This is a genomic window from Actinosynnema sp. NPDC049800 (assembly GCF_040656635.1).
Taxonomy (GTDB): domain Bacteria; phylum Actinomycetota; class Actinomycetes; order Mycobacteriales; family Pseudonocardiaceae; genus Actinosynnema.
In genome coordinates this window covers 55,432-110,313 of sequence record NZ_JBFAMT010000026.1, presented here as the reverse complement: position 1 = coordinate 110,313, position 54,882 = coordinate 55,432, and the positions used below count along the sequence as shown (strand labels likewise).

The following is a 54,882-nucleotide window of genomic DNA, read 5'->3' as shown; positions in this document are numbered from 1 at the left end:
GTAGTCGCCGGTCACGCGGTCCTGCCGGGCCGCCACGTCGGCGATGACCGGCTTGCAGACCTCCCGGTCCTCGCGCGTGTAGACGTACTCCGCGAGCACGTCCAGGTCCTCGCCCTGGAACGTGCCGGGCGCGACCACCGCGCCGTCGGCCCGGTAGTAGTCGTACCAGCTCGAGATGGCCGCGATGGGCACGATGGCCTCCAGGCCCTCGACCCCGGTGGCCGCCACGGCGTTGGGCAGGGTGCCGTTGTAGGACACGCCCATCATCGCGACCTTGCCGGTGGTCCAGCCCGCCGTGACCGGCGCCCCCGCCGCGTCACGCGCGGTGGTGCGGCCGTTGAGCCAGTCGACCACGGACTTCGAGCCCACGGTCTCGTTGTGGCCGCCCGAGGTGGGGCAGCCGGTCGACTTGCCGGTGCCGAGCGACTCGGCGTACACCATGGCGAAGCCGCGCGAGACGAAGTAGTCCTCGTAGCGGCCGGACCGGATCGGCGCCGGGTTGGGCCCGACGGCGGCGGCGATCCGCTCGTCCGCCTCGGCCTTGAGCAGCGAACCGTCCCGCTTGTCGTACCCGCCGCGCCGGTTCGGCACGTACAGCTCCACGTCCACGTCGTGGTTGGCCACGTCGTTGCCGCCGGAGAAGTACGGGCTGTTGAAGAACACCACCGGCACCTTCAGCCCGCGGTCGGTGGCCTTCTGGCGCACCACCTCGGTGTAGACCTCGTCGTCCTGGCCGTCGCGGTCGCTGTCGACCGGCGCGCGCACCCAGACGCTCTCGCGGACCACGTCCTTCGGGTCGAAGACGGGTTGCGCCTCGCCACCGACGAACACCGGGCCTTCCGCGACGGCGCCGGCCACCGCGGGCGTCAGCCCCAGCGGCAACGTCACCAGAGCGGCGAGCACCGCGGCTCTCCGTGCACCCTTCACGACCGAACCCCCATCATGTGTAGGACAGGTTTGCCGGTGACCCTCCCCCGCGCCCCAACCCCTGTCAAGGGTTCCGGAAGTCCACAGTGGACATCAATCGAAGACCCGACGAACGGCCCCTTGACCAGCGCCGGAGACCTGTGCAGACTCCCCCGGGCCATGCTTGACTTCATCGCCGCGCTGCCCAAAGTGGAGTTGCACGTCCACCTCGTCGGGTCAGCCTCCCCCGCCACCGTCCTCACCCTCGCCCGCCGGCACGCCGGGCACGGCGTCCCGACCGACGAGCCGGAGCTGCTCCGGTTCTACGAGTTCACCGGCTTCGGCCACTTCATCGACGTCTACGCCGCCGTGAACGACCTGGTCACCACGGGCGACGACGTCGCCGCGCTGGTGCTGGGCCTGGCCGAGGAGCAGGCGCGGCGCAACGTCCGCTACGCCGAGGTGACCGTGAGCGCGACCAGCCACCTGCGCGCGGGCATCGCGCCGGAGGAGCTGGACGAGGCGCTGACCACCAGCCGCGAGCAGGCGTTGGCCGAGCACGGCGTCGAGCTGGCGTGGGTGTTCGACATCCCCGGCCTGTGGGACCGGGACTTCGGCCTGACCAGCGCGAAGTACGCCGTCACGCACCGGCCGCCGGGCACCGTCGGCTTCGGGCTCGGCGGGTTCGAGGCGGACGCGCCCCGGCGGGCGTTCCGCGAGGCGTTCACCGTCGCCCGGGACGCGGGCCTGCACTGCGTGCCGCACGCGGGCGAGACCACCGGCCCGGACCAGGTCCGGGAAGCGCTCGACGAGCTGCACGCCGAGCGGATCGGCCACGGCGTCAACGCGGCGCGCGACCCCGAGCTGCTGCGGCGGCTGGCCGACGAGCGGATCACCCTGGAGGTGTGCCCGACCTCGAACCTCCGCACGGGCGCCGTCAAGGACCTGGAGGACCACCCGTTGCCGAGGCTGCTCGACGCGGGCGTGCCGGTCACCCTGGCCACGGACGACCCCGGCATGTTCCACACCGACCTGGACCGCGAGTACCTGCTGTGCCACGAGGTGTTCGGCCTGGGCCGCGGCGAGCTCGCCGAACTGGCCCGCACCGGGGTGCGGGCCAGTTTCGCCTCCGAGGACCTCAAGCGGTCACTGCTGGCCGAGATCGACGCGCTCGGTCACTGACACCGCTCGCCACCGCGACCCCGAGACCGGCCAGCGCCAGCGCCGCGCCCACCCAGTTGGGCGCGGTGTAGCCGAACCCGGCGTCGATCGCCGCGCCGCCCAGCCACGCGCCCGCCGCGTTGCCGAGGTTGAACGCGGCGATGTTCGCCGCCGACGCCAGCGCGGGCGCGCCCGACGCCTGCTCCAACACCCTGGCCTGCAACGGCGCCACGGTCGCGAACCCGAACACGCCGAACACCGCGATCGTGATCGCCGCCGGCACGGCCCACTGCGCGGTGAACGCGAACACCGCCAACACCACCGCCAACGCGCCCAGGAACGCGTACAGGCTCGGCATCAGACGACGGTCCGCCGCACGCCCGCCCACCACGTTCCCCACGAACAGCCCCACCCCGAACAGCACCAGCAGCCACGTCACCGCGCCCGGCGAGAACCCCGCCACCTCCGTCATCATCGGCGCGACGTAGGTGAACGACGCGAACACCGCGCCGAACCCGAGCGCCGTCGTGACCAGGGCCAGCCACACGCCCGGCCGCCGGAACACCGCCAGCTCGCCGCGCAGCCCGGTCGACGCGGGCTGCGGCGGCACCAGCGCCACGATCCCCACCAGCCCGAGCACGCCCAGCGCGGTCACCGCCCAGAACGTCGACCGCCACCCGAACTCCTGGCCCAGCGCCGTGCCCGCCGGCACGCCGAGCACGTTCGCCACGGTCAGCCCGGTGAACATCATCGCGATCGCCCGCGCCCGCCGCTGCGGCGCGACCAACCCGGCCGCGACCACCGACCCGACGCCGAAGAACGCGCCGTGGCACAGCGCGGCGACGACCCGGCCCACCATCAGCACCGCGTAGTCGTCGGCGACCGCGCACACCAGGTTGCCCAGGACGAACAACGCCATCAGGCCGACCAGCAGCTGCTTGCGCGGCAGCCGCGACCCGCCCGCCGTGATCAGCGGCGCGCCGACCACCACGCTGAGCGCGTAGCCGGACACGAGCAGCCCGGCGGACGGGATCGAGACCCCCAGGTCGCCCGCCACCTGCGGCAACAGGCCGACGATCACGAACTCCGTGGTCCCGATGCCGAACGCGCCGACGGCCAGCGCGAGCAACGCGGGCGGCATCACCGGGCACCGAGCCAGGTCCGCAGTTCGCCCAGCAGCACGCGGTACTCGTCGAGCTCGCCGTCCATCAGCACGAACGGGTGGATCGTGCCCTCGAACTCCCGCAACCGCACCGGCACGCCGGCCGCCGCCAACCGGGCGGCGTACCGCTCGCCGTCGTCGCGCACGGGGTCGTGCCCGGCGATGGCCACGAACGCGGGCGGCAGCCCGTCCACCGACGCGCGCAACGGCGCGGCGAGCTCCGAGACGGGGGTCGAACCGAGGTAGTGCGACCAGAACCACCGCATCGTCGCGGTCGACAGCCCACAGCCCGTCGCGTGCTCCGCGTAGGACCGGGTGGTGAAGTCGACGTCCAGCGCCGGCACCACCAGCACCTGGAACGCGAGGTCGAGCGCGCCGCGGGCCTTCAGGGCCACGGCGGCGGCGAGGTTGCCGCCCGCGCTGTCGCCCATGACCCCGATCCGCGCCGGGTCGACGTCCACCGACGCCGCGTGCTCGAACAGCCACGCCGTGGCCGCGTACGAGTCGTCCAGCGGCACGGGGAACGGGTGCTCCGGCGCCTTCTGGTAGTTCACCGCGAACACCGCGTGCCCGGTGGCGTTGGCCAACGCGCGCAGCGCCACGTCGTAGAGGTCGAGGTTGCACGTCACCCAGCCGCTGCCGTGCAGGAACACGATCGCCGGGAACGGCCCGTCGCCCTCGGGGTAGTAGATCCGCGCGGGCAGGTCGGCCGTCGGTCCGGGCACGAAGAGGTGCGCGACGCGCGCGACCGGCTCCCGCGGGCCCTGGAACGCGACGAACCCCCACTGCGCCCGGCGTGCCTCGGAGACGGTCAGCTCCTCCAGCGGTGGCGCGCCCGCGATCTTGTCCAGCACCGCGCGGGCCTGTTCGGTCAATGCCATGGACCAATCATGGGATGACCGGGCCTCATAAGTCCAAGGCATGTTCTTTCTGGAACGCATAAGCTGAAGTCATGACGTTGCGGCAGTTCGAGTACCTGATCACGGTCGTGGACGAGGGCTCCTTCACCCGCGCCGCCGAGTTGCTGCACGTCACCCAGCCCGCCCTCTCCCACCAGATCCTGGCCCTCGAACGGGCCGTGGGCACCCGGCTGCTCGACCGGCTGCCCCGCGCCGTCCGCCTCACTCTCGCCGGTCGCGCCTGGCTGCCCCACGCCCGTGCCGCCTTGGACGAGGCGGAGCGCGCGCTCACCGCCGCACGACGCACGGCGGGCGTGGAGTGCGGTGAACTGCGCGTGGCCACGCTCTACTCGCTCACCCTCGGCGTGCTGCCGGTCGTGCTCCGGCGTTGGCGCGCCGAGCACCCGGACGTCCGGATCCGCCTGTTCGAGCACCGCCACGCCGACGAGCTGCGGGAGGCGATGGCCGACGGGCAGGCCGACATCGCCCTCGGCCCCGAGCCGGTGAACTGGGTCGGCTTCACGCAGCGGCTCGGCGTGGAGGAGTTCGTGATCGTCCTGCCGCCCGACACGCACCACCGCGAGCCGATCGACCTGCGCGAGCTCGCCGACGTCGGGTGGGTGCACTACGCGCCGGGCAACGGCCTGGCGGACCTGGTCGACGCGGCGTGCGCGGACCGCGGCTTCCAGCCGGGCGCGGCCGTGCGCACCGAGCAGACCGCCGCGGCGCCCGTGCTGGCCGCGTCCGGGCTCGGGCCCGCGCTCGTGCCGCGCAACATCGTGCCGGAGACGTTCGACGGCACGGTCCTGCGCACCGATCCCCCGGTGCGGCGGACGCTGGTCGCGTACGGGCACAAAACGCCCGATCCGCTCGCCTCGGCCTTCGTGGCGCTGCTCGCCGGGGCAGGATGGGACGCATGAGGCTGGTCATCCTGGGCGGCGGCGGCTTCCGCGTGCCGCTCGTGCACAAGGCACTGGACGAGCACATCACCGAACTCGTGCTGCACGACGTGGACGCGCACCGGTTGAACGCGATCCGCCACGTGCTGCGCGACGGCCCGCCGGTCACCGCCACCACGGACCTGGACGAGGCGCTGCGCGGCGCGGACTTCGTGTTCTCCGCGATCCGGGTCGGTGGCCTGGCCGGACGCGCGATCGACGAGGAGGTGGCGCACGCGCACGGCGTCCTCGGGCAGGAGACCGTCGGCGCGGGCGGCATCGCGTACGGCCTGCGCACCGTGCCGGCGGCGGACGCGATCGCCCGGCGCATCGCCGAGCTCGCGCCGCACGCGTGGGTCGTCAACTTCACCAACCCGGCCGGGCTGATCACCGAGACCATGGCCCGCCACCTGGGCGAACGGGTGATCGGCATCTGCGACTCGCCGCTGGGCCTGTGCCGCCGCGTCGCCAAGGCGCTCGACCTGGAGAACCCGACGTTCGACTACGCGGGCCTGAACCACCTCGGCTGGCTGCAGGGCGTCTACCTGGGCACGGAGAACCTGCTGCCCACCCTGCTGGACGACGACGAGGCGTTGGCGGGGTTCGAGGAAGGCCGGCTCTTCGGCGCGGAGTGGCTGCGCGCGTTGGGCGTGATCCCCAACGAGTACCTGCACTACTACTACTCGACGCGTGAGGCGTTGGGCGACAACCGAGGCGCGTTCCTGCTCGACCAACAAAAACGCTTCTACGACGGCGACGTGGACTGGGAGACCACGCGGCTGGAGCGTGAAGCGACGTACATGGCTCAGGAACGGGAGCGCGACAGCCTCGAAGGCGGTGGCTACGAACACGTGGCCATGGCGCTCATGCGCGCCATCGCGGACAACGAGACCGCCACGCTGATCCTCAACGTGCCCAACAACTCCACCTTGTCCACAGTGGACGACGACGCGATCGTCGAGGTGCCGTGCGAAGTGGACGCCGCGGGCGCGCGTCCACTGCCGGTGAGCCCGCTGCCCGACCACGCGGCGGGCCTCGTCACGTCGGTCAAGGCCGTGGACCGGCTGATCATGGAGGGCACGCGCCCGGCCGCGCTCAAGGCGTTCGCCCTGCACCCGCTGGTCGACTCGGTCGCCACCGCCAGGAGCCTGCTGGACACCTACGTCCGCCGGCACCCGGAGCTGGCCTACCTGAGCTGAGCCCGGCCCAGCGCGTCCGCGCGCCGGGTCGTCTCCGGCAGCCGCGTCACGCACAGCCGCAGCACCTCGGCGCACGCCCGGTCGAGGTCGATGCGGTGACCCACGGACACGAACACCGGCTTCACCCCGTCCCGCGTCCGCAACGCCCGTCCCACGACCTCCCCGTCGTCCACGAGGTCGGTGTGCGCGCCGCGCGCGTCGTCCGGCATCTCGAACCGGCCCATCGGCGTCTTGGCCACGCCGACACTCGGCAGGCCGGTCACCACCCCGAGGTGGCAGGCCAGCCCGAACCGCCGCGGGTGCGCCAACCCCTGCCCGTCGCACACCAGCAGGTCCGGCGTCACGGTCAGCTTCCCCACCGCCTCCAGCAACGACGGCAGCTCCCGGAACGCGAACAGCCCCGGCACGTACGGGAAGTCCGCCTTGCCCGTCACCACGGCGGAGTCCACGGTCCGCAACGACTCCGCGTCCAGCACCACGACCGCCGCCGCCAGCCGTTCGTCGTCGGCGTAGGACACGTCGAGCCCGGCGACGTGCCGCACCACCAGCCCGGGATCGGTCACCGTCGACACCGAGGGCCGCAGCCGCTCCTGCTCGGCGATCGCCTCTTCTGGAGTCATTCCTTCTGGGGTCACGGGTGCCTCACCGAGGCGCGGTGGGCCGCGAGCAGGTCCTCGCCGAAGTCGCCGGACCGCCGTCGCCACACCGTGTGCGCGTGGTTGGCGTCGTTGTCCGTGTTGTCGTACTCGATCAGCAGGTCCGGCCCCTGGATCCGGTAGTAGTGCCCCGCACCGCGCTTGTCCGACCCCTCCCACGAGAAGTGCAGCCGGTCGGGGTCCAGCGCGTCGAACTCCTCGTCGGCCAGGTCGCCGGTGAGCCGGTCGAGGTAGTACCGCACCAGCCCGACGAGCAGCCCGCGCGAGGCGCGGTCGAGCTGGGCGGGCGTGACGCCGACGGGGTCGAGGTCGCCGACCCGGCGCGCGTTGCCGGTCTTCAGGTCCGGCGGCGGCGTGTCGGAGACCACGGCCAACCCGCGTGCCGTGCGACCCATCCGGTCCAGCAGCTCGCGCGCCAGCTCCTCTTCCAGCCGCAGCGGTTGGAGGACCGTGCGACCCCGGTACGTGGTGCGGGCCGGGTGCGCGCCGAGGAAGAACGGCGTCGCCGACACGCGCCCGTCGGCCACGACCACGCTCACCGACAGGTGGTGGCCCTCGACCCGCCAGCCCCACGGCTCGTCGCCGGGCTCGCCGAGCAGCACGGTCCAGTAGTCGCCCTGGTGCCGGTCGCGGGTGCCGCCTTCGCGGTCGTCGAGCACGTCCTCCAGCGCCATGATCGCCGTGGTCTGCGCGTAGGCGTGCGGGCTGAGCACGCACGACAGCAGCCGGTGCACGGCTTTGCGCTGGTCACGGGCCAGGTCGCCGTAGCCGAGGCCCGGCCGCTGCCCCGGCGTGTACGCCCATCGCGTGCGCAGGTCGTCGTCGGCCACGTCCCGGGCCGCCACCGCCCGCTGCCCGTCGTCGAGCAGGTCGAGGAAGCCCCTGGTGGCTTCGGCGATCTCGTGCAGCATCACTCGAACTTAGCCGCCCTGCGGTCGCGGAGCAGCGGCCGGGCGTCGGGCGTCGACGACGAGCAGGACGACCGGCAGGACCACCGCGAGCGCCAGTGTCACCACGTTGCCGACCTGGTCGACCACCGGCATGTGGTCGAGGTGCCCGAGGTGGAACACCAGGTGCGGCACGGCGAACACCAGGTAGGACACCAGGACGGCGCGGGCCAGGAGCAGGTTGGTCGCGGCGAACGCCAACACGACCGCGAGCGCCAGGTTGAGGCTGCCGAAGTCGCGCAGCAGGTGCTCGTTGAACGGCGGGAACATCGCCACCCAGTGGTGGCCGGGCGCCGGGAAGCCGTCGTAGAAGCCCTGCGGCGAGAGCAACGCCCAGCCGCCGACGCCCGCCTGCACGGCGGCCAGGAACCACAGTCCGATCCGGAGGAAGCTCATGCACCTCGGACGGCGTGCGCGGCCGAAGCGTGACAGGACCGGTGTCGTGGCTGACATCCTGGCCCGGTGTGGAATGGCGAACTCCTCGACCTCGACGCGTACCTCGACCGCGTCGCCTTCACCCCCGACCCCGCCGCCGACCGGGCGAGCACGCTGCGCGGCCTGCACCGCGCGCACCTGGCGGCCATCAGCTTCGAGAACGCCGACGTGCGCGACGGCGTGCCGATCGCGCTGGACGTGCCGTCGTTGCAGGGCAAGCTGGTCGCACGGCGGCGCGGCGGGTACTGCTTCGAGCAGAACCTGCTGTTCGCCGCCGTGCTCGACCGGCTCGGCTACGAGGTGACCGGGCTGACCGGCCGCGTGCTGCTCGGCCGCACGGGCGACATCCCCCGCACGCACGCCGTGCTGCGGGTGGACCGGCGCTGGCTGGTCGACGTCGGCTTCGGCGGCGGCGGGCTGCTGGAGCCGCTGCCGCTGACCGCCGGCGCGTCCGCCCGGCAGGGCGACTGGACGTTCCGGCTCGACCACGCCGACGGCGTGTGGACGCTCCGGTCGTTGCAGGCCGGCGACTGGTTCGCGCTGTACGACTTCACCGAGGACCCGCGCGGGCCCGCCGACTACCGGATCCTGAACTACTACATGTCCACGAACCCGGCGTCCTCGTTCGTCGGCCCACTGCTGGCGCAGCGCACCGACGACCACGCCCGCCACAACCTCAAGGACTTCGAGCTGACCGAGACGCGCCCGGACGGCTCGGTCGTCAAGCGCACCCTGACGCCCGGGGAGCGGGAGACGGTGCTGCGCGAGGAGTTCGGCCTGGACCTGCCCGACCGGGCTACGGCCAGGGCTTGAGCTCGGGCGCCTCGCCGGTGATCGTCCCGGCCGGCTCGCGGCCCGCCAGCCACGCGGTCAGGTCGGTGAGCGAGCCGGTCAGGGTGACGTCCTCGCCCTCGCCGATCCTCCACCGGCGTTCCGGGGCCTGGAGGGTGAGCCGGACGCCGTCGGGCACGCGGGCGGACAGGAAGTCGACGGCGTGCTCGCAGAACTCGGGCGACCAGGTGACGGTGCCGAGGTCGAGGTCGCGCAGGTGGATCTCGACCTCGCGCCAGACCCCGTAGGCGGTGCCGGTCAGCGTGCCGTCGCGGTAGTAGACCGGGGTGTCCCAGTCCCGGACGTCGTCCCACGCCTTGGTGAGCCGGGCGACGGCGTCGGCGATCGCGGCCCGGTGCTCCGCCGCGGAACGCCCGGCGCCCGCCTCGATCGCGGCGTCCCGGGCGGGTCGGCCACCGGGGTAGGGCTCGACCTTCGTGCCCTCGTGCTCGGCTTGGCCCGCCAGCGCGACCGTGACGTTCGCCAGGTGGACCAGCACGTGGCCACGGGTCCAGCCGGGCAGCGCCGACGGCTGCGCCACCTGCTCGTCGGTCAGGTCCTCGATCGCGGCGGCCAGCCTGCGGTGGGCGTCCAGCGCGTTCGCCTGGATCGTCACACGTTCCCCCTAATGGTTGATTCACTCAAGTCCGTTAGGGAACCTATCACTAGACTCGGCCAGGTGGCACTGGCTCTGGAGTTCGCGGGCACGGTCCGGCACGACGGGCACGGCGGGCTCGTGGACGACCTGGCCACGCCGGAGGGCTTCACCGCGTGGGCCGGGGTGCGGGCGGACGAGGCGCTGCGGCAGCGGGCGGTCGAGCTGCGCTGGGCCGTGCGGTCGCTGTTCGCGCACGCCGCGCAGGCCGACGAACGCCTGGACACGCCGCACCTGATGGACGTCGGACGCGCGCTGGAGGTCGTCAACGACGCCGCCGCGCGGGCGCCGCGGGCGGCGCGGTTGGAGTGGGACGATCAGCCGAGGCTGCGCTACGTGGACTCGGCCGACGAGGGCGACCGCCTGCTGGCGGCGGTGGCGACCGCGGCGATCGAGTTCCTGGCCGGCGGCACGCGGGCCGACCTGCGCGCCTGCCCCGCGCCCCGGTGCATCCGGTACTTCGTCAAGGCGCACCCACGGCAGGAGTGGTGCAAGCCCTCGTGCGGCAACCGGGCCAGGGTCAGCCGGCACTACCACCGCGGGCGCGACAGCTGACGACGCGGCCGCGCGGACACCCGGGGACGCCCGCGCGGCCGGTGGCTACCCCTGCACGATGTACGCGGTCAGCTGGTCGTGGTCTTCCTGCAACTGGTTGATCCGGCTCTTCACCACGTCGCCGATGCTCACGATGCCGACCAGCTCACCGCCGTCGACCACCGGCACGTGCCGGATGCGCCGCTCGGTCATCAACACCGTGAGGCTGTCGACCGAGTCCCGCGGCGTGCAGGTGAGCACCTCGCTGGTCATGATCTCCGCCACCGGCGCGGCCAGCAGCTCGCCGCCCCGGTCGTTCAGCTTCCGCACGACGTCGCGTTCGGACACGATCCCGGCGATGCCCCCGGGCCCGAGCACGACCATCGCGCCCACGTTGTGCTCGGCCAGCGCGGCGACGAGCTCCGCGACCGACGCTCTCGACTCGACCGTGGCCACGGCCGAACCCTTGTTGCGCAACACGTCAGCGATCCTCATGGGCGCCTCCCGATCTCCGCCAGACCCGGTTGCTACCCAGCTCAGGCTAGTTCGCCGAGGACGTGATCGGCAGATCGCGCGCCCGAAGAGAGCACGACCGGCGTCACGTCGTCCCGACCCGCGCGACCGTCGCGAGGACGCCCGCGGCGGTGATCGCGACCAGCACCACGACGGTCTGGTGGAACCCGCCGAGCGCCGCTCCCAACGCCGGCCCGACCGAGAAGCCGACCGTGCGGACCAGCGTCGTCACGCCTCCGGAGGTGCCCATCAGCTCCGGTGGCGTCCGCGCCATGACGGCCGCCGCGTTCGGCCCGGCGAACAGCCCGTGCCCGATCCCGACCACCGCCAGCCGCCACGCCAGGTCCCACGGGTCGTCACCCGCCTGGAGCAGCAGGACCGTACCGATCAAGGCCACCGCCGTGCCGACCACGGCGACCAGCCGGTACCCGTACCGGTCCGCGATGACCCCCGCCACCGGCGACAGCACCGCCATCCCCGCCGAGAACGCCAGCAGCACCAGCCCGACCGTGCGCGACGGGAGGTCCACCAACGCGTAGGGCACGGCGAAGTGCAGCGCACCGGCCCCGATCACGATCAGCACCATCGCCACCAGGGGCGCCGCCACCGACGGCAGCCGCACCACCCGCGCACCGAGCACCGCCGACTCGACCAGCAGCCGCGCGCCCGGCCACGGCAACCCGCGCCCGTCCGTCGCGATCCCCCGCCGCCCGACCAGCACGGCGAGCGCCACCACCGGCAGGTTGATCAGGAAGACGGACCGCCAGCCGAACAGGTCGGTCAGCACCCCGCCGAACGCCGGTCCGGCCACGCCGCTCAACGGGATCAGCGTGAGCACGATCCCCATCGCGCGCGCTCGGTGTTCCGGGCGCACGTTGGCCGCGATGACCGGCATGGCCAGTGCGCCGATCAACGCGCTGAACACCCCCTGCAAGGCCCGTCCGATCAACACCACCGCGGCGTTGGGCGCGAGCGCGATCAGCAGGCTGGTCGCCCCGAACCCGCCGACCGCCAGCAGGAACGCGGGCAGGTGCCCGGCCCGGTCCAGCCACCTGCCGGCCGGGATGCTCAACGCGATCAACGGGATGTTGTAGGCCAGCAGGACCCACTGGGTGACCGTGGGCCCGGCGTCGAGCTCCGCCCCGAGCACCGGCAACGCCACCGCCACGGCGGTGAGGTCGAGCGCCCCCAGCACGATCGCGGACGACACCGCCCACACCGCGCTCCAGCGGGTGCGCTCCACGACGGCGGTCACGCGGCCACCCGGCCGACCAGCTCGGCGAGCACCCCGCCCAGCGCCGCGCGCAGCTCGTGGTCCAGCAACCTGTCGTGCTCGTCGAACCGGCGGAACGCGTGCCCGACCACCACCGGCGCGCCGATCACCGTCGCACCGGCCGCGGTCAGCACCCTCCGCAGGTCCTCCTGCGCCGACGCCGCGCCGTGCGGGCTGGGGCTCGCGCCGACCACGGCGACCGGCTTGCCCGTCAGCACGCCCGTGCCGCGCGGCCGGGACGCCCAGTCCAGCGCGTTCTTCAACTGCCCCGGGACCGACCCGTTGTACTCCGGCGTCGCGATCAGCAACGCGGTGGCCGACGCGACCGCCTCCCGCAACGCCACGACCGGCGGCGGCACCGGTCCGTCCTCGGCGTCCTCGTCGAACGGCGGCACGGACGCCAGCCCGTCCCACGACGCCAACCGCGCGCCGGCCGGCAGCTCGTGCCGTGCGGCGGCCAACAGCCTCCGGTTGAACGACTGCGCGCGGAGGCTCCCCGCGATCCCCAAGATCTCCATGCCGTCAACGGTCGGTCTAAGGCGCCCCGCGCGGCATCGGGCACGAGCCCTATTCGAACAGCCTCAGCCGGTGCGCCGTCGCCGCCGCCTCGACCCGGTTGGCCACGCCGAGCTTGCCGAGGATGTTCGACACGTGCACGCTCGCCGTCTTCACCGAGATGAAGAGCCGTTCGGCGATCTCCCGGTTGGCCAGGCCGTCCGTGACCAGCCGCAGGATCTCCACCTCGCGCGCGGTCAACCCGAACCTGGCCCGGTGCGAGTCGCCCTCGCCCGTCAACGTCACCCGCGCCCGCCGCGCCAGCTCCGCGACCCGGTCGCGCAACGGCGTCGCGCCCAGCCCCTCGGCCAGCTCCGCCGCCCGCCGCAACGCCTCGGCGTCCCGGGTCTCCGAGGCCAGCCCGAACAACGCCTCGGCGTGCCACAAGGGCTGGCCCAACGCCTCCCACGCCTCGACCGCGGCCCGCCACTCGCCCCGGCACGTCGACGCCCACGCGGCCTGCACCGGCCCGGCGACCGGCAGGTCCGGCACGGTCACCCCGAGCCGCACGCCCAACGCGGCCAGCGGCCAGGAGAACCGGGACGCGATCCGCGCGTGCGGCAGGGCGAACGCGGCCCGCACCACGGCCGCCGCCTCGTCCACCCGGCCCTGCGCCCACCGCACCTCGGCCTCCAGCCGGTGCAGTTGCAGCGGGTCCTGGACGAACGGGGCGTCGGCCAGCTCCCGCGCCCTGGTCAACGCCCACTCGGCCCGGTCGACCTGGCCGCGCCGCACGTCCACGAACCCCGCCAGGCACAGCAGGTGCGCGTGGTAGACCGCCGGCGGCGCGTGGTCGAGGGCGTGGTCGACGCACTCCAGCGCCTCGTCCCACCGGCCCGCCGCGATCAACGCCCTGGTCAGGTCCACGGCGTGCGACGCGCCGGCGGACCGGGCCAACCCGAGCTCGCGGGCCGTCCGCAGGCCCAGCCGGGCCAGCTCCTCGGCCTCCGCGACCCGCCCGTACGCCTCGGACAACGACGACTCGCAGTGCAGCGCGCGCAGCCGCACGCGGTGCGCGGCGACGTTCTCCGCGATGGCCCGCGCGCGGCGCAGCCGGGGCAGCTGCGCGTCCAGGTCGCCGAGCCGCGCGTCCAGCACGGCCAGGGTGATCAGGGCGGCGGCCTCGGACGGGTCGTCGCCGGCGTGGTGGGCCGCGTCCAGCGCCTCTTCCGCGACCTCGCGCGCCTCGTCCGGGAGCGGGATCGCCATCAGCCGGGCAGCCAGCGAGTTGAGCAGGTAACCGCGGATCGGGTGCCCCTCGGGCGCGAGCCGCACGGCCTCGCGGTGGTCTTCGAGCGCGCCCCGCCGCGCGAGCTGGGCGCGCAGCTGACCGCGTTGCTCCAACACTGCCGCGTACCGGATCCGCTCGGCCCCCGGGTCGAGGTGGGCCAGCAGCTCGCTGGTCAGCTCCTCGCCGCGCTCGTGCTCCCCCGCGCGGCTCGCCGCCTCGCCGGCCGCCTCCAGCACGGTGAGGCGGTCGACGCCGAGGTGCGACGCGTTGTCCCACAAGGACAACACGCGGTCGAGCATGGCCAGCTGCTCGGCGTAGGCCAACGCGCGACGGGCGTGGCCGGCGGCCTCCCACGCGGCGGACACCGCGCCCGCGACGTCACCGGCCGCGTACCGGTGGTGCGCCAGCTCGGCGGCTGCGGACCCCGGCAGCACGGCGGCGTACCGCGCGTGCAGCTCGACCCGTTCGCCGGGGAGCAGCCGCCGGTAGACCGCGTCGCGGATCAACGCGTGCCGGAACGCGTAGCCGTCACCGTCCACCACCATCACGCCACCGTCCACGATGGACCGCATCGGCGTGACGTCGTGCACTTCGCTCAGGATCTCGTGGGACACACGTCGGCCACCGACGGCGGCGGCGCGCACCAGGGCGACGGCGTCCGGCTCCAGCCGTTCGACCCGGCTGAGCAGCAACTCCTCCAGCGACAGCTCCGCCGCGCCGTCCACCAGCGCCTCGACGAACAGCGGGTTGCCCTCGCTGCGCCGGAACACGGCGCTCGCGGCCACCGGATCCGGTTCCGCGCCGAGGATCCCGCGCAGCTGGGCCCGCACGTCGCGGGCGGACAGCCGGGGCAGCTCGATCCGGCGCACCCACGGCACCCGGCTCAGCTCGGCCAGCAACGGCCGCACCGGTCCGCCGAGTTCGTCGGAGCGGTAGGTCACCACGACCAACGACCGCGGCACCGCGCGCTGGTTGCGCACCAGGAAGTCGAGCAGGTCGCGGCTGGAGCGGTCGAGCCAGTGCGCGTCCTCGACCACGAGCACCACCGGTCGTGGCGCGGAAAGCCTGGCCAGCAACGACACGACGCCCTCGAACAGCCTCGGTCGCGCCTCGTCGCCCGTCGCCTCGCCGTGGAAGGACGGCAGCAGCGGCGCAAGGTCGGCGCGTTCGGAGTCGGTCACCCCGACACCGCGCAGGGCCGCGACGAACGGCGCGAACGGCAGCCCGTCCAGCTCGACGCATCCGCCGAGCAGCACGGTGGCGTCCAGGCGCGACGTGAAGTCGTCGAGCAGCCGGGACTTGCCGACGCCCGCCTCACCGCCGACGAGCACCGTCGCGGGCGCGTGGTCGAACGCGCCCGCGAGGTGCCCGAGTTCGGCCGACCGCCCGACCAGCTCCGGGCTCACCAGGTGTGCGCTCATCGCGCACCGGAGACTAGTCGAGCGGTCGCGTGCCGGTGGTCGTCGTCGCTCAGCCCCCGCTCGTGCGCCGGAACACGCGCCGTCCGACGAACGTGTTCTGGTGCGGGCGGCCCGGGTTCTTGTTCACGCCGTCGTTCTTCTGGGCGTGACCGCGGCGGGCCGCGCGGTTGAGCGGAACGGCGGGCTGCTCCGGCTGGTCCTGCTCGCCGCCGTCGGCCTGCGGAACGTCCTGATCGGTCATGTTTGCCTCCTGGGTGTGGCGATGTCGCTGGTCAGCGACGCCGCATGGCGTACTGGCGCGGGTTGACGACGGCTCGGCCACCGCCGAAGCGCGGGTGCACCGCGCCGTTGCCGCGGGCGCCGCGGCGTGCGGCGCGGTTGGTCGGCTGGTCGTCGTGTGGCGGTTCGTTGCGCATGGTGGGCATGCGTTCGCCTCCTCGGTGTTCGAGGCGTGCAAAGGGCTACGACCCGTGGTTCGACACGGTCGTGAGAAGAGCCGCTAAGGCCACCAGGAGAAGGGCGCGGCACGGCCCGAGGCCGGTGCGGCGCTGGAGGAAGAAGTCCTCAGAGGTAGATCTGGAAGAACATGGTCATGACCGTAGCCTGGTTCACGCCGCGACGCCAATCATTTTCCGCCGCGACCGCTCGGACCACGCCACGGCGGGCGTCATGGCCAGCGCGGCGGCCAGGAACAGCGCGCCGAGCACGAGCCAGCCCACCGCTCCCCCGCCCAGCACGAGGGTGGTGAGCAGCAGCGGGCCGACGGTGCGCGCCACGGCCGTGCCCGTGCCGTAGAACCCCTGGTACTGGCCCTGCTTGTCGGCCGGCGCGAGGCCGAACCCGATCTCCCACGAGCCCGCGCCGTGCCGCATCTCGCCGACGACCTGGATGCCCGCCGCACCCACGAGCAGCGCCACGGCCACCCAATCGGGTACACCTGCGGACAGGGCGAACACCACGCAGGACGCCAGCAACAGCACGCCACCCCGCCGCACCGACCGCGTCGCCGTGCGCAGGTCCGTGACACCGCGCGCCAGCCGCACCTGCCCCACCACCACCGCAGCCGTGTTGAGCACGAAGAGCAGGCTGACGACCCACTTCGGGGCGGAGGTGCGTTCGGCGACCCACAGCGGCACGACCAGGCTCAGCATCGGCATGTAGAGCAGCGACACCGAGTTCAGCAACGTCACCAGGGCGTACGGCCGGTCCCGAAGTACACCGAGCCGTCCCGTGGTGGCGACCGCCTCCACCTCCGGCACCCGGCGCAGCACTACCGCCGCGACCAGGAACCCGACCGCGTCCACCGCGAACACCACCAGGTACGCCGCCGCCGTGTCCACGTGCAACGCCACCCCGCCGAGCCCCGCGCCGACCGCGAGCCCACCGTTGACCACGGACTGCAGCAGGGCCCGCACCCCCGTCCGCTCCCCGGGCCCGACCAACCCCGCCAGCAACGCCTGCCGTGCGGCGGCCAACCCGCACTGCCCGCACGCGTAGACGCACGCGGCCACCACGAACGCCCAGAACGAGCGGACCACCAGGAACGACGCCAACGCCCCCGCCGTGACGACCGCCAACCCGACCGCCACCCGCCTCGGCCCGACCCGGTCGGCGAAGTGCCCCAACCCCACCCCGACCACCGCCCCGACCGCCCAGGCCACCGTCAGCGCCACGCCGACCTGCGTCGCCGACAGGCCCACGATCCGAGTGAAGTAGAGGGCGGAGCAGACGTAGAACGCCCCGTCACCCACCGAGTTGGCTGCTTGAGCGATCGCGAGCACCTTCGTCGTCCCCATGGACGTCACGCTAGGTGCCCGATTGGCCCAGACTAAGGGCCAACTCCAGGCCAGTTCATTGGGCCAATCACCGAAGATCGTACGGCGGTCGGCTACTCGTGGCCGTCGACGATCGAGACGATCTCGCCCTCGATCACGGTGCCGTCCACGACCGCGGGCGGTTCCTCGCGTTCGGTGAAGAAGCGGGAGGCGAAGGCGCCCACGGCGCGGGTCGTGACGGCGTCGAACGTGCCCCCGATGACACCGCCCACCAGCGGCACGCCCTTGGCCAGGGTCACGGTCGCCTTGGTGGTGCCGTACTTGGCCAGGAGGGTGAAGCCGACGCGCTTGTTGACCTCGCGGATGAGCTGGGCGGGGATCCGCTCGATCAGGTTCATGGTGAGCCGGGAGCCCACCTTGATGCCCGCCTTCTTCAGCAGCTCCGTCCCCGCGTTGCCCAGCAGGCACACCAGGATCGCCGTCTGCACCTCGTCGCTCTCCAGGTCGTGCCCGTGCACGGCGGCGATCGACGCGATCAGGTGCGTCTGCACGAGGTAGGACGCGGTCAGGTTCGCGGGCAGGGTGATCGGCAACGTGATCAGGCCGCCGACGTTCGTGGCGAAGCCCTGCACGCCGGCCGCCGCCACGTGCGTCCGGATCAGGTGCTTGATCGCCTCCTCCGGCGTCAACCCCTTGTCCAGCGCCTCCACTGCCATCTGCCGGGCGCCCTTGAACGGCCCGAACCCGCTGATGCCCACCCTGAGCAGGTGGTCGACGGCGTTCTGCTGCACCCTGGTGATCGCACCCGGTTCGTCCACCATGCCCCTGAGGTTACGCGGCGCACGATCGGGTAGCCGAGGCCAATGGACATGTCTTCGTTGGGAGAGCTGGTCAGGCAACGCGGCCCGTTCGCGTCGGTCTACCTGGACGCCTCGCACGACACCGAGGACGCGGCCAAGGCCATGGAGCTGCGCTGGCGCGGGGTGCGCGAGGAACTGGCCCGGCAGGGCGCGGACGACGCGACGCTGGACGCGCTGCAGGAAGCGGTGCTGACGCCGGTGCCGGGCAAGTCGGGCCGGGCGCTCGTCGCCGCACGGGGCACTCTGCTGCTGGACCGGGTGCTGCCGCGCCCGCCCGCCGTGGAGACGGCGCGCTGGTCGGACCGGCCGCACCTGCTGCCGCTGGCCACCTGGATGGAACCCGCCGTGCCGCACGTCGTGGTCCTGGTCGACCGGGCGGGCGCGGACCTGCACGGGTACGACGGGCACGGTGAGCGCGCGGGCGAGGTGCACGACCAGGTGCGCGGTGAGCAGCACCCGTTGCACAAGGTCCCCGGCGGCGGCTGGTCGCACCGGCGGTTGCAGAAGGCCGTCGAGGAGACGACCAAGCGCAACGCCGCGCTGGTGGCCGCCGAGGCCGACCGGCTGGTGACGGACCTGGACGCCCGGCTGCTGGTCCTGGGCGGCGAGGTGCAGGCGCGTGCCGACGTGCGCGAGGAGCTGAGCCCCCGGTGCCGCGACGTGCTGATCGAGGTGGAGGGCGCGTCCCTGGCCGAGGGCGCGGACGACGCCGCGTTCGACCACGCCGTGCAGTCGCTCGTGGCCCAGTACCAGTTCGACCTGGACAACGACGTGGTGGAGGAGTTCACCGCCGAGGCTGGCCGCCCGCACGGACGCGCGGTGCAGGGCCTGGCGCCCGTGGTGGAGGCGTTGCGCGAGGCGAAGGTCGCCGCGCTGCTGGTGTCCGACCCCGCGCTCGGCGACCGCACCGTGTTCTCCGGCGACGACCCGGCGCAGCTCGCGCTGCGGGAGAAGGACCTGCGCGGCCTCGGCGTCGAGCACGTCGGCGAGCAGCGGGCCGACGAGGCGCTGGGCACCGCCGCGGCCGCCACCGGCGCGCAGGTGGTCGTCACCGACGCCGCCGGGCTGCGGGAGGGCGTGGGCGCGCTACTGCGCTACTAGCCCGTGTTCGAGGTAGAGGGTCACGCCGCGCTCACGTGCGTCGAGCGCGGCGGACACCCGCCTGGCCAGCCGGGGTATCAGCGCGTCCGGCACCTCGGCGGGCTCGATGTAGCGGTAACTGCGCAGCTCGGAGGCTTGCAGCCGGATGGTGGCCGAGCCGAGCGAACCGCCGTCGAAGATGAACAGGATCCGCTCCTGCTCCCCCGACGGCGCCCAGTCCACGACGAGCAGCGGGCCCGGCTCGACGGCCAGGCCCAGCTCCTCCAGCACCTCCCGGGCGCACGCCTCGCGCGGCGTCTCGCCCGGCTCGACCGCACCGCCGGGGATCTCCCAGTGGTCCTTGTAGGTCGGTTCGACCACGAGCACGCGGCCCAGCGCGTCGAGGAACAACGCGCCGGACGCCGCGAGCGCGGCCACCCTCAGACCGCCGCCGCGACGACGTCCTCGGCCGGCTTCTTCTCCAGCTCGATGACCTTCTTGTCCCGCCGGCTGCGCTTCTCCAGGTACGTCGCCAGCCACGTCAGCAGCAGGCACATGGAGATGTAGATCGCGGCCACGATGATCGTGACGGGCACCAGCGGCCGGCCGAACTGGAACTGGCTGCCGATGTCGCGGGCGAAGTCCAGCAGCTCGTCGTAGGTGATGAGGAAGCCGAGCGCGGTGTCCTTCAGCAGCACGACCAGCTGGCTGATGATCGCCGGCAGCATCGCCCGCACGGCCTGCGGCAGCAGCACGTGCCTCATCACCTGGGTCTTGCGCATGCCCACCGCGTAGGCCGCCTCGCTCTGCCCGCGCGGCAGCGACAGCACACCTGCGCGGAACACCTCGGCGAGCACCGAGCCGTTGTAGAGCGTCAGGCCGAGCACCACCGAGTAGAGCGGCGGGCCGAGCGACACGCCGTAGTGGAAGACGAAGATCAGCACGACCAGCGGCACCGCGCGGAACAGCTCGACGACCAGCATCGACGGCACGCGGATGACCTTGTGGTCGGAGAGCTGCCCGGCGGCGAAGATCGCGCCGAAGAGCAGGGCGAACACCGCGCCGAGGCCGAACGCCTTGAGCGTGTTCAGCAGCGCGTCGACCAGGGTCAGCTGGATGTTCTTGTACTCGAGCCAGGACCACTTCCGGCCTTCGAACTGGCCGCTCTCGGCGAACCGGTAGATCACGAAGCCGATGCCCGCGACCAGCACGAGGGTGCCGATCACCGCGTAGAGGCGGTGGCGCAGCCGGGCCCGCGGCCCGGGGACGTCGAACAGGACCGAGCTCATCGGGCGATGCTCCACCGCTTCTCAAGGCTGCGTTGCAGCAGGGTCATGGGGATCACGAGCACCACGAAGAAGCCGGCGACCCAGAGCAGGCCGAACAGCTGGTTCTCGCCGCGCTCGGACAGGTTGGCGCTGATGGAGCCCGCCTGGAACACCGAGAAGCCCGCCGCGATGGTGGTGTTCTTCAGCAGGGCGATCATCGTGCTCATCATCGGCGGCACGACCGCGCGGGTGGCCTGCGGCAGCACCACGGACCCGAGCATCTGGCCGAACGTCAGGCCGAGCGCGCGCGAGGCCTCCGCCTGGCCGACCGGGACGGTGTTGATGCCGGCCCGCACGACCTCGCACACGAACGCCGCCGTGTAGAGGATCAGCGCGGTGAGGGCGGCGCTGAAGTAGAAGCTGGCCGCCGAACCGCCGAACGTGTCCGCGGTCACGATCTTGAGCAGCGGGAACGCGAAGGCGAAGAAGAAGAACACGAGCGTGAGCGGGGTGTTGCGGACGATCGTCACGTAGGCGGTGCCCATGGCTCGCAGCACGGGGACCGGCGCGACCCGCAGCATCGCCAGGATCGTCCCCAACACCAGCGACCCGACCGCGGAGATCAGGAACAGCTCAACGGTGTTGAGGAACCCGGGCCCGTACAGGTCGAGGTTGTCGAGCAGGACGTCCATCGGCTTCCTCGGCTAGGTGGGTGTGGTGCGGCCGGCCGCCGGAACACCGACGACCGGCCGCGGGAACGAGATCAGTAGCGTTCGATCACGGGCTTGTCGGCCGACGAGCCCGACTGGCCCAGGGTGGCGTCGTAGGCCGCCTGCCACGCGCCGCCGTTGATGGCCTCGTCCAGGATGTCGTTGACCTTGGTGCGCAGGGCCTTGTCGTCCTTGGGGAGGCCGATGCCGTACGGCTCGTTCGAGAACGTCTTGCCGACGACCTTCAGCGTGGTCGGCGACTGCGAGGCGTAGCCCTTGAGGATCGCGTCGTCGGTGGTGACGGCGTCGACCGCGCCCTGCTCCAGCTGCTCGACGCACAGCGAGTAGGTCTGGAGCTCGACGATGTTCTCCGGCTCGGTCAGGCCCTCGGACTTGACCTTCTGGATCGGCGTGGAGCCGGTCACCGAGCAGACCTTCTTGCCCTTGAGGGTCTCGGGGCCGGTGATCGTGTTGTCGTCCTTCTTCACCAGCAGGTCCTGCCCGGCGGTGAAGTACGGGCCGGCGAACCCGACCTGCTCCTTGCGCTTGGCGTTGATCGTGTAGGTGCCGACGTAGTAGTCCACGTCGCCGTTGATCAGCGCCTGCTCGCGACCGGCCGAGGGGATGGCCTTGTAGTCGATCTTGTCGTCGCCGTAGCCGAGCTTGGCGGCGACCAGCTTCGCGATCTCGATGTCGAAGCCGGTGAACTTGCCGCTGGTCGGGTCCTTGTAACCCAGACCGGGCTGGTCCTCCTTGACACCGACGATGACGCGGCCACGGGCCTTGATCTTGTCGAAGGTCGGCGAGCCGTCGACCTTCACGTCGGCGGCGACCTGCTGGGAGGGGGCAGTGCCCGTGTCGCCAGGGCCACCCTCCTTGCCGCATGCGGTCAGGGCGAGGCCGCCGGCCAGCAGCGCCACCGCAAGGGTGCGAACCCTCATCGTCCTTCTCCTGCTCTTCTTCGGTAGTGCGGCGCCAGGCTCAGCGCCGCGTTCGTGGGACTTCAGTGGGTCAGGATCTTGCCAAGGAAGTCCTTCGCGCGGTTGGACTTCGGCGCGGAGAAGAACGCCTCCGGCGTCGAGTCCTCGACGACCTCGCCGTCGGACATGAAGATGACGCGGTCCGCGGCCTTGCGGGCGAAGCCCATCTCGTGGGTCACCACGAGCATGGTCATGCCCTCCTTGGCCAGCGTCGTCATCACGTCCAGCACCTCCTGGACCATCTCGGGGTCCAGCGCGGAGGTCGGCTCGTCGAACAGCATCACCTTGGGCCGCATCGCCAGGGCGCGGGCGATCGCCGCGCGCTGCTGCTGCCCGCCCGAGAGCTGGGCGGGGTACTTCTCCGCCTGGTTCGCGATGCCGACCCGCTCCAACAGCTCCATGGCCGTCTTGCGGGCCTCGGCCGCCGGGGTCTTGCGGACCTTCAGCGGGGCCAGCATCACGTTGTCGACGATGCTCTTGTGGGCGAACAGGTTGAACGACTGGAACACCATGCCGACGTCGGCGCGCAACCGGGCGAGTTCCTTGCCCTCGGCGGGCAGCGCCTGGCCGTCCACCTCGATGACGCCGGACTCGATCGGCTCGAGCCGGTTGATCGTGCGGCACAGCGTGGACTTGCCCGAACCGGACGGCCCGAGCACGACGACGACCTGCCCCTTCGGCACCTCCAGCGTGACGTCCTTGAGGACGTGCAGAGGTCCGAAGAACTTGTCCACGCCCGCCATCCGGATCATCGGCGGTGCAGGAGTGGCGGCGGTCATCAGTCCTCCAGTAGGGGTTCCTGAGCGATGGCGGAAACCTAGGTGTGAATCACCACACCAGTCCAGGCGGTTGAGCAAGACTTAGGGTCTCAACTCTGTCACAGGGTGGCGACACTTATCGGGGAGGCTCCACGGTGCGGGTGCTGTTGGTCGAGGACGACGACCGCGTGGCGGAAGCGCTGGTACCGGCGCTGACCCGACGTGGTTTCACGGTGGACCGGCAGGCCACCGGTCGGGGGACACTCGATCGGCTGACCGGGGTCGACGTGGTGCTGCTCGACCTGGGCCTGCCCGATGTGGACGGTGTCACGCTCTGCCGGCACATCCGTGCGGCGAGTGACGTCGCGATCATCGTCGTGTCGGCCCGCGGCGAGATCGACGACCGGATCCTCGGCCTGCACGCCGGGGCGGACGACTACCTGGTCAAGCCCTACGACGTGGGCGAGCTGGTGGCCCGCGTGCACGCGGTGCGGCGGCGGCGCGGCGACCCGGTCGGCGTCGGCGGCACCGGCACCGAGGTGTTCGAGGTCGCCGACGTGCGGGTCGACCTCGGTCGGCACGAGGTCACCGTGGCGGGTGAACCCGTGGCGCTCTCGCGCAAGGAGTTCCAGGTGTTGGCGCTGGTGGTGGCGGCGGGTGGCGCGGTGTGCACCCGGGAGCGCATCCTGGCCGAGGTGTGGGGACGCACCTGGGCGGGGGCCAACCGGACCCTGGACGTGCACGTGGCGACGCTGCGGACCAAGCTCGGGCGTCCTTCGTTGTTGGAGACGGTGCGCGGTGTCGGGTACCGGTTGAGCGGGGGCTGAGTGCGGTCGCGGCTGCTGGGCATCGTGTTGACGCTGGTCGTGCTGGTGCTCCTCGGCCTGGGCGTCCCCCTCGGCCGCGGCATGGCGCAGGCCGAGCAGCAGGAGATGTTCCTGGACCGGCTCACCGACACCACCCGGTTCGCGTCCGTGGCGCAGCGGCCGTTCATCGACGACCAGCCCGAGGTGCTCAAGCCCGAGCTGCGCCGCTACTACGAGCTGTACGGCATCCGGGTGGCCCTGCTCGGGCGGGACGGGCAGGTGGTGGCGGCGTCCTCGGACGACGTGGACGTGTCCGCGCCCGAGGTGGCGGACCTGGTGCACGCCGCGCTGGCCGGCCGCCAGCCGGGCGCGCCGGAGCTGGTCATGCCGTGGGAGTCGACCGAATTGGTGCTGGCCGAGCCGGTGCTGGAGGCGGGCGAGGTCCGCGGCGCGGTGGTGACGTTCTCGCCGACGTCGAAGACGCGGGCCGAGGTCCTGCTGTGGTGGTCGGTGCTGCTCGGCGGGAGCACCCTGGTCCTCGTGCTCGGCGTGTTCGTGGCGTTGCCGCTGGTCCGGTGGACGTTGCGGCCCGTGCGGCGGTTGGACGACGCGACCGGGCGGCTGCTCGCGGCGGTGGTGTCCGGGCAGCCCGTGCAGCCGGTCGGCTCGTCGGACGGCCCGCCGGAGCTGCGGCAGCTGTCGCGGTCGTTCGACCAGATGGCGGCGAACGTGAGCGACGTGCTGGCCGCGCAGCGCGCGTTCGTCGCGGACGCCTCGCACCAGCTGCGCAACCCGTTGACCGCGTTGAAGCTGCGTCTGTCCAATTTGGAGGACCACGTGGCCGGCGAGGGCGCCGCGCACCAGGCGGCGGCGTTGGACGAGGCGAACCGGCTCAACCGGATCCTGGACGAGCTGCTGTCCATGGCGCGCGCGGGCGCGCAGTCGGTCGACCCCGTGCCGGTGGACGTGGACCGGGCGGTGGCCGGCCGGCTGTCGGCGTGGCAGCCCGCCGCGGCGGCGCGCGAGGTGCACCTGGTGCTGGACGGCGAGCCGGGCGGCCGGGCCCTGGTGCCGCCGCGCGGCGTGGAGACCGTGCTGGACGCGCTGCTGGACAACGCGCTGAAGTTCACCTCCGATGGCACCTTGGTGCGCGTCGACGTCCGGCGGCGCGACGGCGTGGTGCGGTTGTCGGTGCAGGACGAGGGCCCCGGCCTCGCGCCGGAGGAGCTGGACCGCGCCACGGACCGGTTCTGGCGCAGCCCGGCGCACCAGAACGTGCAGGGCTCCGGCCTGGGCCTGGCGCTGGTGCGGCAGATCGTGGAACGGGTGGACGGCTCGGTGCGGTTGGAGTCGCCGGAGGGCGGAGGCCTGCGGGTGACCGTGGAGTTCCCCGCGGCCTGACCCCGGTCAGGACGTGACCGCGACGCCTTCGGGCGCGTCGCCGACGGCGAACCGGGCGGCGGGCTCGCCGGTCTCGGCGTTGATCACCGACACGGTGTCGGACCCCGTGTTGGTGGTGTACACGAAGCTGTCGTCGGGCGCTGCCGCGGAGCCCTCGGGCATCCGCTGGACCTTGACGACCTCGATGGGCTTGCCGGTGGGCCCCAGGACGCTGACCGTGTCCGAGCCGGTGTTCGCGACGTGCACCCGGCCGCCCGGCGTGACCGAGACGCCGAGGGGCGCGTCGCCGACCTTGGTGGTCTCGGTCGGTCGGTTGTCGTCGGTCTCGATGACGGTGACCGTGTCGCTGCCGGTGTTGGCCACGTACAGGCGCTCGCCGTCCCGGCTGATGGCGATGCCCGACGGGAAGACCCCGACCGGGATGGTGCCGACGGCCGTCTGCGAGGCGGTGTCGATGACCGTGACGCTGTCGCCGCCGTTGTTGGTCACGTACACCCGCGAGCCGTCGGGGCTGGCCACCGCGCTGTGCGGGAACCGGCCGACCGGGATGGTCTTCACCGGCGCGTTCGTCGCGGTGTCGATGACCGTGACGTCGTCGCGGCCGAAGTTGGTGACGTAGGCGTGGGTGGGTGTGGCGGCGACGCCGAACGGGTTGGGCCCCACGGGCACGGTCGCGACGACCGCGAGGGTCCGGGTGTCGATCACCGAGACGGTGTTCGAGGACTCGTTCGTGACGTAGACGCGGTGACCGGCCGGGTGTGCGCCGACACCCGCGGGGTAGTCGCCGACACCCATGGTGGCCGTGACCTTGCCCAGCCGGGTGTCGTACACGGTGACGTTGTCGGAGCCGCTGTTGGCCACGAACACCTGAATTCGGGTCGGCCACCGCGGTGGGGCGTCGAAACCGGTGCCGGCCAGTACGGCGAGCACCGCGAAGGACACCCCCAACCGGGGCAGCCGACTCTTTCGGGTAATAGGCTGAGAAGACGCCGCGTGAATGCGCGCGCGTACCGAATAAACGGACATGAGCTCCCCGCATCGGTTCCTGGAAGAACCCGGACCATCGCAGGTCCCGGGCTTGCCATCACGCTAACGGCCTAGCGGTGGCCGGTGCCGCTCCAACGCCTTCTTGACCCCGACTTGGGCGAGTCCCCACGCATGGCTTTACACCGTAGGAATGATGAAATGAGAACTAAACTTTTACGTCGCGGTAGTACCTCATCGCGCCGGGGTGCAATTCGATCGGCGTCGTCTCGATCGCGGAGCGGACCTCTATGGACCTCGCCACCGGACTGGCCGCGACCAGGGCCGGCTGGGCCTGGAACAGGCCTCTGACCAGCGCTTCCGCCACGTCGTCGGACATCGTGTCGTTGACCAGGAGGAAGTTGCGGACCACCAGGGTGACGACCGGGCCGCCCCCGATCTGCTCGTACGCCGACGCGGGCAGCGTCGCCGAGCCGTACACCGGGTAGGCCTGGCGCAGCTTCGGCAGCACGTCGCCCAGGTCGAGCATCCGCAGCTTCACCGCCGACGACAGCGTGGTGACGCGCTCGGTGGGGACGCCGCCGGACCAGAAGAACGCGTCCAGCGCGTTGTCCCGCATGGCGTCCGCGCTGGTCGGCAGGTCCATGTACTGGACCTTGAGGTCGACCTCCGGCGAGATGCCCGCCGACTCCAGCAGCCGCTGCGCGATGAGCCACACGCCCGAGTCGCGGGCGCCCACGCTGACCCGCAGGCCCTTCAGGTCGGCGAGCTTGGTCGCCGGCAGGTCGTCGCGCACGATCAGCTGGAGGTAGTCGTCGTGCATCCGGGCCAGCGCGTACAGCTTGTGCCCCGCGTCGGCCTGCTGCTTCTGCTCCGCCGCGTCGGCCGCCGAGAACCCGACCTGCGCCTGGTTGGCCCGCAACCGGTCGAGGTTGTCCACCGAGCCGGCCGTGGTCGCCACCTGCGGGCGGGGGATGCCGGGGTCGCGGGTCCACGCGTCGGCCAGCGCCGTGCCCAGCGCGTGGTAGACCCCGCCGGGGCTGCCGGCCGCCATGGTGAGCTTGACCTGGTCCAGGTCGTCGCCGCACGCCGTCAACGACAGGGTGGCCAGGGCCAATGCGGCCCCGACCGCGTGCAACCGCAGGAGCGTTCCCGACACCCGCGCATCGTCGCACGTCCACGCTCTACGCTGGACCCGACGGAAGGACTAGGTGCAGTGACTCGCAGTTACCAGATCCGCACGTTCGGCTGCCAGATGAACGTGCACGACTCCGAGCGCCTGGCCGGCATGTTGGAGGACGCGGGCTACACGCCCGCCGAAGGCGACGTCGCGCCCGACGTCGTGGTGTTCAACACCTGCGCCGTGCGGGAGAACGCCGACAACAAGCTCTACGGCACGCTCGGCCACCTCGCGCCCGCCAAGTCCGCGAACCCCGACATGCAGATCGCCGTCGGTGGCTGCCTCGCGCAGAAGGACCAGGGCGAGATCGTCAAGCGCGCGCCGTGGGTCGACGTGGTCTTCGGCACGCACAACATCGGCTCGCTGCCCGTGCTGCTCGAACGCGCCCGGCACAACCGCGAGGCCCAGGTCGAGATCCTGGACTCGCTGGAGACCTTCCCCTCGACGCTGCCCGCCCGCCGCGACTCGGCCTACTCCGGCTGGGTGTCGGTGTCCGTCGGCTGCAACAACACGTGCACGTTCTGCATCGTCCCGTCGCTGCGCGGCAAGGAGAAGGACCGCCGTCCCGGCGAGGTGCTGGCCGAGGTCCAGGCGCTGGTCGACGAGGGCGTGCTGGAGGTGACGCTGCTCGGGCAGAACGTCAACTCCTACGGCGTCGAGTTCGGCGACCGGTACGCGTTCGGCAAGCTCCTGCGCGCCACCGGCGGCATCGAGGGCCTGGAGCGCGTCCGCTTCACCTCGCCGCACCCGAAGGACTTCACCGAGGACGTCATCGCCGCGATGGCCGAGACGCCCGCGGTGTGCCACTCGCTGCACATGCCGCTGCAGTCGGGCTCGGACCGCGTGCTCAAGGAGATGCGCCGCTCGTACCGGACCGCGAAGTACCTGTCCATCCTGGACGACGTGCGCGCGGCCATGCCGGACGCGGCCATCACCACCGACATCATCGTCGGCTTCCCCGGCGAGACCGAGGAGGACTTCCAGGCCACCCTGGACGTCGTCCGCGAGGCCCGGTTCTCGTCGGCCTTCACGTTCCAGTACTCCAAGCGGCCCGGCACGCCCGCCGCCGACCTGCCCGACCAGCTGCCCAAGCAGGTCGTGCAGGAGCGGTACGACCGGCTGGTCACGCTGGTCAACGACGTCGCGCACGAGCTGAACCGCGAGCAGGTCGGCCGCAGGGTCGAGCTGCTGGTCGCGTCCGGCGAGGGCCGCAAGGACGCCGAGACGCACCGGATGACCGGTCGGGCCCGCGACGGCCGCCTGGTGCACTTCACGCCCGGCGACGCGCACGTGCGGCCCGGCGACGTGGTGGAGACCGTGGTGACCTACGGCGCGCCGCACAACCTGATCGCGGACGGCCCCCTGCTGTCGCACCGTCGGACCAAGGCGGGTGACCGCTCCGAGGCGGGGGTGAAGCCGAAGACGCCGGGCGTGACGCTCGGTCTGCCGTCGTTCGGCAAGCCCGCCCCGCTGCCCGCAGCGGTCGGCGGGTGCGCGACCCCGTGAGGAACTGCCGATGAGCGAGAACGACCGGGACGACCTGGCAGGTCTGCGCGAGGAGATCGACAGCGTCGGCCGTTCGGCGGCCAGGCGCTTCGACCCCGGCGCCGGCGCGTTGACGATCGCCGTCGCGGCGCTGGCGATCCTGGTGTCGCTCGCGCTGCCGTGGGTGGACGGCGTGCAGGGTCTGAGCGTCCTGTTCGGCTCGGCCGACGGGCTGCCGGAGGTGTTCGCCTACCTGGCGGTGGTCGTCGGCGTGCTGCTGCCCGCGCTGGCGCTGGCGTTGCGGCGGTGGGCGTTGGCGTGGGTGTGCGCGCTGGCGTCGTTCGCCGCGTCGGTGGCGGGCGTGCTGTCGATCTGGACCACGCAGACGACGACCGGCCACCACCCCGGTCCGGGGCCGGGCTTCGGCCTGATCCTGGCCGTGGTGGCGGTGGTCGTGCTGCTGGTGAAGTGGCTGAAGCTGGCCGCGTCCCGGCCGCCGATGCAGTGACCGCCGGGTTCGACAACGCGGAGCTGCGCACCGAGCGGCTCACGTTGCGGCGGCCGGTGGCGGACGACGTGGTCGCGGTGCACGAGATCCACCGCGACCCGCTGGCCTGCGCGCACAACCCGTCCGACGCCCTGCGCACCGCCGAGGAGGCCGCCGGCCTGCTGGAGCGGTGGCTGGAGCACTGGCGCGGCTTCGGCTTCGGCTACTGGGTGGTCCGCCCGCTCGACGCCGGGCGGCCGCTCGGGTTCTGCGGCGTGAAGCTCACCGACGTCGACGACCGGCGCGCGCTCAACCTGTTCTACCGGTTCGACCCGGCCGCCTGGGGTCGGGGCATCGCCTCCGAGGCGGCCCGCGAGGTCGTGCGGTGGGCGCGCGCGGCCCTGCCCGCGTTCCCGGTCGTGGCCCGGGTCCGGCCCGCCAACACCGCGTCGCAGCGGGTGGCGCTCAAAGCCGGGCTGACCCGCGCCGAGCACCTGGACCGCCCCGGCGAGGACGGACCCGACCTGTTGTTCGCCGCGGGCTGGGAATCCGGACACTTCTCCGCATTCACCGCGCGACGACCGGACGAATCCGCGGACCGCTGATCCCGTCGTGACGGTTGGGCGAATTCCGTCAGCACGGCATGCGCCGCGGCCAGACCACGCCGTTCCCGCCTTGCTCGGAGGTGCACTGGTGCGCGGTGGTGGTGGTCGGGACCGCGGTCGTCGTCGAGGTGGCGGTCGGGACATCCGGGTTCGCGGTCGTGCGGACGGTCGTCACGACAGGTGGCGCCACCACCTCGCGGACCCCTGACGTGGCCGGTGCGGTCGGCGCCGCGGGCTGGGTCGTCGGAGCGGAGGTCTCAGCCGAGGACGACGTGGTGGACCCATCGGGAGCAGGGACGACGGTGACCACGGTGACCTGGGGCCCGCTCCCCACGTCTCCCAGGGCGACCGACATCACCAACGCTGCCACCACCGCACCCGCCGCGCCCGCGAGCACCATCGCGACGGCTGTCGTGAACCGGTTGGGCGACGAGGCGACCGTGACCCGACCGATGTCCCGGGCCCCGATCACCGTGCCGTGGAAGTCGCCGCTCATGTCGTTGTGCACGCCCGGGGACGCGTCCCCGGTCGATTTCGCCGCCACTCAGCCCGTCCGATTCACCGCGTCCGCCGAAAGGATCACCCGCACAAGCTAACGGCACGACGGCGGCGCCCCTCCCGTTTTTTGCGGAATGGCACAGGCAATACGCGAACGGGCCCCGCACCGCTCCCACCGGGGAGCGGCACGGGGCCCGTGCCCGGCCGACTAGCGGCTGGCGACCGCCTGCTCGGCGGCGGCCAGCCACTCGCGCCACTGCTTGGCCTGCGCCTCGGCCTGCTCGGCACGGCGCTTGTCGCCTGCCGTGCGGGCCTTGGCGGCCTGCGCCTCGAACTGCTCCACGCGCTCGCGGAACTGCGCGACGCGGGCCTCGGCCTCCGGGTCGGACTTGCGCCACTGCGCGTCGACCGCACCGCGGACCCGCTCCTCGATCGTGCGGAGCTTGCCCTCCAGCTCGCGGACCCGCTCGCGCGGCACCTTGCCGATCGCGTCCCACCGCTCCTGGATCTTGTACAGCTGCTGCCGCGCTGCCTCCAGGTCGAGCGACGGGTCGATCCGCTCGGCCTCGGCGAGCAGCTCCTCCTTCAGCTTCGCGTTGGCCGCGAACTCGGCGTCACGCTCGCTGAACGCCTCGGAGCGCCGGGCGAAGAACGCGTCCTGCGCGGCCCGGAACCGCTGCCACAACGCGTCGTCGGCCTCCTTGGGCGCACGCCCGGCGGCCTTCCACTCGACCATCAGGTCCTTGTAGCGACCGGCCGTGGGGCCCCAGTCGTCGGACTCGACGAGCTTCTCGGCCTCCTCGACCAGCTCCTGCTTGCGGTTCTTGGCCACGCCGCGCTGCCGGTCGAGGTCGGCGAAGTGCGACCCGCGCCGGCGGTTGAACGCGTCACGCGCCTTGGAGAAGCGCCGCCACAGCTGCTCGTCGGTCTTGCGGTCGACGCCCCGGATCGTCTTCCACTCGTCCAGGATCTGCCGCAGCCGGTCGCCCGCCGCCTTCCACTGCGTGGACTCGTTGGCCAGCGCCTCGGCCTCCTCGACCAGCTCCTGCTTGCGCGCGCCCGCCGCGGCCCGTGCCTCGTCCTTGGCCGCCTTCGCGGCCTCCAGGCCCTTCTCGGCCAGGACCAGCACGTGCTCGACCCGTGCGGCCAGGGCGGCGAGGTCACCGACCACCGCCGCGTCGGCCAGGCTCTCCTGGACGTGCTTCGCGCTGGTCAGCGCGTGCTTGGGGTCGCCCGCGCCGGAGGACAGCCGCGTCACCAGCAGCTCGACCTCGGTGCGGATGTCGTCGAACCGGCGCGCGAAGTGCGCCAGGCCCTCGGCGGGCTCGCCCGCCTGCCAGGAACCGACGACCCGCTCGCCGTCGGCCGTCTTGACGTAGACGGTGCCGTCCGCGTCCACGCGCCCCCAGCGGTCAGGGTGGTCCGACGCCACGGGGACCGGCGGTGCCGCCGCGACCGGCGTCGCTTCCACCCTGGTCTCCTCGACCACCGCCCCCGCACCACTGTCGCCAGTGGTTCCCGGTGTCGTCTCGTGCTCCGTCATCGCCGGCTTCCTCCTCGCCTGCCCACTTCGTGGTGCCCGTGCCGACCACGGGCGCCCCGCCTACGACGGGGCCCAGCACCCGAGTACCGCGACGCCCCTCAAGAGTGCCCGGTACCTCGCGCGCATTCAAACAGGTCAAGGCTCGCATCGGTACCGGTGGTGGCCGATGAGTAGCGTGGACTGCCATGATCTCGCGCCTCGTGGTCGTGCCGCACCCCCCGCTGCTGGTGCCCGAACTGGTCTCCGACGCCGCGCGGGACACCGAACCGGTGCGCTCGGCGTGCCTGGCCGCCGCACGGGACCTGGCCGCGCACGCGCCCGACTGGGTGGCCGTCGGCGTCGACCCGTCCGGGCCGCGGGTGGTCGAGGGCGTGACGGGGACGTTCCGCGGCTTCGGGGTGGACGTGCCGGTGTCGCTGTCCGACGATGCGTCCTCTGTGGATGAGGAGCTGCCCCTGCCCGCGCTGGTCGCGGCCTGGCTGCGGGAACGCGTCGGCGCCCGGTCCGTGCGCGTGCACCTCGTGCCGCCGGACCTGTCCACCGCCGAGTGCGTCGCCGTGGGCGAGCGGCTGGCGGGCTCGCGCGCGCTGCTGGTGCTCGGCGACGGGTCGCACCGGCACGGCGAGCTGGCCGTCGGGCGGCCGGACGAGCGGGCCGAGCCGTTCGACGAGGAGGTGCGCAAGGCGCTGGCCACGGCGGACACCGCGGCGTTGCGCGCGCTCGACCCGGCGCTGGCGGCCGAGTTGGGCGCGTTCGGCCGGGCCGCGTGGCAGGTGGCCGCGGGCGTGCCGGGCGCCTGGCGGTGCGCCCGGTCGGAGTTCCTGGCGCCCTTCGGCGTCGGCTACCACGTGGCGGTCTGGGAGGCTTGAGCACGTGAACACCCCCATCGCCGTCGTCGGGCCCACCGCCACCGGTAAGTCGGACCTGGCCGTGCGGCTGGCCGTCGAGCTGGGCGGCGAGGTGGTCAACGCCGACGCGATGCAGCTCTACCGGGGCATGGACATCGGCACGGCCAAGATCACCGACGCCGAGCGGCAGGGCGTGCCGCACCACCTGCTCGACGTGCTCGACGTGACCGAGACCGCCTCCGTCGCCGCCTACCAGCGCGAGGCGCGGGCCGTGGTGGAACGGCTGCTCGCCGACGGCCGCACGCCGGTGCTGGTCGGCGGCTCGGGCCTGTACGTGCAGGCGGTGCTGGACGACCTGGTGTTCCCCGGCACGGACGAGAAGATCCGCACCCAGCTGGAGCAGGAGCTGGCCGTGTTCGGGTCGGAGACGCTGCACGGCCGGCTGGCGCAGCTGGACCCGGCCGCCGCGCTGGCCATCCTGCCGAGCAACGGCCGCCGGGTGGTGCGCGCGCTGGAGGTCATCGAGCTGACCGGGCAGCCGTTCTCCGCCACCCTGCCCAAGCCCGGACCGGCCCGCTACGGCACGGTGGTCGTGGGGCTGGACCGCGAGGTGTCCGAACTGGACCAGCGGGTCGACGCGCGGGTGGCGCGGATGTTCGAGTCGGGCCTGGTGGACGAGGTGCGCGCGCTGGAGGCCCGCGGTCTGCGCGAGGGCCGCACGGCGTCGCGCGCGCTGGGCTACCAGCAGGTGCTGGCCGCGTTCGACGGCGAGTGCTCGGTCGAGGAGGCCGCGGCCGCCACCGCGCAGGCCACCCGGCGGTTCGTCCGCAAGCAGCGGTCCTGGTTCCGCCGCGACCGGCGGGTGACGTGGTTCGACGCGGGCGGGCCGGGGCTGGCCGAGGACGTGCTCAAGCTGGTCGCACCGTAGCCTGGTGGGCGTGGGAGTCGAGTTTCTGAAGGGCCACGGCACCGAGAACGACTTCGTGGTGCTGCCCGATCCGGACGGCGTGCTGGACCTGACCGAGTCACGCGTGCGCGCGCTGTGCGACCGGCGGCGGGGCCTGGGCGCGGACGGCGTGCTGCGGGTCGTGCGGCCCGACTTCGGCCCGTGGTTCATGGACTACCGCAACGCCGACGGCTCGATCGCCGAGATGTGCGGCAACGGGGTGCGCGTGTTCTCGCGGTACCTGGTCGAGGCCGAGCTGGTGCCCGCGGGCGAGTTCACCATCGGCACGCGGGCCGGCGAGCGGCACGTCGTCGTGCACGACGACGGCGCGGTGACCGTGGACATGGGCCGCGTGCTGGTCACCGGCACGGGCACGGCCACCGTGGGCGGCAGCGCGTTCGGCGGTGTCGCGGTGGACGTCGGCAACCCGCACCTGGCGTGCGTGACCGAGGTGCCGGTGGCGGAGCTCGACCTCGAGGTGCCGCCCGGCCACGACCCGGTCCAGTTCCCGCACGGGGTGAACGTCGAGTTCGTCAACGTGCTCGACGAGGGCGTCCTCCGGATGCGCGTGCACGAGCGCGGCGTCGGCGAGACCCGCTCGTGCGGCACGGGCACGGTGGCCTCGGTGGCGTCCTGGCTGTACGGCGCCGGTCGGCGCACCGGCAAGGCCACTGTGGACATCCCGGGTGGACAGGTGTCCGTGGTGATCGAGGAGGAGTCCTCCACGCTCACCGGCCCGGCCGTGCTGCTGGCGCGCGGCGAGCTGGACCAGGCCTGGTGGGACGCGCTCTAGCCGGTCAGACCGACCGCAGCACGAGGGCCACGCCGTGGTCCAGCCGCTCGGCGAACGCGGTCGGCGCCAGGTCGGCCGCGACCGCCCGCAACGCCGGGTAGTCGCCCAGCGCGCCGGCCAACGTGCCGTCACCCGGCGCGGCCTGCTCCTCCTGGACCAGGCCGACGGTGAGGTGGACGAGCGTCCACAGCGTCCAGCCCGCCCTGGGGTCGCCGCCCGCGACCAGCGCCGCCGCCAGCGCTTCGGCGAACCGCAGCGTGCCGGGCTCGGCCGCGTAGACGCCCACGACGACGTTCGCGCCGTCCCGGTGCGCCAGCATCGCCCGCCGCAGCCTCCTGGCCAGCTCGGCGGCGCGTGACCGCCAGTCCTCGGGCAGCCCGGCCAGGTCGACCTCGCCGACGATCGCGTCGGCCATCAGCTCCCGCAGCCGGGCCTTGCTCTTGACGTGCCAGAGCACGGTGTTCATCCGCACGCCCAGCCGGGTGGCGATGGCGCGGGTGGACACCGCGTCCAGCCCTTCCTCGTCGAGCAGGTCGAGGGCGGCGCGCACGACGGCGTCGCGGTCCAGCCTGGCCGGACTCGGCCGACCCCCTTGCGTCTTGGTCACTGACCTATTTTACTGGACCCGGCAAAATTGGTCAGTGACCAAGGGAGGGTCCGTGGAGGGTCGGGTTGTCGTGGTCGGCGCGGGGCCGACGGGGTTGTGGCTGGCGAGCGAGCTCAGGCTGGCGGGTGTCGAGGTGGTCGTGCTGGAGGCGCGGACCGGGCGCGACCCGAACTCCAAGGCGTTGACGGTGCACCCGCGCACGCTGGAGGTGTTCGCCTGCCGCGGCGTGGCCGAGCGGTTCGTGCGGTCGGGCGTGCCGATCCCGAGCGGCCACTTCGGCGCGCTGGACGAGCGGCTGGACTTCCGCGGGCTGGACACGCCGTTCCCGTACACGCTGTTCCTGCCGCAGGCCCGCACGGAGGAGCTGCTGGAGGAGCACGCGCTCGCGGTCGGCGCGCGGGTGCTGCGCGGGCACCGGGTGACCGGCGTGGCGCAGGACGCGGACGGCGTGACGGTGACGGCGACCGGTCTCGCCGAGCCGCTGCGGGCGGCGTACGTGGTCGGGTGCGACGGCACGCGCAGCACCGTGCGCGAGGCGGCCGGCATCGGGTTCCCCGGCACGGACAGCACGACCTGGGGGTGGCTGGCCGACGTGGTGCTGGACGAGCCGCTCACCGCGCCGTTGACCGCGAGCGGGCCGGACGGGCTGCTGATGGCCGTGCCGCTGCCCGGCGGCGCCTGCCGGCTCGTCGGCGTCGACCCGGCGAACCGACCCGGGACCCCGACCCTCGCGGAGGTGGTGAGCGCGGTCATCCGCATCACCGGCTCCGACCTCGGCGTGCGGGAGGCGCGGTGGCTGTCGCGGTTCGGCAACGCCACCCGCCAGGCCACCGCCTACCGCCGCGGCCGCGTGCTGCTCGCGGGCGACGCGGCCCACCAGCACTTCCCCACCGGCGGCGTCGGGCTGAACGTCGGCGTCCAGGACGCGGCCAACCTGGGCTGGAAGCTCGCCGAGACCGTCCACGGCACCGCGCCCGACGGGCTGCTGGACACCTACCACGCCGAGCGCCACCCCGTCGGCGTCGAACTGCTGCGCAGCACGCGGGCGCAGACCGCCCTGATGACCGCGCACACGGTCGAGGGACAGGCGCTGCGGGAGGTGATCAGCGCCCGGATCGCCGACGTGCCCGAGTTCGGGCGCGCGTTGGCCGAGTCGCTGTCCGCGCTGGCCGTGGCCTACCCGGCGGGCCCCGACGAGCACCCGTTGACCGGTACCCGCGCGCCGAACCTGGAGTTCGCCGACGGCGACCTGTTCACCCTGCTGCACCCCGGCCGGCCGGTGCTGCTCGACTTCACCGGCGGCGACCTCGCCGGGCGCCCGGTGGCGCTGACCGGCGACCGACCCGCGTGGGCGGCGGTGCGGACCGCCCTGATCCGGCCGGACGGCCACGTGGCGTGGGCCGCCTAGAGGTCGAACACCTCGAGCTTGCCCAGCCGCGCCTCGGAGACCACCTCGGGCTGCGAGCTGGGCGCGGTGCAGCAGACCAGCTTGTCCTCGACGATCGCCACGGCGAAGCAGAGCTGGCTGGTCTCCAGCTTCCGGGTGATCTCGCCGCCCTCCTCGACCCGGAACACGAACGGCTGGATCGCGGGCGCGACCCACACGCCGCCGTCGGCGTCCACCGCGATGCCGTCCGGCGCGATGTAGTGCTCGCGCAGCGACGCGAAGACGTGCCGGTCGGACAGCGAGCCGTCGTCGGCCACGGTGAACGCGGTCAGGCCGAACGCCAGCGTCTCGGCGACGACGAGCCTGCCGTCGGGCAGCAACCCGGTGCCGTTGGGGAACTTCAGGTCCTCGACGGCCACGCTGACCTTGCCGTCGGGCTCGACGAGCGCCAGCGGCGTGCCGGGCGCGACCCAGTCCGGCTCGAGCAGCGGCGCGTCACCGCCCCACGCGAGGACGGCGTGCAGGTCGAAGCCGAAGTTGCCGACGTACGCGCGACCCTTCGCGTCGACCAGCATGTCGTTGGCGTGGAAGGTGGCGATCCCGCCCAGGTCCGCGTGCTCCACCAGGCCGTCGGGATCCAGCCGCAGCACCTTGCGGTCCCGCATCGACACCACGAGCAGCCGCCCGTCCGGCAGCCAGCCGAGCCCCGACGGCTGCTCCGGCACCTCGCAGACGACCTCCTCCTCGCCCGAGGCCAGGTCGAGGGCGCGGACCTGGTGGTCGTAGAAGTCCGAGTAGAAGAGCCGGCCGTCCGGCCCTTGCCGCGGACCTTCGCCGAACCTGAGACCTTCGCGCAGCACGGTGGTGTCAGCCATGCCGTTCGACGCTAGTGATCACCGGGAGGTCGCGCATCGACCGCAGCGGTGACAGGAGCACCCAAAGGACGGACAGGATCATCCCGGCCGACGCGGCCCACAGCGTGCTCCGCGTGCCGACCCACTCGGCCAGCGCGCCGCCCGCCAGCGCACCCACCGGCATCACGCCCCAGCTCAGGAACCGCACGCTGGCGTTCATCCGGCCGAGCAGCCGGTCCGGGCACAACGCCTGCCGCAGGCTGACCTGCGAGACGTTGTAGACGATCACGCCGGCGGACGTGACCAGGGTGCCGACCGCGAACAACGCCAGCCGCCACCCCGGCTCCGCCAGCGGGACCAGCAACCACGCGGGCTGCGTGACCACCATCGACAACCACACCAGCCGCACCCGCCCCAACCGCGTCAACCGCCCCGTGACCAGGCCCGCGAGCGCTCCGCCCGCGCTGCCCACCCCCAGCAGCACCGCGGCGGCCGAGGCGGACAGCCCGAGGTCGCGCACCAGGAAGAGCACGTTGACCGCGCCCCACATGCCGTTGGTCAGGTTGAACCACGTCGTGCACAGCGCGATCGGCCTCAGCAACGGGTGCCCGAACACGAACCGCAGCCCTTCGGCCATGTCCGCTCGAAGGGCGCGCTTGCGCCGCTGCACCGACGGCTCGGCCGTGCGGATGCCGCCCAGCAGCGCCGCCGAGGTCAGGAACGAGCACGTGATGGCGAGCACGGCGTTCGCGCTGCCCAGCAGCACCAGCAGCCCGCTCAGCGGCCGGCCGGACAGGCGGGCGACCTGCTGCGTCGACACCAGCCTGCCGTTCGCGACCGCCAACTCGTCGCGCGGCACCAACGTCGGCAGGTACGCCTGGGACGCCACCTCGAAGAACACCGTCAGCACGCCCGCGGCCAGCGCCGCGAGCAGCAGGTGGGTGAACGTGAGGCGGTCCAGCCACGCCGCCACCGGCACCGTCGCGAGCACCAGCGCGCGCCCGGCCGTGCTCCAGGCCAGCACGGGCCGTTTGCGCACCCGGTCCACGTAGACGCCCACGGGCAGCCCGATGAGCAGGAACGCGGCCGTGCCGGCGGCGGTCAGCGCACCGATCAGGAACCCCGAGGCGTCCAGGACCTCGATCGCCACGACCGGCAGCAGGAACGTGTACATGGCCGTGCCGAACTGGTTGACCGCGTCGCTGCCCCAGAACAGCCGGAAATCACGCGGTAACGGCATCACGGCTCCGCAGCGGCGACAGCACCACCCACAGCACCGACAGGGCCTGGCACCCCATGCCCACCGCCAACGTCGCCGTCACCCCGATGCCGCCGCCGAGCGCGCCGCCCACCAGGCCGCCCAAGGGCATCGAGCCCCACACCACGAACCGGATGCTGGCGTTCATCCGGCCCAGCAGGTGGTCGGGGCAGATGGACTGCCGGTAGCTGACCTGGGCGATGTTGTAGACCGTCGCCCCGTAGGCCACCGCCGCCTCGCCGAAAACCACGAACACGATGCGCCAGTCCGCCGCGCCGAGCGGGACGAGTGCCCCGAACGGCCACGTGACCAGGCCGGACAGCCAGATGACCTTGGTCTGGCCGAAGCGGGCGTGCCACCGGTTCACGGTCAGCGCGCCCAGCACGCCGCCGATGCCCGCCGCGCTGAGCACCAGGCCGACCACGCCCTCGGACAGGCCCAGCTCGCGCACCAGGAACAGCACCAGCACCGCCGCCGCCATGCCGCCGAAGAAGTTGGCGGTGCCCGTGCAGCCCACGATCGCGCGCAGCGACCGGTGCCCGAAGACGAACCGCAGCCCTTCGGCGACCTCGTGGACCAGGCCGGGCCGGTCCGCCCGCCGGGGCGGCGGTTCCACCGTGCGGATGCGCAGCAGGAACGACGCCGAGACCAGGTAGCCGACCGCGGTGGCCAGCACGCCGACGGCCGCGCCGACCGCCTGCGCCACCCCGCCGGCGGCAGCCGGGCCCGACACCTCCGCCACGGCCCGGCTGGCCTCCAGCTTCGAGTTGCCCTCCACCAGCTGCTCCCGGCCGACCAGCGCGGGCAGGTAGGACTGGTAGGCGATGTCGAACATGACCGTGGCCGCACCGACCAGCAGGGCGACCACGACGAGGTGGGCCAGCGTGAGCGCGCCGAGCCACCACGCCACCGGCACCGAGAGCAGCAACAACGCGCGGGTGAAGTCGGCCACGAGCATCACCGGCCGGCGGCTCAACCGGTCCACCCAGACCCCGGCGGGCAGCCCGATCAGCAGGAACGCGGCCGTGCCCGCCGCCGAGAGCACGCCCATCTCGAACGGCGTGGCGGCCAGCGCGCCCACCGCGAGCAGCGGCAACACCGTGCGGCCGATCGTGGAGCCGAACTGGCTGACGGTGTCGCCTGCCCACAGCAGGCGGAAGTCGCGATGAGACCAGAGGGACACGGCGGAAGTGTCGCGGGAGTGATTGGAAACTGTCAATCACTTGCGCGGCCGCGGTCTAGGCTGTGCGGGTGCAACGACGTCCGGCGACCGACGCCGAGGCCGCCGCCCTGGCCTCGGCCGTGCGGCTGCGCATCATCCGCCTCACCTACGACCGCGCGATGACCAACAAGGAGATCGCCGAACGGCTCGGCAAGGACCCCGCCACCACCCTCCACCACGTGCGCAAACTCGTCGCCGCGGGCTTCCTGGAAGCACAGGAGGAGCGGACGGGCAACCGGGGCGCGCGGGAGATCCCGTACCGGTCGACGGGGCTGTCCTGGCAGCTCCACAAGGGCAGCAGCCCGTACCCCGAGGAGACCAGCGAGGCGGTGTTCCAGGCGTTCCTGAGCGAGGTCGCCGAGGTGGGCCCGGCCGCGATGAACCAGTTCCGACTGGTCGCCCGGGTCGACCGCGCGGAACTAAAACGGCGCCTCCAGACGTTGTTGGATGAGCTGGCAGCCGAGCCGGCCCACCCCGACGGGGAACGCGTGGCGATCTACCTGGCGCTCTACCCAGGCGATTAACCACTCGTCCCGGCAGGGGTGCCGTGGGACGATGAAGGGCAAATGACGGAAAACACGTACAGCAGCAACGACTGGCTCGACCACGAGGACGAGCTGTCCACCGGCGACATGGCGCTCGAGGAGCGTGCCGCGCTACGCCGCGTAGCCGGGTTGTCCACCGAGCTCGAGGACGTCACCGAGGTCGAGTACCGCCAGCTCCGGCTGGAGCGGGTCGTGCTGGTCGGCGTGTGGACCGAGGGCACGGCGGCCGATTCGGACGCGTCCCTGGCGGAACTGGCCCTGCTCGCCGAGACCGCGGGCTCCGAGGTGCTGGAAGGCCTCGTGCAGCGGCGCGACCGGCCCGACCCGGCCACCTACATCGGTTCCGGCAAGGTCCACGAGCTGCGCGACATCGTGATCGCCACCGGCGCGGACACGGTGATCTGCGACGGCGAGCTCTCACCCGGCCAGCTCCGGCAGCTGGAGGAGAAGCTCAAGGTCAAGGTCGTCGACCGCACGGCGCTGATCCTCGACATCTTCGCCCAGCACGCGTCCACGCGCGAGGGCAAGGCCCAGGTCGAGATGGCCCAGCTCCAGTACCTGCTGCCGCGCCTGCGCGGTTGGGGCGAGTCGCTGTCCCGGCAGGCCGGTGGTCGTGCCGGCGGCGGCAACGGCGGCGTGGGCCTGCGCGGTCCCGGTGAGACCAAGCTCGAGACCGACCGCAGGCGCATCCGCGCGCGCATCTCCAAGCTGCGCCGCGAGATCGCCGCGATGAGCGTCATCCGGGAGACCAAGCGGCACCGCCGCGTGGCCAACTCGGTGCCGAACGTCGCCATCGCGGGGTACACGAACGCGGGCAAGTCCAGCCTGCTCAACGCGCTGACCGGCGCGGGGGTGCTGGTGCAGGACGCCCTGTTCGCGACCCTCGACCCGACCACGCGGCGCACCGAGACGCCCGAGGGCCTGCCCTACACGTTGACCGACACGGTCGGCTTCGTGCGGCACCTGCCGCACCAGCTGGTCGAGGCGTTCCGGTCGACGTTGGAGGAGGTCGCCGACGCGGACCTGCTGGTCCACGTGGTCGACGGCTCCGACGCGATGCCGGAGATGCAGGTCAAGGCCGTGCGCGAGGTGATCACCGAGATCTCGTCGCGGCGGGACGACCCGATGCCGACCGAGCTGCTCGTGGTGAACAAGGTCGACGCGGTGGGCGAGCTGGGCATGGCCCGGCTGCGGCACCTGTTCCCCACGGCGGTGTTCGTGTCCGCGCACACCGGCGAGGGCATCGCCGAGCTGCGCGAGCGCATCGCGGCCATGACGCCGCGGCCGGAGGTCGTGGTCGAGGCGCTCGTGCCGTACGCGCGGGGCGAGCTGGTCGCACGCGTGCACCGCGAGGGTGAAGTGCTCAAGGAGCGGCACACCGAGGAGGGCACCGAGCTGTCCGCCCGGGTCCGACCGGACCTGGCCGGCGTGCTGGAGAAGTTCGCCGTGAACGGAAGCCGCGCCTGAGCCCTTGCGCGCGCTGCTGGTAGTCCTGGGAGTGGTGATGACGGCCGGTTCCGCTTCGGCGGAGCCGGCCGTCGCCGACGTGTGCGCGGTGACCGACCAGCGGCTGGAGGAGCTGTCCGGGCTGGCGTCCGACGGCGGGCAGTGGTTCGCGGTGAACGACAGCGACGACGGCCGGTTGCGGGTCCAGGTGCTCGACCGCACCTGCGTGATCACGCGCACCATCTCCGCGCCGACGAACCCGTTCGACGTCGAAGATCTCGCTTTGGCTCCTGACGGAACCCTGTGGGCGGCGGATACCGGCGACAACGGCAAGTCGCGCGAAACCGTGGCTTTGCACGCCGTTTCACCGGACGGCAGCGCACGTTTGTACCGACTTACGTATCCTGACGGAAAGCACGATGCCGAGGCATTGTTGCTCGACGGTTCCGGCATTCCGCACATCATCACGAAGGAAACGATCGGGTCGGCGTTGGTGTACCGGCCGGCGTCCGGGCTGAGCGAGGGCGCGCCGACGCCGCTGGAGCAGGTGGCGCGGGTGTCGATCGGCACCACGGACACCGCGGGCGGGCCGTTGCAGAACTCCGTGGTGACGCGCCTGGTCACGGGCGGCGCGATGTCCCGGGACGGCCGGGTGGCGGCGTTGCGGACCTACACCGACGCGTACCTGTTCCCGGTGCCGGACGGCGACCTGGCCAAGGCGCTGGAGTCGGACCCCGTGCGGGTGCCGCTGGCCGGTGAGCCGCAGGGCGAGGCCCTCGCGTTCGACCCGGACGGCACGCTGCTGTCGGCGTCGGAGTTCGGCAACGCGGGCGCTTCGTCAACCGTGCGCGCGGTGGCGGGTGCGGCGGCGTTGGCCGTGCCGCCCGCGCCGACGACCACGACGGAAACCACGCCGTCGACGGGCGAGGGGACCACCACTCCCCCGGCCACCGAACCGCGGTCGCCGTGGCCGGTGGTGAGCGGCGGCGCGGTGGCGTTGGTGCTGGTGGGCGCGCTGGTGCGCCGCTCACGCCGACGCCGGGCGTGAGCGGCGCACCAGTGCCCGCCTAGAGCCTGCGCAGGACGGCGACGACCTTGCCCAGGATCGACGCGTCGTCACCGGGGATGGGCTGGTAGGCCGCGTTGTGCGGCATCAGCCACACGTGCCCGTCCTCCTTGCGCTTGAACGTCTTCACGGTGGCCTCGCCGTCGATCATCGCGGCCACCACCTCGCCGTTGTCCGCCGTCGGCTGCTGGCGGACGACCACCCAGTCGCCGTCGGTGATGGCGGCGTCCACCATCGAGTCGCCGACGACCTTCAGCAGGAACACGTCACCCTCGCCGACGATCTCGCGCGGCAGCGGGAACACGTCCTCGATGGCCTCTTCCGCCAGGATCGGCCCACCGGCCGCGATGCGGCCCAGCATGGGCACGTACGCGGGCGTCGGCTTGGACGCCGGGTCGAGGCCGGTCACGATCTCGGCGGGCAGCACGCCCACCGCGCGCGGCCGGTTCGGGTCGCGACGCAGGTACCCCTTCCGCTCCAGCGCGCGCAGCTGGTGGGCGACCGAGGAGGTGGAGGTCAGGCCGACCGCCTCCCCGATCTCACGCACGCTGGGCGGGTAGCCGAACCGGTCGAGCCAGTCGCGGATCACGTCGAGCACCTTGCGCTGGCGCAGGGTGAGCCCGGCGTTGCCCGCGATGTCCGCCGGTTCGGGCGCGGAGGGCACATCGGCGGTGCGCAGGTCTTCGCTGGTCTTGCGTGCCACGGTGCTTCCTCCTCACCGGTCCCGATTGCCCAGGCCGGCTTCTCCGACGATCTTCACTTGTGGACGGTAGTCGCGTTCCGTGTCCAGATCAAACACCTGTTCGAAGTAAACCTCGGCGTGTCCTAGCGATTTCGCCCGGCGAAGTGGTACACATTCGCACGGACGTTCGATCGAACACAGGTTCGATCATGATCGGATGACCTGCGTTGGAGGACATCATGGCGGTGGTCATTGGCACCCGTAACAGCTTCGAACTGGTCGACGGCGCCGGTGCCGAGGATGTCGCACTCGGCGCGGGACTGCGACCCGGACCACGGGTCCTCCGCCGGTTCGACGTACACGATAAGGACAACCGCCGCCCGTCGACCCGCCCCCGCCCGCTCGCCGTGCGCCGCACCGCGCCCGAGCCGGTCGCCTGCGAGGTCCGGCCGCAGCGCCACCCCGCCGTCCAGTTCATCGCGTACTCGGCGGCCGCGGCCGTCTTCGCCGGCCTGCTGAGCCTGCTCTTCCTGTACACCTCCGGCGCCACCACCGTCCCCGAACGGACCAACGTCGTGCACGTCCAGGTGGGCGAGTCGCTGTGGGACGTGGCCGAACGCAGCGCGCCCGCCAGCGACCCGGACGCCGTGGTCTCCCGCATCCGCGAGCTGAACTCCCTCCCCGGCACCGACGTCGTCCCCGGCCAGTCCCTGGTCGTCCCCCACGGCACCCCTTGACCCCTCCCCCTCGCGCGTGTCGAACCTTCAGGACCCCCGAGTTTCAACATCCGGAACGGTGAACTCGGGGGTCCTGAGCGTTCGACGCGGTGGACGCGAGCGTTCGACCCGCGCGTTTGCGTTCGCGAATCGGCGGTGACCTGCGACGGGTCCGAGGGCGGTCCGTGACCGGTGCGTCGCCCAGCGCGCGTTCCTCCCATCGAGTGGTCCGGGACACGCGTGTTGAGTTGCGGAGCAGTAGGGTCCGGGCATAGGTTGACCCCTACATCTAGTGGTTACACCAACGTAGTTAGTCCACAGGTTGGGGTATTCCCCGCCATGAGGGCTAACGCGATGGATGCTGCGCGGAGGAGGGGAGACCAGCCGTGCGATGCCCGTTCTGCCGCAACGCCGACTCTCGTGTGGTCGACTCGCGGGAGGTCGACGAGGGCCAGGTGATCCGCCGCCGGCGCTCCTGCTCCAGCTGCGGTCGCCGGTTCACCACCGTGGAGGAAGCCGTGCTCGCGGTGGTCAAGCGCTCCGGCGTCACCGAGCCGTTCAGCCGCGACAAGGTCGTCAACGGCGTGCGCCGCGCGTGCCAGGGCCGCCCGGTCGACGAGGACGCCCTGCAACAGCTCGCGCACCGCGTCGAGGAGTCCATCCGCTCGGGCGGCAACGCCGAGATCCCGAGCCACGAGGTGGGCCTGGCCATCCTCGGCCCCCTGCGCGACCTGGACGAGGTGGCCTACCTGCGGTTCGCCTCCGTCTACCGCTCCTTCTCGTCCGTCGAGGACTTCGAGAAGGAGATCGCCGATCTTCGCACCGCCCAGCTCACGGACGACTGAGCGGACGCGACGCAAGACAACTGCGCCTGACCGGCTCGGACGGGGGGAGCCCGGACGTGGGTCGCGCATCGGACGTCGAGAACTCGTGAAACGGAATGAGGAAGTCGGAATGACGGAGACCGTCGGTGGCTCCAGCAAGAAGACGGCCGCCCGCAACGGCGCGGGGGACAAGAACGCCAAGCTGAAGGTGGAGCGCGTCTACACCACCGCGGGCACGCACCCCTATGACGAGGTCACCTGGGAGCACCGCGACGTCGTGATGACGAACTGGCGCGACGGCTCGGTGAACTTCGAGCAGCGGGGCGTCGAGTTCCCCGACTTCTGGTCGGTCAACGCCACCAACATCGTCACCAGCAAGTACTTCCGCGGCGCGGTGGGCACGCCGCAGCGCGAGCACAGCCTGCGCCAGCTCATCGACCGCGTGGTGAAGACCTACGTCGAGGCGGGCGTCAAGCACGGCTACTTCACCACCGCCGAGGACGCCGAGATCTACGAGCACGAGCTGACCTGGATGCTGCTGCACCAGGTGTTCAGCTTCAACTCGCCGGTCTGGTTCAACGTGGGCACGAGCTCGCCGCAGCAGGTCAGCGCCTGCTTCATCCTGTCGGTCGACGACACGATGGAGTCGATCCTGAACTGGTACCGCGAGGAGGGCCTGATCTTCAAGGGCGGCTCCGGCGCGGGCCTGAACCTCTCGCGCATCCGCTCGTCGAAGGAGCTGCTGTCCTCCGGCGGCACGGCGTCCGGCCCGGTGTCGTTCATGCGCGGCGCCGACGCGTCCGCGGGCACCATCAAGTCCGGCGGCGCGACCCGCCGTGCGGCGAAGATGGTCGTGCTGGACGTCGACCACCCGGACGTCGAGGAGTTCATCCAGACCAAGGCGCGGGAAGAGGACAAGGTCCGCGCGCTGCGCGACGCCGGGTTCGACATGGACCTGGGCGGCAAGGACATCGTGTCCGTGCAGTACCAGAACGCGAACAACTCGATCCGCGTGTCGGACGAGTTCATGCACGCCTACGAGAACGGCGGGCAGTTCGGCCTGCGCGCCCGCCAGACCGGCGAGATCATCGAGCACGTCGACGCGAAGGACCTGTTCCGCAAGCTGGCGCAGGCCGCGTGGGAGTGCGCCGACCCGGGCATCCAGTACGACGGCACGATCAACGACTGGCACACCACGCCGGAGTCGGGCCGGATCACGGCCTCGAACCCGTGCTCGGAGTACATGCACCTGGACAACTCCAGCTGCAACCTGGCGTCGTTGAACCTGATGAAGTTCCTCTCCGACGACGGCACGTTCAACGCGGAGCTGTTCGCCAAGTCCGTCGAGCTGATCATCACCGCGATGGACATCTCGATCTGCTTCGCGGACTTCCCGACGCCCGCGATCGGCGAGACGACCCGCGCGTTCCGCCAGCTGGGCATCGGCTACGCGAACCTGGGCGCGCTGCTCATGGCGACCGGTCACGCGTACGACTCCGAGGGTGGCCGCGCGCTGGCCGCCGCGATCACGTCCCTGATGCAGGCCGTGGCGTACAAGCGGTCCGCCGAGCTGGCGGGCATCGTCGGCCCGTACGAGGGCTACGCCCGCAACGCCGAGGGTCACCAGCGGGTCATCCGCAAGCACTCGGCCGCCAACGACATGCTGCGCACGTACCACGCGAACGACGGCGCGGTGCAGAAGGTCGCGACCAAGGCGTGGCAGGAGTGCCAGCGCATCGGCGCCCGCAACGGCTGGCGCAACGCGCAGGCCAGCGTGCTCGCGCCCACCGGCACCATCGGCCTGATGATGGACTGCGACACCACCGGCATCGAGCCGGACCTGGCGCTGGTGAAGTTCAAGAAGCTGGTCGGCGGCGGCTCGATGCAGATCGTCAACCAGACCGTGCCGCGGGCGCTGAAGGTGCTGGGCTACCAGCAGGAGCAGATCGAGGCGATCGTCGAGTACATCGGCGAGCACGGCCACGTGGTGGACGCGCCGGGCCTCAAGCCCGAGCACTACGAGGTGTTCGACTGCGCCATGGGCGACCGCTCGATCGCGCCGATGGGCCACGTGCGGATGATGGCCGCGGTGCAGCCGTTCATCTCGGGCGCGATCTCCAAGACGGTGAACATGCCGGAGACGGCGACCGTCGAGGAGGTCGAGGAGATCTACTACCAGGGCTGGAAGCTCGGCCTGAAGGCGCTGGCGATCTACCGCGACAACTGCAAGGTCGGCCAGCCGCTGTCGGCGGGCAAGTCGGCCAAGGCGTCCTCGGCGGTGGAGGCCAAGACCGAGACGGTCGTGGAGTACCGCCCGGTGCGCAAGCGGCTGCCGAAGAAGCGCCCGTCGCAGACGGTGTCGTTCACGGTGGGCGGCGCGGAGGGCTACCTGCACGCCGGGTCGTACCCGGACGACGGCCTCGGCGAGATCTTCGTCAAGCTGGGCAAGCAGGGCTCGACGCTGGCCGGCGTGATGGACGCGTTCTCCATGTCCATCTCGGTGGGCCTGCAGTACGGCATCCCGCTGGAGTTCTACGTCTCGAAGTTCCAGAACCTGCGCTTCGAGCCGGCGGGGATGACGGACGACCCGGACGTCCGCATCGCGACCAGCGTCCTGGACTACCTGTTCCGCCGCCTGGCGCTGGACTACCTGCCGTTCGAGAAGCGGGCGCAGCTCGGCATCTTCACCGCCGACGAGCGCACCGCGCAGGTCTCGTCCGACTACGGCAACGGCGACGTGGACCTGGAGGGCCTGCGCACGTCGGTCGACGCGGCTCCGGCCACCTCGACCACGCCTGCGCCGGAGGAGAAGAAGTCCAAGCCGCAGGACGTCAGGGTCGGCAGCTCCACGGAACTGCTCGAACTGCACCTGGGCAAGGCCGCCGACGCGCCGCTGTGCATGACGTGCGGCACGAAGATGCGCCCGGCCGGCTCGTGCTACCTGTGCGAGGGCTGCGGCTCCACCTCGGGCTGCAGCTGATCGTTCGACGTGCGGTGACGCGCTGATCACAACTCAACAGCGACATGAGGGCTGGGACCGCTGCGTCCCAGCCCTCATGTGCGATACGTACCGGCGCAAGAGGCGCCGGAACGACGAACGCCCGGCCTCTGAAGGGCCGGGCGTTCGGTGCAGCCAGACCGAGGTCGCGACTGCGGCGTGAGAACCACTATGCGACCACGGTCTGGCTGCGATCACAAATCGAGAATCAAGGATGTGACAGCCATGACTCGCGGCAACCGCGGTCAGACCGGCCCGAACGCGGCCTCGAAGGCAAGCAAGGTGCTGTCGAACCCCAAGTCGACGGCTGCCGAGAAGTCGGCAGCGGCCAGCGCGCTTTCCCAGGCGCCGAGCAGCAAGGGGCAGACCGGCCCGAAGGCGGCGTCGAATGCCGGCAAGGTGCTTGGCGACCCGTCGTCGACCAAAGCGGAGAAGTCGGCTGCAGCCAGCACGTTGGCACAGACCCCCGCGAAGAAGTAGTTCGTGACGGAGGCGCCAGTCAACCACTGACGCCGCGCTGAGTGGCTGTGAGTCGAGTCAGATCTGCTCACAGCCACTTCAGCGAGCTGACTGACCGGCACGCGGCAGGCCTCGGACAGCACCGGTTTTCCACGCCGCCAACACGGTCCGCACCTGCGATGCGGCCGTGACGAGAGCCAGTGGCGCGTTGTCGGGATTGGCGATCGGCGACGCGTTGGGTGCGCCCACCGAGTTCATGGACGTCGCCGAGATCGAGCACCGCTACGGCGTGGGCGGGACGGTATCGCGGACGCGTTGCGGGAGCACTTCGCGCGGTGGTGGGAGTCGCCGGACAACAACCGCGCGCCCGGCATGACGTGCTCGCAGGCGTGCGAGAGGTTGGCCGCCGGGTTGCCGTGGCGGGAAGCCACCGGCGCCTCCTCGAAGGGCTGCGGCGCGAACATGCGCGTCGTGCCGGTGGGACTCGTGCGCCGATCCGGGCGCACCCCCGGTTTTGTATGGGCCGTTCCAAAACCTGCTAACGTCTCCCCCGTGCCCCGACCCAAGGAGTTCGACGAGGAGCAGGCGCTCGACGCCGCCATGCGCACGTTCTGGGCGAACGGCTACGAGGCCACGTCCACCGAAGACCTGTGCCGCGCCACCGGGTTGGGGCGCAGCAGCATCTACAACACCTTCAGCAGCAAGCACGAGCTCTTCAAGCGCGCCCTCGTCCGCTACACCGAGCTGATGACCGACAACCAGATCGCGCTGCTCGAAGACGAGACGCGGTCGCCCGGCAGACGCCTGCGCGACCTGTTCGACGCGATCATCGCGGGCGAGGTGGAGAACCGGCGGGACGATCGCGGGATCGGCTGCCTGACCGTCAACACGACCGTGGAGCTGGCCGGGCGCGACCCCGAGGCCGCCGAACTGGTCGAGCACGACCAGCGGCGCAGGCTCGACGCGCTCCGGGCGGTCATCGCGACCGGCCTGCGGGACGGTGAGTTCAGGTCCGGGCGCGACCCGGCGGAGTTGGCGCGGTTCGTCAACGCCGTCATCGCGGGCATCCGGGTCGCAGGCCAGGGCGGCGCGGACATCCCCACGTTGAACGCCATCGCGGACACCGCCCGGCAAGCCCTCTAGCAACCCTGGGAAGACCAAGGCGATCACGCGCGCCCGCATTTTGGACAGATCAATACAAATAGGAGCACCCCGACATGCCCCGTGTCGTCCACCTGCTCGCCCTCGGCATCTTCACCATGGTCACCAGCGAGTTCGTCGTCGCCGGCCTGATGCCGCAGATGGCCGCCGGCCTGCACGTCACCATCCCCGAGATCGGCTACCTGATCACCGCGTTCGCCGCCGCGATGGCCGTCGGCGGCCCGCTGCTCACCGTGCTGATGCTCCGGCTCCGGCCCAAGCCCGCGCTGATGGCGCTGTTCGCCGTCTTCCTCGCCGGCAACGTCCTCGCCGCCACGGCCACCGAGTACGGCGTGATGGTCACCGCCCGCGTCGTCACCGGCGCGGCGGCGCAGGCGTTCTTCGGCGTGGCGCTCTCGGTGACCTCCGCCCTGGTCGCGGAGAACCTGCGCGGGCGCGCGACCGCGACCGTCCTCAACGGACTGATGCTCGGCACGCTCCTCGGCCTGCCGCTGGCCACGTTCCTCGGCGCGCACCTCGGCTGGCGCGCGGCGTTCTGGGGCATCGCCGCGCTCACCGTCGTGGCCGCCGCCGGCACGCTCGCGGGCGTGCCGCGGCTGGACCGCGCCGGCGGCGACACGACCGTGCGCGCCGAGCTGCGCGCCGTCGTCCGGCCGAGGCTGTGGCTGGTGCTGTCCACCAGCACGTGCGTCATCGGCGCGACGTTCGCCGCGTTCAGCTACGCCAACCCGATCCTGACCGAGGTCACCGGCTTCGCCACGAGCACGGTCCCGTTGCTGCTCATCGCCTACGGCGCGGCGACGCTCCTCGGCAACCACGTGGTCGGCCGGCTCGCCGACCGCCACGCGCTGCCCGCCCTGCTCGCCGGACTGGCGCTCAACGCCCTCTTCCTCACCACCTTCGCCCTCTTCGCCGACGAGAAGGCGCCCGCCGTGGTGAGCCTGCTCGGCATCGGCCTGGTCGGAGTCACGATGAACCCCGCGCTGGTGACCCGCGTCCAGCGCACGGGCAACACCGGCGCGCTGGTCAACACCGTGCACGGGTCGTTCATCACCTCCGGCATCATCATCGGGTCGTGGCTGGGCGGCCTGCTCATCGCCGACCACGGCCTGCGCGCGCCGTTGTGGCTGGGCGCGGTGCTCGCGGTGCTCGGCCTCGGCACCTTGATCCCCGACGTGCGGCGGTGGACCGCGGCCGCGCGGTCGGACAAGGCCCTCGCGCCGGACGGACCCACTCCCGCCGAAGCGCGAACCACGACCGGCGGGTAGCACGCCGAACCAACTTCATCTAGTCTGTCTAGACAGCACACCGGAGGCTGCGATGAACGGACACTGGCAGTTGCAGGAAGCCAAACAACGCTTCAGCGAGCTGATCAGGTCGGTCGAGACCGATGGCCCGCAGTTCGTCACCAGGCACGGCGAGGAGGTCGCCGTGATCATCGACATCTCCGAGTACCGACGTCTCCGAGGCGGCGGGGAGGACTTCAAAGCGTTCCTCCGGTCCGCTCCCGATGTCGACCTGGAGATCAGCCGGTCGCAGGCACCTGCACGAGCGGTCGACCTTGGTGAGGACGAGTGAGCTTTCTCCTGGACACCAACGTGGTGTCGGAGATCCGCAAGAAGACGCCGGATCCCGGCGTTTCGGCCTGGTTCGCGGCGGTTCCCGCAAGCGACCTGTTCCTCAGCGTGTTGGTCGTCGGCGAGATCAGACAGGGCATCGACCGGCTGGCTCGGCGAGACCCGGCCCAGGCCGGTGTCTTCGAGCGGTGGCTGGGGCAGTTGGTCGATGTCTACGGTGACCGGATCGTCCCTGTCACCGCTGACGTCGCCGAAGCTTGGGGGCGGCTCAACGTCCCCGATCCCCTGCCTGTCGTCGACGGCCTGTTGGCGGCAACGGCGCTGGTGCACGGGTGGACCCTGGTCACGCGGAACGTCGACGACGTCACGTCGACGGGGGCACGGCTCCTGAACCCCTTCACCGCGACCCACGGGCGGTGAGCCGAGCTCCCTGCCCCTGCCATGCGGCGGGGGCAGGGAAGTCGGGTCAGGCCTTGTTGCGGAACAGCTTGTTGCCCAGCCAGACGATCGGGTCGTAACGCCGGTCGGCCACGCGTTCCTTCATCGGGATCAACGCGTTGTCGGTGATCTTGATGTGCTCCGGGCACACCTCCGTGCAGCACTTCGTGATGTTGCACAGCCCCAGGCCGTGCGACGACTGCGCCTCCTGCACCCGGTCGGCCTCGTCGAGCGGGTGCATCTCCAGCTCGGCCACCCGCATCAGGAACCGCGGCCCGGCGAACGACTCCTTGTTCTCCTCGTGGTCGCGGATCACGTGGCACGTGTTGTTGCACAGGAAGCACTCGATGCACTTGCGGAACTCCTGCGAGCGCTCCACGTCGACCTGCTGCATCCGGTACTCCCCCGGCGCCACGCCCTTCGGCGGCTTGAACGCGGGGACCTCACGTGCCTTCTGGTAGTTGTACGAGACGTCCGTGACCAGGTCGCGGATCACCGGGAACGTGCGCATCGGCGTCACGGTCACCGTCTCGTCCTCCGCGAACACCGACATCCGCGTCATGCACAGCAGCCTCGGCTTGCCGTTGATCTCCGCCGAGCACGACCCGCACTTGCCCGCCTTGCAGTTCCACCGCACGGCCAGGTCGGGCGTCTGCGTCGCCTGCAACCGGTGGATCACGTCGAGGACGACCTCACCCTCGTTGACCTCGACGGTGAAGTCCTCCAGACCACCGCCCTCGTCCGAACCGCGCCACACCCGGAAGTGCCCCTGGTACCCCATGTCAGCCCTCCAGCTCGTCGGCGGTCAGGTACTTCTGCAGCTCGCTGTGCTCGAACAACGCCAGCAGGTCCGCCCGGATCGGGATCTGCGGCTCCTCCACCACCTCGACCGAGGAGCCGGAGAGCGTGCACACCAGCAGCTTGCGCCGCCAGTCGGCGTCCATGCCCGGGTAGTCGTCCCGCGTGTGCCCGCCGCGGCTCTCCGTGCGCAGCAGCGCGGCACGCGCCACGCACTCGCTGACCACGAGCATGTTCCGCAGGTCGAGCGCCAGGTGCCAGCCGGGGTTGAACTGCCGGTGCCCCTCGACCACCAGGGTCGCGGCGCGCCGCTTCAGCTCCTCCAGGCGCTTGATCGCCTGGTCCATCTCCTCGGCCTTGCGGATGATGCCGACCAGGTCGTTCATCGCCTGCTGCAACTCCATGTGCAGCGTGTACGGGTTCTCGCCGCCACCGTCGGAACCGGAGAACGGCGCCACGGCCGTCCGCTCCGCCTCGGCGACGGCCTCGTCCGAGCACACCGGCCGGGCGGGCAGCCCCGCCACGTAGTCCGACGCGCCCGCGCCCGCACGGCGACCGAACACCAGCAGGTCGGACAACGAGTTGCCGCCGAGCCGGTTCGAGCCGTGCATCCCGCCGGACACCTCGCCCGCCGCGAACAGCCCCGGCACCGACGACGCGCCCGTGTCCGGGTCGACCTGCACGCCGCCCATCACGTAGTGGCAGGTCGGCCCGACCTCCATCGGCTGCGCGGTGATGTCGACGTCCGCCAGCTCCTTGAACTGGTGGTGCATCGACGGCAGCCGCCGCATGATCTCCTCGGCGGGCAGGCGCGTGGACACGTCCAGGAACACGCCGCCGTGCTCGGACCCACGACCGGCCTTGACCTCGGAGTTGATGGCACGCGCCACCTCGTCGCGCGGCAGCAGCTCCGGTGGCCGCCGGTTCTTGCCGGGGTCGGCGTACCAGCGGTCGGCCTCGGCCTCGTTGTCGGCGTACTTGTCCTTGAACACCTCGGGGATGTAGTCGAACATGAACCGCTTGCCGTCGGAGTTGCGCAGCACGCCGCCGTCACCGCGGACCGACTCGGTGACCAGGATCCCCTTCACCGACGGCGGCCAGACCATGCCGGTCGGGTGGAACTGCACGAACTCCATGTTGATCAGGGACGCGCCCGCGCGCAGGGCCAGCGCGTGGCCGTCGCCGGTGTACTCCCACGAGTTCGACGTGACCTTGAACGACTTGCCGATGCCGCCGGTCGCGAGCACCACGGCGGGCGCCTCGAACAGCACGAACCGGCCCGACTCGCGCCAGTAGCCGAACGCGCCGGCCACCTTGCCGTCGTCGAGCACCAGGTCCGTGACGGTGAACTCCTGGAACACCTTCAGCCGCGACTCGTAGTCGCCGGTCTCGGCGTGGTCGTCCTGCTGCAGCGACACGACCTTCTGCTGGAGGCTGCGGATCAGCTCCAGCCCGGTGCGGTCGCCGACGTGCGCGAGGCGCGGGTACTCGTGGCCGCCGAAGTTGCGCTGGCTGATCCGACCGTCCTTGGTGCGGTCGAACAGCGCGCCGTAGGTCTCCAGCTCCCAGACCCGGTCGGGCGCCTCCTTGGCGTGCAGCTCGGCCATCCGCCAGTTGTTCAGGAACTTCCCGCCGCGCATGGTGTCGCGGAAGTGCACCTGCCAGTTGTCGTTCGAGTTCACGTTGCCCATGGCCGCGGCGATGCCGCCCTCGGCCATCACCGTGTGGGCCTTGCCGAACAACGACTTGCACAGCACCGCCGTGCGCATCCCGTGTTCACGGGCCTCGATCGCGGCGCGCAACCCCGCACCGCCGGCACCGATCACGAGCACGTCGAACGAATGCCGTTCCAGCTCGGGCAAAACCACTCCTCAGTTGACGAATCGGAGGTCGGCGATCGTCCCGGAGGCGACCAGCGCGACGTAGAGGTCCGTGACGCAGACGAAGATCAGCGAGGCCCACGCCAGCTGCATGTGCCTGGCGTTGAGCTTGGAGATCTGCGTCCACGCCCAGTACCGGACCGGGTGCTTGGAGAAGTGCTTCAGCCGCCCGCCCGCGATGTGGCGGCACGAGTGGCACGACAGCGTGTACGCGCCGAGCAGGCCGACGTTGACCAGCAGCACGATGTTGCCCAGGCCGATGCCGGTGCTGAACGCGAAGACCGCGTCGTAGATGTTGATCAGCAGCAGGAGCGACGCCGCGTAGAAGAAGTACCGGTGCAGGTTCTGCGCGATGAGCGGGAAGCGGGTCTCACCGGTGTACTTGGCGTGCGGCTCGGCCACCGCGCACGCGGGCGGGGACATCCACGCCGCCCGGTAGTACGCCTTGCGGTAGTAGTAGCAGGTCACCCGGAAGCCGAGCAGGAACGGGATGATGATCACCGGCGGGGTGAGGAACCCCGGCAGCTCGGGCAGCAGGCGGCCGAAGTGCGCCGCGTTCGGCAGGCACTCCTCGGTCAGGCACGGCGAGTACATGGGCGTCAGGTAGCGGTACTCGTCCACCCAGTAGTAGTCGCCCATGA

General features: G+C 71.9%; 59 protein-coding genes (2 of these 59 cut by a window edge). 26 read left to right on the top strand and 33 right to left on the bottom strand.

Annotated elements, in window-relative coordinates; all coding sequences use genetic code 11:
• Nucleotides 1-927, bottom strand: partial view of a Xaa-Pro dipeptidyl-peptidase gene (locus AB0I91_RS26510; protein WP_499639332.1) — the 5' portion only. It extends 921 nt beyond the left edge of the window; 927 of the gene's 1,848 nt are visible here — the first part of the coding sequence; it begins with the start codon at nt 925-927; its stop codon lies off the left edge, out of view.
• 159 nt (nt 928-1,086) lie between these two features.
• On the opposite strand from AB0I91_RS26510, the gene add reads away from it, so the two are divergent.
• Entirely contained in the window at nt 1,087-2,088 is a 1,002-nt protein-coding gene (gene add, locus AB0I91_RS26505) for an adenosine deaminase (RefSeq protein ID WP_499614724.1), read from the top strand.
• Here add and AB0I91_RS26500 read toward each other — a convergent pair.
• Nucleotides 2,045-3,208 carry an MFS transporter gene (locus tag AB0I91_RS26500; protein WP_498773869.1) on the bottom strand — a complete coding sequence of 388 codons (1,164 nt, stop codon included), beginning with the start codon at nt 3,206-3,208 and terminating at the stop codon, nt 2,045-2,047. The genes add and AB0I91_RS26500 overlap by 44 nt on opposite strands.
• Nucleotides 3,208-4,110, bottom strand: coding sequence for an alpha/beta hydrolase (locus AB0I91_RS26495; protein ID WP_499639330.1), 903 nt, complete (start codon nt 4,108-4,110; stop codon nt 3,208-3,210). Before AB0I91_RS26495 ends, AB0I91_RS26500 begins: the two co-directional genes overlap by 1 nt.
• Nucleotides 4,111-4,181: 71 nt before the next feature.
• Between AB0I91_RS26495 and AB0I91_RS26490 the strand changes: the two genes are divergently transcribed.
• Both AB0I91_RS26490 and AB0I91_RS26485 read left to right on the top strand, forming a co-directional pair.
• The gene (locus AB0I91_RS26490) at nt 4,182-5,048 is read left to right on the top strand and encodes a LysR family transcriptional regulator (protein ID WP_499639328.1); all 867 of its coding nucleotides are present in this window, start codon (nt 4,182-4,184) and stop codon (nt 5,046-5,048) included.
• Nucleotides 5,045-6,265, top strand: coding sequence for a family 4 glycosyl hydrolase (locus AB0I91_RS26485; RefSeq protein WP_498773863.1), 1,221 nt, complete (start codon nt 5,045-5,047; stop codon nt 6,263-6,265). Before AB0I91_RS26490 ends, AB0I91_RS26485 begins: the two co-directional genes overlap by 4 nt.
• On the opposite strand, the gene AB0I91_RS26480 is transcribed toward AB0I91_RS26485, so the two are convergent.
• Genes AB0I91_RS26480 through AB0I91_RS26470 form a run of 3 tightly spaced genes read right to left on the bottom strand, consistent with a single transcriptional unit; the run spans nt 6,253 to nt 8,264 of the window.
• Nucleotides 6,253-6,885 (bottom strand): endonuclease V, encoded by a 633-nt coding sequence (locus AB0I91_RS26480; protein WP_499639326.1) that lies wholly within the window; start codon nt 6,883-6,885, stop codon nt 6,253-6,255. The genes AB0I91_RS26485 and AB0I91_RS26480 overlap by 13 nt on opposite strands.
• Nucleotides 6,886-6,896: 11 nt before the next feature.
• On the bottom strand, nt 6,897-7,832 hold the full coding sequence (locus AB0I91_RS26475; protein WP_499639324.1) for a DUF3500 domain-containing protein: 936 nt from the start codon (nt 7,830-7,832) through the stop codon (nt 6,897-6,899).
• A 9-nt stretch (nt 7,833-7,841) separates the two neighbouring features.
• Nucleotides 7,842-8,264 (bottom strand): hypothetical protein, encoded by a 423-nt coding sequence (locus AB0I91_RS26470; protein WP_499614739.1) that lies wholly within the window; start codon nt 8,262-8,264, stop codon nt 7,842-7,844.
• 66 nt (nt 8,265-8,330) lie between these two features.
• Here AB0I91_RS26470 and AB0I91_RS26465 point away from each other — a divergent pair, with 66 nt between their 5' ends.
• Nucleotides 8,331-9,116 (top strand): arylamine N-acetyltransferase family protein, encoded by a 786-nt coding sequence (locus AB0I91_RS26465; RefSeq protein WP_498773855.1) that lies wholly within the window; start codon nt 8,331-8,333, stop codon nt 9,114-9,116.
• Here AB0I91_RS26465 and AB0I91_RS26460 read toward each other — a convergent pair.
• Entirely contained in the window at nt 9,100-9,750 is a 651-nt protein-coding gene (locus AB0I91_RS26460; RefSeq protein WP_499639321.1) for a maleylpyruvate isomerase family mycothiol-dependent enzyme, read from the bottom strand. The genes AB0I91_RS26465 and AB0I91_RS26460 overlap by 17 nt on opposite strands.
• Before the next feature lie 63 nt (nt 9,751-9,813).
• Between AB0I91_RS26460 and AB0I91_RS26455 the strand changes: the two genes are divergently transcribed.
• Entirely contained in the window at nt 9,814-10,344 is a 531-nt protein-coding gene (locus AB0I91_RS26455; RefSeq protein WP_498773851.1) for a CGNR zinc finger domain-containing protein, read from the top strand.
• Nucleotides 10,345-10,389: 45 nt separating this feature from the next.
• On the opposite strand, the gene AB0I91_RS26450 is transcribed toward AB0I91_RS26455, so the two are convergent.
• The 8 genes from AB0I91_RS26450 to AB0I91_RS26415 form a co-directional block, all read right to left on the bottom strand.
• Entirely contained in the window at nt 10,390-10,818 is a 429-nt protein-coding gene (locus AB0I91_RS26450) for a CBS domain-containing protein (protein ID WP_498773849.1), read from the bottom strand.
• A gap of 103 nt (nt 10,819-10,921) precedes the next feature.
• On the bottom strand, nt 10,922-12,091 hold the full coding sequence (locus AB0I91_RS26445) for an MFS transporter (RefSeq protein ID WP_498773847.1): 1,170 nt from the start codon (nt 12,089-12,091) through the stop codon (nt 10,922-10,924).
• Nucleotides 12,088-12,627, bottom strand: a complete 540-nt coding sequence (locus tag AB0I91_RS26440) for an NADPH-dependent FMN reductase (protein ID WP_499639319.1) — start codon at nt 12,625-12,627, stop codon at nt 12,088-12,090. The genes AB0I91_RS26445 and AB0I91_RS26440 overlap by 4 nt, the downstream gene beginning before the upstream one ends.
• Before the next feature lie 49 nt (nt 12,628-12,676).
• Nucleotides 12,677-15,316 carry an ATP-binding protein gene (locus AB0I91_RS26435; RefSeq protein ID WP_499639317.1) on the bottom strand — a complete coding sequence of 880 codons (2,640 nt, stop codon included), beginning with the start codon at nt 15,314-15,316 and terminating at the stop codon, nt 12,677-12,679.
• Between the two features lie 49 nt (nt 15,317-15,365).
• Nucleotides 15,366-15,557, bottom strand: coding sequence for a hypothetical protein (locus tag AB0I91_RS26430; protein ID WP_498773841.1), 192 nt, complete (start codon nt 15,555-15,557; stop codon nt 15,366-15,368).
• Nucleotides 15,558-15,588: 31 nt separating this feature from the next.
• The gene (locus tag AB0I91_RS26425; RefSeq protein ID WP_498773839.1) at nt 15,589-15,741 is read right to left on the bottom strand and encodes a hypothetical protein; all 153 of its coding nucleotides are present in this window, start codon (nt 15,739-15,741) and stop codon (nt 15,589-15,591) included.
• 183 nt (nt 15,742-15,924) lie between these two features.
• Nucleotides 15,925-17,112, bottom strand: coding sequence for an MFS transporter (locus tag AB0I91_RS26420; protein WP_499639315.1), 1,188 nt, complete (start codon nt 17,110-17,112; stop codon nt 15,925-15,927).
• Nucleotides 17,113-17,204: 92 nt separating this feature from the next.
• Nucleotides 17,205-17,912, bottom strand: coding sequence for an EcsC family protein (locus AB0I91_RS26415; RefSeq protein ID WP_499639313.1), 708 nt, complete (start codon nt 17,910-17,912; stop codon nt 17,205-17,207).
• Between the two features lie 48 nt (nt 17,913-17,960).
• On the opposite strand from AB0I91_RS26415, the gene AB0I91_RS26410 reads away from it, so the two are divergent.
• Nucleotides 17,961-19,052 (top strand): Rv2629 family ribosome hibernation factor, encoded by a 1,092-nt coding sequence (locus AB0I91_RS26410; protein ID WP_498773833.1) that lies wholly within the window; start codon nt 17,961-17,963, stop codon nt 19,050-19,052.
• Here AB0I91_RS26410 and AB0I91_RS26405 read toward each other — a convergent pair.
• The 5 genes from AB0I91_RS26405 to AB0I91_RS26385 all read right to left on the bottom strand — a co-directional run bounded on the left by AB0I91_RS26405 (nt 19,038) and on the right by AB0I91_RS26385 (nt 22,741).
• Complete coding sequence (locus AB0I91_RS26405; protein WP_498773831.1) at nt 19,038-19,469, bottom strand: NUDIX domain-containing protein; 432 nt, start codon at nt 19,467-19,469, stop codon at nt 19,038-19,040. The two genes, AB0I91_RS26410 and AB0I91_RS26405, sit on opposite strands and share 15 nt — an antisense overlap.
• A gap of 2 nt (nt 19,470-19,471) precedes the next feature.
• Complete coding sequence (locus AB0I91_RS26400) at nt 19,472-20,320, bottom strand: amino acid ABC transporter permease (protein ID WP_498773829.1); 849 nt, start codon at nt 20,318-20,320, stop codon at nt 19,472-19,474.
• Nucleotides 20,317-20,991: an amino acid ABC transporter permease gene (locus AB0I91_RS26395; RefSeq protein WP_498773827.1), complete on the bottom strand. Its 675-nt coding sequence runs from the start codon at nt 20,989-20,991 to the stop codon at nt 20,317-20,319. Before AB0I91_RS26395 ends, AB0I91_RS26400 begins: the two co-directional genes overlap by 4 nt.
• A 71-nt stretch (nt 20,992-21,062) precedes the next feature.
• Nucleotides 21,063-21,950: a glutamate ABC transporter substrate-binding protein gene (locus AB0I91_RS26390; RefSeq protein ID WP_498773825.1), complete on the bottom strand. Its 888-nt coding sequence runs from the start codon at nt 21,948-21,950 to the stop codon at nt 21,063-21,065.
• 62 nt (nt 21,951-22,012) lie between these two features.
• Nucleotides 22,013-22,741: an amino acid ABC transporter ATP-binding protein gene (locus AB0I91_RS26385; RefSeq protein WP_498774092.1), complete on the bottom strand. Its 729-nt coding sequence runs from the start codon at nt 22,739-22,741 to the stop codon at nt 22,013-22,015.
• A gap of 161 nt (nt 22,742-22,902) precedes the next feature.
• Here AB0I91_RS26385 and AB0I91_RS26380 point away from each other — a divergent pair, with 161 nt between their 5' ends.
• Both AB0I91_RS26380 and AB0I91_RS26375 read left to right on the top strand, forming a co-directional pair.
• The gene (locus tag AB0I91_RS26380; RefSeq protein ID WP_073886595.1) at nt 22,903-23,574 is read left to right on the top strand and encodes a response regulator transcription factor; all 672 of its coding nucleotides are present in this window, start codon (nt 22,903-22,905) and stop codon (nt 23,572-23,574) included.
• The gene (locus AB0I91_RS26375; RefSeq protein ID WP_498773823.1) at nt 23,575-24,954 is read left to right on the top strand and encodes a sensor histidine kinase; all 1,380 of its coding nucleotides are present in this window, start codon (nt 23,575-23,577) and stop codon (nt 24,952-24,954) included.
• A 6-nt stretch (nt 24,955-24,960) separates the two neighbouring features.
• Here AB0I91_RS26375 and AB0I91_RS26370 read toward each other — a convergent pair whose 3' ends face one another.
• Together AB0I91_RS26370 and AB0I91_RS26365 are read right to left on the bottom strand one after the other, a co-directional pair.
• Nucleotides 24,961-25,896, bottom strand: a complete 936-nt coding sequence (locus tag AB0I91_RS26370) for a beta-propeller fold lactonase family protein (protein WP_499639336.1) — start codon at nt 25,894-25,896, stop codon at nt 24,961-24,963.
• Nucleotides 25,897-26,146: 250 nt separating this feature from the next.
• Nucleotides 26,147-27,097, bottom strand: coding sequence for a TAXI family TRAP transporter solute-binding subunit (locus tag AB0I91_RS26365; protein ID WP_498773821.1), 951 nt, complete (start codon nt 27,095-27,097; stop codon nt 26,147-26,149).
• 57 nt (nt 27,098-27,154) lie between these two features.
• Here AB0I91_RS26365 and miaB point away from each other — a divergent pair, with 57 nt between their 5' ends.
• Genes miaB through AB0I91_RS26350 form a run of 3 tightly spaced genes read left to right on the top strand, consistent with a single transcriptional unit; the run spans nt 27,155 to nt 29,695 of the window.
• Nucleotides 27,155-28,624, top strand: coding sequence for a tRNA (N6-isopentenyl adenosine(37)-C2)-methylthiotransferase MiaB (miaB, locus tag AB0I91_RS26360; RefSeq protein ID WP_499614766.1), 1,470 nt, complete (start codon nt 27,155-27,157; stop codon nt 28,622-28,624).
• Between the two features lie 10 nt (nt 28,625-28,634).
• Nucleotides 28,635-29,111, top strand: coding sequence for an Rv2732c family membrane protein (locus tag AB0I91_RS26355; protein WP_498773817.1), 477 nt, complete (start codon nt 28,635-28,637; stop codon nt 29,109-29,111).
• Complete coding sequence (locus AB0I91_RS26350) at nt 29,072-29,695, top strand: GNAT family N-acetyltransferase (protein WP_499614769.1); 624 nt, start codon at nt 29,072-29,074, stop codon at nt 29,693-29,695. Before AB0I91_RS26355 ends, AB0I91_RS26350 begins: the two co-directional genes overlap by 40 nt.
• 28 nt (nt 29,696-29,723) lie before the next feature.
• Here the strand turns inward: AB0I91_RS26350 and AB0I91_RS26345 are convergent, their stop codons facing one another.
• Nucleotides 29,724-30,239: a hypothetical protein gene (locus AB0I91_RS26345; RefSeq protein ID WP_499639310.1), complete on the bottom strand. Its 516-nt coding sequence runs from the start codon at nt 30,237-30,239 to the stop codon at nt 29,724-29,726.
• Nucleotides 30,240-30,401: 162 nt separating this feature from the next.
• Nucleotides 30,402-31,736, bottom strand: a complete 1,335-nt coding sequence (locus tag AB0I91_RS26340) for a DUF349 domain-containing protein (protein WP_498773811.1) — start codon at nt 31,734-31,736, stop codon at nt 30,402-30,404.
• A gap of 185 nt (nt 31,737-31,921) precedes the next feature.
• Between AB0I91_RS26340 and AB0I91_RS26335 the strand changes: the two genes are divergently transcribed.
• The 3 genes from AB0I91_RS26335 to dapF are packed head-to-tail and all read left to right on the top strand — an operon-like array spanning nt 31,922 to nt 34,323.
• Complete coding sequence (locus tag AB0I91_RS26335) at nt 31,922-32,605, top strand: class III extradiol ring-cleavage dioxygenase family protein (protein ID WP_498773809.1); 684 nt, start codon at nt 31,922-31,924, stop codon at nt 32,603-32,605.
• 4 nt (nt 32,606-32,609) lie between these two features.
• Entirely contained in the window at nt 32,610-33,512 is a 903-nt protein-coding gene (gene miaA, locus AB0I91_RS26330; RefSeq protein ID WP_499639308.1) for a tRNA (adenosine(37)-N6)-dimethylallyltransferase MiaA, read from the top strand.
• A 10-nt stretch (nt 33,513-33,522) separates the two neighbouring features.
• Complete coding sequence (gene dapF / locus AB0I91_RS26325; protein ID WP_499639306.1) at nt 33,523-34,323, top strand: diaminopimelate epimerase; 801 nt, start codon at nt 33,523-33,525, stop codon at nt 34,321-34,323.
• A 4-nt stretch (nt 34,324-34,327) separates the two neighbouring features.
• Here the strand turns inward: dapF and AB0I91_RS26320 are convergent, their stop codons facing one another.
• Nucleotides 34,328-34,930, bottom strand: coding sequence for a TetR/AcrR family transcriptional regulator C-terminal domain-containing protein (locus tag AB0I91_RS26320; protein ID WP_498773803.1), 603 nt, complete (start codon nt 34,928-34,930; stop codon nt 34,328-34,330).
• Nucleotides 34,931-34,982: 52 nt separating this feature from the next.
• On the opposite strand from AB0I91_RS26320, the gene AB0I91_RS26315 reads away from it, so the two are divergent.
• Nucleotides 34,983-36,338: an FAD-dependent monooxygenase gene (locus tag AB0I91_RS26315; RefSeq protein ID WP_499639304.1), complete on the top strand. Its 1,356-nt coding sequence runs from the start codon at nt 34,983-34,985 to the stop codon at nt 36,336-36,338.
• Here the strand turns inward: AB0I91_RS26315 and AB0I91_RS26310 are convergent.
• Genes AB0I91_RS26310 through AB0I91_RS26300 form a run of 3 tightly spaced genes read right to left on the bottom strand, consistent with a single transcriptional unit; the run spans nt 36,335 to nt 39,612 of the window.
• On the bottom strand, nt 36,335-37,192 hold the full coding sequence (locus tag AB0I91_RS26310) for an SMP-30/gluconolactonase/LRE family protein (protein ID WP_498773799.1): 858 nt from the start codon (nt 37,190-37,192) through the stop codon (nt 36,335-36,337). The genes AB0I91_RS26315 and AB0I91_RS26310 overlap by 4 nt on opposite strands.
• Nucleotides 37,185-38,411: an MFS transporter gene (locus AB0I91_RS26305; RefSeq protein ID WP_499615524.1), complete on the bottom strand. Its 1,227-nt coding sequence runs from the start codon at nt 38,409-38,411 to the stop codon at nt 37,185-37,187. The genes AB0I91_RS26310 and AB0I91_RS26305 overlap by 8 nt, the downstream gene beginning before the upstream one ends.
• Nucleotides 38,395-39,612 carry an MFS transporter gene (locus tag AB0I91_RS26300; RefSeq protein ID WP_499639302.1) on the bottom strand — a complete coding sequence of 406 codons (1,218 nt, stop codon included), beginning with the start codon at nt 39,610-39,612 and terminating at the stop codon, nt 38,395-38,397. The genes AB0I91_RS26305 and AB0I91_RS26300 overlap by 17 nt, the downstream gene beginning before the upstream one ends.
• A gap of 68 nt (nt 39,613-39,680) precedes the next feature.
• Between AB0I91_RS26300 and AB0I91_RS26295 the strand changes: the two genes are divergently transcribed.
• From AB0I91_RS26295 to AB0I91_RS26285, 3 genes are read left to right on the top strand one after another with little or no spacing between them, the layout of a single operon-like run.
• Complete coding sequence (locus AB0I91_RS26295; protein WP_372470452.1) at nt 39,681-40,175, top strand: ArsR/SmtB family transcription factor; 495 nt, start codon at nt 39,681-39,683, stop codon at nt 40,173-40,175.
• 42 nt (nt 40,176-40,217) lie between these two features.
• On the top strand, nt 40,218-41,663 hold the full coding sequence (hflX, locus tag AB0I91_RS26290; protein WP_498773792.1) for a GTPase HflX: 1,446 nt from the start codon (nt 40,218-40,220) through the stop codon (nt 41,661-41,663).
• A 37-nt stretch (nt 41,664-41,700) separates the two neighbouring features.
• Nucleotides 41,701-42,690 (top strand): hypothetical protein, encoded by a 990-nt coding sequence (locus AB0I91_RS26285; protein ID WP_499639300.1) that lies wholly within the window; start codon nt 41,701-41,703, stop codon nt 42,688-42,690.
• A gap of 19 nt (nt 42,691-42,709) precedes the next feature.
• On the opposite strand, the gene lexA is transcribed toward AB0I91_RS26285, so the two are convergent.
• Entirely contained in the window at nt 42,710-43,387 is a 678-nt protein-coding gene (lexA, locus tag AB0I91_RS26280) for a transcriptional repressor LexA (protein WP_238598522.1), read from the bottom strand.
• A gap of 242 nt (nt 43,388-43,629) precedes the next feature.
• Here lexA and AB0I91_RS26275 point away from each other — a divergent pair, with 242 nt between their 5' ends.
• The 3 genes from AB0I91_RS26275 to AB0I91_RS26265 all read left to right on the top strand — a co-directional run bounded on the left by AB0I91_RS26275 (nt 43,630) and on the right by AB0I91_RS26265 (nt 47,910).
• Nucleotides 43,630-44,127: a LysM peptidoglycan-binding domain-containing protein gene (locus tag AB0I91_RS26275; RefSeq protein ID WP_499639298.1), complete on the top strand. Its 498-nt coding sequence runs from the start codon at nt 43,630-43,632 to the stop codon at nt 44,125-44,127.
• Between the two features lie 365 nt (nt 44,128-44,492).
• Nucleotides 44,493-44,951, top strand: coding sequence for a transcriptional regulator NrdR (gene nrdR, locus AB0I91_RS26270; protein ID WP_033437157.1), 459 nt, complete (start codon nt 44,493-44,495; stop codon nt 44,949-44,951).
• A gap of 109 nt (nt 44,952-45,060) precedes the next feature.
• Nucleotides 45,061-47,910: a vitamin B12-dependent ribonucleotide reductase gene (locus tag AB0I91_RS26265; RefSeq protein ID WP_498773785.1), complete on the top strand. Its 2,850-nt coding sequence runs from the start codon at nt 45,061-45,063 to the stop codon at nt 47,908-47,910.
• Nucleotides 47,911-48,173: 263 nt separating this feature from the next.
• Here AB0I91_RS26265 and AB0I91_RS26260 read toward each other — a convergent pair whose 3' ends face one another.
• The gene (locus tag AB0I91_RS26260; RefSeq protein ID WP_498773783.1) at nt 48,174-48,530 is read right to left on the bottom strand and encodes a hypothetical protein; all 357 of its coding nucleotides are present in this window, start codon (nt 48,528-48,530) and stop codon (nt 48,174-48,176) included.
• 44 nt (nt 48,531-48,574) lie between these two features.
• Between AB0I91_RS26260 and AB0I91_RS26255 the strand changes: the two genes are divergently transcribed.
• The 5 genes from AB0I91_RS26255 (at nt 48,575) to AB0I91_RS26235 (ending at nt 51,545) form a co-directional block, all read left to right on the top strand.
• Nucleotides 48,575-48,763, top strand: coding sequence for an ADP-ribosylglycohydrolase family protein (locus tag AB0I91_RS26255; protein ID WP_499639296.1), 189 nt, complete (start codon nt 48,575-48,577; stop codon nt 48,761-48,763).
• A complete protein-coding gene (locus tag AB0I91_RS26250) occupies nt 48,703-49,530 on the top strand; it encodes a TetR family transcriptional regulator (RefSeq protein ID WP_499639294.1) in 828 nt (275 codons plus the stop codon). The genes AB0I91_RS26255 and AB0I91_RS26250 overlap by 61 nt, the downstream gene beginning before the upstream one ends.
• A gap of 74 nt (nt 49,531-49,604) precedes the next feature.
• On the top strand, nt 49,605-50,816 hold the full coding sequence (locus tag AB0I91_RS26245) for an MFS transporter (protein WP_499639292.1): 1,212 nt from the start codon (nt 49,605-49,607) through the stop codon (nt 50,814-50,816).
• Nucleotides 50,817-50,868: 52 nt separating this feature from the next.
• Nucleotides 50,869-51,126 (top strand): type II toxin-antitoxin system Phd/YefM family antitoxin, encoded by a 258-nt coding sequence (locus AB0I91_RS26240; RefSeq protein WP_498773775.1) that lies wholly within the window; start codon nt 50,869-50,871, stop codon nt 51,124-51,126.
• Nucleotides 51,123-51,545, top strand: a complete 423-nt coding sequence (locus tag AB0I91_RS26235; protein WP_498773773.1) for a type II toxin-antitoxin system VapC family toxin — start codon at nt 51,123-51,125, stop codon at nt 51,543-51,545. The genes AB0I91_RS26240 and AB0I91_RS26235 overlap by 4 nt, the downstream gene beginning before the upstream one ends.
• Before the next feature lie 46 nt (nt 51,546-51,591).
• On the opposite strand, the gene AB0I91_RS26230 is transcribed toward AB0I91_RS26235, so the two are convergent.
• The 3 genes in view from AB0I91_RS26230 to sdhC are tightly spaced (at most 9 nt apart) and all read right to left on the bottom strand, a layout consistent with a single transcriptional unit that may run on beyond the window.
• Nucleotides 51,592-52,344, bottom strand: coding sequence for a succinate dehydrogenase/fumarate reductase iron-sulfur subunit (locus AB0I91_RS26230; RefSeq protein WP_498773771.1), 753 nt, complete (start codon nt 52,342-52,344; stop codon nt 51,592-51,594).
• A 1-nt stretch (nt 52,345) separates the two neighbouring features.
• Entirely contained in the window at nt 52,346-54,223 is a 1,878-nt protein-coding gene (locus tag AB0I91_RS26225) for a fumarate reductase/succinate dehydrogenase flavoprotein subunit (protein WP_499615492.1), read from the bottom strand.
• A 9-nt stretch (nt 54,224-54,232) separates the two neighbouring features.
• A protein-coding gene (gene sdhC / locus AB0I91_RS26220) for a succinate dehydrogenase subunit SdhC (protein WP_387488424.1) crosses the window boundary here: on the bottom strand, nt 54,233-54,882 show its 3' portion. 112 nt of this gene lie beyond the right edge of the window; the window shows 650 of its 762 coding nt (coding positions 113-762); its start codon lies off the right edge, out of view; the stop codon is at nt 54,233-54,235.

Bases quoted from the DNA above. Each gene is read 5' to 3' on its own strand.
- add (WP_499614724.1), top strand. From the start codon at position 1,087: ATGCTTGACTTCATCGCCGCGCTGCCCAAAGTGGAGTTGCACGTCCAC.
- AB0I91_RS26500 (WP_498773869.1), bottom strand. From the start codon at position 3,208: ATGCCGCCCGCGTTGCTCGCGCTGGCCGTCGGCGCGTTCGGCATCGGG.
- AB0I91_RS26495 (WP_499639330.1), bottom strand. From the start codon at position 4,110: ATGGCATTGACCGAACAGGCCCGCGCGGTGCTGGACAAGATCGCGGGC.
- AB0I91_RS26490 (WP_499639328.1), top strand. From the start codon at position 4,182: ATGACGTTGCGGCAGTTCGAGTACCTGATCACGGTCGTGGACGAGGGC.
- AB0I91_RS26485 (WP_498773863.1), top strand. From the start codon at position 5,045: ATGAGGCTGGTCATCCTGGGCGGCGGCGGCTTCCGCGTGCCGCTCGTG.
- AB0I91_RS26480 (WP_499639326.1), bottom strand. From the start codon at position 6,885: ATGACTCCAGAAGAGGCGATCGCCGAGCAGGAGCGGCTGCGGCCCTCG.
- AB0I91_RS26475 (WP_499639324.1), bottom strand. From the start codon at position 7,832: ATGCTGCACGAGATCGCCGAAGCCACCAGGGGCTTCCTCGACCTGCTC.
- AB0I91_RS26470 (WP_499614739.1), bottom strand. From the start codon at position 8,264: ATGAGCTTCCTCCGGATCGGACTGTGGTTCCTGGCCGCCGTGCAGGCG.
- AB0I91_RS26450 (WP_498773849.1), bottom strand. From the start codon at position 10,818: ATGAGGATCGCTGACGTGTTGCGCAACAAGGGTTCGGCCGTGGCCACG.
- AB0I91_RS26440 (WP_499639319.1), bottom strand. From the start codon at position 12,627: ATGGAGATCTTGGGGATCGCGGGGAGCCTCCGCGCGCAGTCGTTCAAC.
- AB0I91_RS26435 (WP_499639317.1), bottom strand. From the start codon at position 15,316: ATGAGCGCACACCTGGTGAGCCCGGAGCTGGTCGGGCGGTCGGCCGAA.
- AB0I91_RS26430 (WP_498773841.1), bottom strand. From the start codon at position 15,557: ATGACCGATCAGGACGTTCCGCAGGCCGACGGCGGCGAGCAGGACCAG.
- AB0I91_RS26425 (WP_498773839.1), bottom strand. From the start codon at position 15,741: ATGCCCACCATGCGCAACGAACCGCCACACGACGACCAGCCGACCAAC.
- AB0I91_RS26420 (WP_499639315.1), bottom strand. From the start codon at position 17,112: ATGGGGACGACGAAGGTGCTCGCGATCGCTCAAGCAGCCAACTCGGTG.
- AB0I91_RS26415 (WP_499639313.1), bottom strand. From the start codon at position 17,912: ATGGTGGACGAACCGGGTGCGATCACCAGGGTGCAGCAGAACGCCGTC.
- AB0I91_RS26410 (WP_498773833.1), top strand. From the start codon at position 17,961: ATGTCTTCGTTGGGAGAGCTGGTCAGGCAACGCGGCCCGTTCGCGTCG.
- AB0I91_RS26400 (WP_498773829.1), bottom strand. From the start codon at position 20,320: ATGAGCTCGGTCCTGTTCGACGTCCCCGGGCCGCGGGCCCGGCTGCGC.
- AB0I91_RS26395 (WP_498773827.1), bottom strand. From the start codon at position 20,991: ATGGACGTCCTGCTCGACAACCTCGACCTGTACGGGCCCGGGTTCCTC.
- AB0I91_RS26390 (WP_498773825.1), bottom strand. From the start codon at position 21,950: ATGAGGGTTCGCACCCTTGCGGTGGCGCTGCTGGCCGGCGGCCTCGCC.
- AB0I91_RS26385 (WP_498774092.1), bottom strand. From the start codon at position 22,741: ATGATCCGGATGGCGGGCGTGGACAAGTTCTTCGGACCTCTGCACGTC.
- AB0I91_RS26355 (WP_498773817.1), top strand. From the start codon at position 28,635: ATGAGCGAGAACGACCGGGACGACCTGGCAGGTCTGCGCGAGGAGATC.
- AB0I91_RS26340 (WP_498773811.1), bottom strand. From the start codon at position 31,736: ATGACGGAGCACGAGACGACACCGGGAACCACTGGCGACAGTGGTGCG.
- AB0I91_RS26335 (WP_498773809.1), top strand. From the start codon at position 31,922: ATGATCTCGCGCCTCGTGGTCGTGCCGCACCCCCCGCTGCTGGTGCCC.
- AB0I91_RS26310 (WP_498773799.1), bottom strand. From the start codon at position 37,192: ATGGCTGACACCACCGTGCTGCGCGAAGGTCTCAGGTTCGGCGAAGGT.
- AB0I91_RS26305 (WP_499615524.1), bottom strand. From the start codon at position 38,411: ATGCCGTTACCGCGTGATTTCCGGCTGTTCTGGGGCAGCGACGCGGTC.
- hflX (WP_498773792.1), top strand. From the start codon at position 40,218: ATGACGGAAAACACGTACAGCAGCAACGACTGGCTCGACCACGAGGAC.
- AB0I91_RS26285 (WP_499639300.1), top strand. From the start codon at position 41,701: ATGACGGCCGGTTCCGCTTCGGCGGAGCCGGCCGTCGCCGACGTGTGC.
- AB0I91_RS26275 (WP_499639298.1), top strand. From the start codon at position 43,630: ATGGCGGTGGTCATTGGCACCCGTAACAGCTTCGAACTGGTCGACGGC.
- AB0I91_RS26265 (WP_498773785.1), top strand. From the start codon at position 45,061: ATGACGGAGACCGTCGGTGGCTCCAGCAAGAAGACGGCCGCCCGCAAC.
- AB0I91_RS26245 (WP_499639292.1), top strand. From the start codon at position 49,605: ATGCCCCGTGTCGTCCACCTGCTCGCCCTCGGCATCTTCACCATGGTC.
- AB0I91_RS26240 (WP_498773775.1), top strand. From the start codon at position 50,869: ATGAACGGACACTGGCAGTTGCAGGAAGCCAAACAACGCTTCAGCGAG.
- AB0I91_RS26230 (WP_498773771.1), bottom strand. From the start codon at position 52,344: ATGGGGTACCAGGGGCACTTCCGGGTGTGGCGCGGTTCGGACGAGGGC.